Source organism: Undibacterium sp. FW305-107, assembly GCF_058788535.1.
The window spans coordinates 1-57,671 of sequence record NZ_JBYTAV010000018.1; the positions used below are offsets into that span (position 1 = coordinate 1).

A 57,671-nucleotide genomic window follows, 5' to 3' on the forward strand; every position below is an offset into this window, starting at 1 on the left:
TTGGAGCGGGAGAAGAGTCTCGAACTCTCGACCTCAACCTTGGCAAGGTTGCGCTCTACCAACTGAGCTACTCCCGCGTTGCGAAGACCAGAATTATATATCATCCAGCCATTGTGTCAACTACCCATTCAAAGATCATTCCACGATTACTCAACGGCTATTCCATTTTATCCGTGGTTTCCTTGATCAAAGGCCATGCTTTACGCAGGTAATAGAACATGGACCAAACTGTCAGGATGGCAGCAATCAACAACAACCATGAACCCAGCAGCTTGGTGTCTATCATGCCAAACAGCATGTCGTAGTACAGCAGCATGGGGATGGCGATCATTTGCGCAGCGGTTTTGATCTTACCCAAAGAGCTGACTGCTACTGATTTGGAGGCACCTATCAATGCCATCCATTCGCGCAAGGCAGAGATGGTAATTTCACGACCGATGATGACGAAGGCGATCACGGCGTTGACGCGGTCGAGCTGCACCAGCACCAGCAAGGCACCGGCGACCATGAGCTTGTCGGCCACAGGGTCAAGGAAGGCACCGAATGAGGATGTCTGGTTCCATCTGCGCGCCAGGAAGCCGTCAAACCAGTCGGTGACTGCGGCGACGATAAAAATCGTGGTGGATGCCAGACCTTTTTCAAAGGGGCTTAACCAGAGATCGGGCAGGTAAAAAACACCAACTACCAGCGGTATCAGCGCGACACGTAACCAGGTCAGCAGGATAGGAAAATTGAAGGGCATGTTGTTGTGGTTTTTATTCGGTTTATGCATCAGGCACGCTGACTACAATGCCAGCGCCTGACGCAATTATATTTCCCTATCGCAGCCGCTTGTAAATTTCTTCTGCCAATTGGCGGGAAATACCTTCGACACTGGCCAAATCGGCGACGCTGGCATCGCTGACGCCTTTTAAGCCACCAAAACGCACCAGCAAGCGCTGGCGGCGTTTGGGGCCTATGCCCTCGATCTCTTCCAGTTGTGAGGTCTGCCTGGCCTTGTCGCGCTTGGCACGCATGCCTGTGATGGCAAAGCGGTGAGCTTCATCGCGGATGTGGGCGATCAGCATGAGGGCGGCAGATTCCTTACCCAGTTCTTTTTCTGCCCGGCCATCAACAAACACCAGGGTTTCAAGACCTACCTTGCGCCCCTCGCCTTTGGCGACACCAACGATGAGGCTGATATCCAGGCCAAGCTCGACAAAAACTTGCCGCGCAATCTCAACCTGACCTTTGCCACCGTCGATCAGGACGATGTCTGGCATGCGGCGTTCATTGGCCCCGTCGCCACTCGCCTCACCACTCGCGACTTTTTCATAGCGGCGGAACAGTACCTGGCGCATGGCGGCATAATCATCGCCTCCGGTAATGTCCTTGATGTTGAAGCGGCGATATTCACTGTTCTGCATGGCGTGATGATGGAACACCACGCAGGATGCCTGTGTGGCTTCACCCTGGGTGTGACTGATGTCAAAACACTCGACGCGCAATTCTTCGAGATTTTCTACATCCAGCTCCAGCACGCTTGCCAGGGCTCGTGTACGCGCCTGTTGCGAGCCTTGCTCAGACAGCATGCGCGCCAGCGCCAGTTTGGCACCTTTGACGGCCATGTCCAGCCAGGCACGGCGCTGCTCTTGCGGCTGGAAGGATAGATGAATGCGATGGCCACATTGCTCGGCCAGAGCCAGCATGAGATCAGGCGCATCGAGTTCCACATTCATGACCAGTGTGGATGGGATGAATTGGTCAACATAGTGTTGCGCCAGAAAGGCAGAGATCACCTCGACTTCGATTTCATTTTCTGCGACGCTGACCGCATCATCAACATGGGTAGGGAAATAAGCCCGGTCACCCAAATGCCGTCCGCCCCTGACCATGGCCAGGTTAACACAGGCACGGCCACCCTCCACTACCACAGCCAAAATATCGATATCGACATCGCCTGCGGTTTCCATACTTTGCTGATGCAAGACTTTGGACAGGGCCTGCATTTGATTGCGCACTGCGGCTGCCTGTTCGAATTTGAGCTCCATGGAAAAATCCAGCATCTTTTTTTCCAGGGTCTGCATGACTTCAAGCTGGCGGCCACGCAAAAAGTCGGCGGCATTGTTGACGTCTTGCTGGTAGTCTTCTGGCGCGATGATGTTGACACAAGGTGCGCTGCAGCGGCTGATCTGGTGCAGCAGACATGGGCGGGTGCGGTTGGCAAACACGCTGTCTTCGCAACTGCGCAGCAAAAAGACTTTCTGCAAAATCTGCATCGATTCCTTGACGGCCCAGCCGGACGGGAATGGTCCAAAGTATTGATGCTTTTTATCGATCGCACCACGGTAATACATCATGCGCGGCGTTTTTTCTGCGGTGATTTTCAGATAGGGATAAGACTTGTCATCGCGGAACAGAATGTTATAGCGTGGCTTTAGAGCCTTGATGAGGTTGTTTTCAAGGATCAGTGCTTCGGCTTCACTGCGGGTGACGGTGGTTTCGAGTTTTGCAATTTTCTCTACCATCATCGCGATGCGCGGGCTGGAAAGATTTTTGAGAAAATAGCTGGAGACACGTTTTTTCAAGTCACGTGCCTTGCCTACGTACAGCACCTGGTCATTGCTATCAAAATAGCGGTACACACCCGGCAGGTTGGGTAATTTGGCAACCAGATCGAGCACTTGCTGGCGTGCTTCTGAGATATTTGGTTCGTTCATGATGCAATCAATCTGCAGCGCTGGTAGAAGTCGCTACTTTAGCAGGGATTGTTCAATTCGATGATGACGAAGGCAATGGCGTAATCAGTTTCATCACTGACAGAGATACTTGCCTTCAGATTACGCTCCTGCATCCACGCCAACATATTACCGTTGGCCTGCACCTGAGGCTGACCCTGATCGTTATTCAGTGTTTGTATGGCATGCCAGTTCATGGGGTCACGCATGCCCATGCCCACGGCTTTTGAGAAAGCTTCTTTTGCAGCAAACCGGGTAGCCAGATAACGCAGGCCGCGTGTTTCGACCAGGGTTTTGCGCTCACGATAAATCGCCAGCTCATCTGGCCCCAGGATTTTTTCAGCAAAACGCTCACCGTTGCGCGCAATGGCTTCTTGCATGCGCGAGATTTGTACGATGTCTGTGCCTATGCCGTAGATCATGTCAGGCTGCCTTATGCAAACTCGTCAGACGGGCCTTGACCATCAGGGCCTTCATGTCGCTGATGGCTTTTTGCCAGCCCACGAACAGGGCCTGGGCGACGATGGCATGGCCAATATTCAATTCTGAAATTTCCGGAATGGCAGCAATCGCGGCAGTATTAGTCATGTGCAAGCCATGTCCAGCATTCACTTTCAAACCATGGCGTATGCCAGCGATGGCGGCTTGCGCTATGCGTGCCAGTTCTTGCTCCTGCAGTGCCGGATCAAGCGCATCAGCATAGCGGCCAGTGTGAATTTCTATGACGCTTGCGCCTGCCTCTGAGCTGGCCTGTATTTGCTGTTCATCTGCATCGATGAATAATGACACACGTATGCCTGCCGCCTGCAATTGTCTGACTGCGGCCTGTACTTTGGCAAAGTCACGGGCGACATCAAGACCGCCTTCAGTTGTGACTTCTTCACGGCGCTCTGGCACCAGACAAACATCTTGCGGCAGGATGCGGCATGCCAGATCAAGCATTTCATTATTGACTGCGGTTTCCAGGTTCATGCGAGTCAAGATACGTGGGCGCAATTGTTCTACGTCTGCATCGCGGATGTGGCGACGGTCTTCACGCAAATGCAGGGTGACGCAATCCGCCCCCGCCTCCTCGGCCAACAAGGCAGCTTGCAAGGGGTCTGGATAAGTCGTGCCGCGCGCATTACGCAGAGTGGCGACGTGGTCAATATTGACGCCCAGTTCTATCAACTGGCTTTGTTGATGGATATTCATAGATTTTGCAAATCAATCAGTATTTGCCGGGTATTCAGCGCAGCGCCATGCAGGTGATGAGCAAGCAAAAAGCGCATCAGCAACTTGCTTTGCAGTTGCGTGCTCTGTTCAGTATAGTCGCCGCGCTGCATGGCCAGCAAAGTCTTGCCGCTGACCCTGGGTACACTGTCAGCAGGCATGGCTGGCCTGGGGCCGCGTTCTGGGTCGAGCACATAGAATTGTTCTGCCTGTACGCGTTCACGCTGTTGCGTACAGCGGGTCAGGTCACCCAGCAAGCCAGATTCGCGTAGCAACGCGAGTTCAAAGCGACGCAGGACGATGGTGGCTGGTTCATCATGGGCAAGCTGGTTCAGCGTAGAGACATACAGATCAAACAAATCCGGGTGCGCTTCATCGCGCATGAGGAACTTGACCAGCAATTCATTGAGGTAGAAGCCGCATAACAAGGCAGATTTTTCCAGCGGCAGCATGCCACCTACCCAGTCTGCAGTGGTCAGCGTGCGGATTTCGCCCTTGCCTGTCCAACCCAGTTGCAGGGGCTGGAAGGTTTGCAAGACACTGCGCAATTGTGAATGCGGACGCTTTGCGCCCTTGGCAACCAAAGCTATACGGCCATGGTCACGCGTCAATACATCGATGATGAGGCTGGTTTCTTTGTAGGGCCAGGAATGCAGGACAAAGCCTGGCTGCTCCAGTATGCGCAAGTCTTTGGCGGGGGATTTGCTGGCGGCGCGTGGGCTTGTCGGGGCTGCTTTAGGTGCTCGTGTTCGGGCAGCAACTTTTTTGGCAGCAGGTGGCGCTGGCGGTACAGCGGCCGCATCTGCTACGGCACTGTCTTCCTGCACGGCGACTGCCTGCTCATCCATGGATGGTTTTACTCGTAACCGTAGGCACGCAAACCGGCTTCATTATCTGCCCAGCCAGATTTGACCTTGATCCAGATTTCCAGATACACGGGGCCACCAAACAGCTTCTCCATATCCTGGCGTGACTGGGTAGAGATATCTTTCAGACGCGCACCCTTGTTACCGATGACCATCGATTTATGGCCGTCCCTGTCCACCAGAATGGCGACGAAAACGCGGCGCAAATTGCCTTCTTGCTCAAATTTTTCTATCAGCACGGTGCTGGTGTAAGGCAATTCATCACCAACGAAGCGGAACAGTTTTTCGCGGACGATTTCTGCTGCAAGGAATTTCTCGCTGCGGTCGGTAATATCGTCTTCACCAAACATCGGTGGGTTCAGCGGCAGGTATTTGCGGATTTCGCCTTCGAGATTTTCGAGCTGGAAGCGCAAGGTGGCCGATACGGGCACGATCGCCGCAAAATTATGCAGGGCCGCCACTTTTTGGGCAAACGGCATCATCACAGCCTTGTCTTTGACGCGGTCTGACTTATTGATGACCAGCATGCATGGTACGTTCTTGGGCAGCAAATCGATGACTTGCTGATCTGCCGGGCCAAAAGTGCCTGCTTCTATGATGTACAAAATCACGTCTGCCGCTGTCAGCGTAGTGGTGACAGTGCGGTTCAGGGTGCGGTTCAATGCGTTCGAATGACGGGTCTGGAAACCCGGCGTATCAATATACACGAACTGTGTATTGTCTTTGGTCTGTATGCCAGTAATGCGGTGGCGTGTAGTTTGTGCCTTGCGCGAGGTAATGCTGACCTTGGCGCCTATCAGGGCGTTCATCAGGGTCGATTTACCGACGTTAGGTCGCCCGACGATGGCGATGTAACCACAGCGGAAATCAGGATTGTCTATTAATTCAGTCATGCGGTCGTCAGGCAGTCTTAGGGTGAGTCTCGGGGTGTACATCATGCGTCAGCAGTTCATCTGCTGCAGCCGTGCTGGTGGTGCTGGCAGTGCTTTGTGCCGCTTTGGGCTTGTCAGCCTTGGGTGTCTCTGCATCCAGCAAACTTTTTTGCTTGGCTGACTGCGGCTTGGTTTCTGCCTCACCTTGCACTGTCGCTATACCAGCCAGCTTTAACTGCGAAGCGCGTGGCTTGGCTTTCTTGGCTGCAGGTGAGCGTACCAGCATGGCCAGGGCAGTTTCCAGCGCCAGCTTGGCTGCGGCCTGCTCGCCGGCACGGCGACTACCGCCAGTACCAAATACCTGGATTTCAAGTTTTGGCACCAGGCATTCAATTTCAAATTCCTGATTATGTGCAGCGCCATGGGTTGCCACTACATTGTATTGCGGCAAAGCGATTTTTTTACTTTGCAAAAACTCTTGCAACAAGGTCTTGGCGTCCTTGCCCAAGGTAGTTGGATCAACGCTGGCCAACACTGGCGCATACAAGGCACGGATAACTTCACGCGCAGCATCAAAACCGGCATCCAGGAAAATCGCGCCAAACAAGGCTTCCAGCGTGTCTGCCAAAATCGACGGGCGACGGAATCCACCGGACTTCAATTCACCCTCCCCCAGACGCAAGAATTGAGACAACTCTATTCTTTGGGCGATTTCATACAGCGATTGTTGCTTGACCAGATTGGCACGGACACGCGACAAATCACCTTCATCAATATTGGCAAAACTGTCGAATAACAAAGACGCGACGACACAATTCAGGACTGAGTCACCAAGAAATTCCAGACGTTCATTATGCAAAACACTATGACTACGATGTGTCAAAGCCTGCTGCAACAAAGCGGGGTTGCTAAACTGGTGCCCCAGCCTTTTCTGCAATAGTTGTTGATTCATACGAGTAACTTAATCTGCCTTGGCAGGTTTTGTAACGACGACACCATTCTTTGCGGTAGTGCCGGAATACTCCATCAATATACTGGCTGGACCAACCAGAGGGATTTTCTTGCTATAGGAAAAATTGAGGTCAAAACCGCCATCATTATTTTTTACGATAACCAGATCCTTGCCAGTCACCGCATCAAAATAACCAACTTCCCTTTGTTTATCGAAAGCAATCTGAATTTCCCTTGGAGTAGATCCAGCATTTTTGGAGCTATTCATCGCCTTAGTGATGGAATTATATTCGATCGCTGTAGGCACCACTTTCATTGCAACCATTGCAATAACAATGATGACGGCAATTGCCATGATCAAACCAATCAAGGTAATGCCTTGTTGTTTTTTGAATGTGGAATATTGAATATTTGACATAGATTTTTTCCTGATTAAGACTGAAATTTAATGAAAACTACCAATACGTTCGATATCACCAAAATTCATCCAGATGAAAAATGCTTTTCCAACAATATTTTCATCGGGTACAAAACCCCAGTAGCGGCTGTCGAGACTATTATCCCTGTTGTCACCCATCATGAAATAACGGCCTTGCGGCACATTACAGGTAAAACCATCATTATCATAAGAGCATAAATCCCTGCCCTTGAAGTCATGCGGATTTTCGACATAAGCTGGCCTTTGCTCATTCACCAAAATACGGTGACTTACTCCGGTCAATTCTTCCTTGTATTGCTTTAAGTAATCAAGATTATCGCGGAAGTCAGGCATGTTCGTATATGAAACTTCTTTACCATTCACCGATAAACGTTTGTTTTTATACACAATTTTATCACCTGGCACGCCTACCACACGTTTAATATAGTCCACGCTAGGGTCTTCGGGGTATTTAAATACCATGACATCGCCTCTTTGCGGATCATTAATGGAGATGACTTTTTTATTAATCACAGGCAAACGTATGCCATAAGTAAATTTATTGACCAGTATCAAATCACCAACATATAAGGTTGGCAACATTGAGCTGGAAGGAATCTTAAATGGTTCAAACAAGAAAGAACGCAAGAAAAACACCAGGGCTATCACTGGGAAGAAGCTGCCAGAATATTCTATCCAGACTGGTTGCTTGAGCAAGCTGGCTTCCATGTCATGGCGGGTGCTTTCTTCGAGGCGTATGCCTTCTGCAGTCAGCTTGGCTCTGCGCGCATCATATTCGGCCAGTGCTTTGTCAGCGTTTTGACGGCGTTGTTTGGCAAATATAAAGACATCAAGAAACCAGATAACACCAGTAACAACGGTCAACACAAACAGGATCAGGGCAAAATTGCCCAAGATTGATTGAAAACTCATTTTTCATCCACTTGTAAAATCGCCAAAAACGCTTCTTGTGGGATCTCTACTGAACCCACCTGCTTCATGCGTTTCTTACCTGCTTTTTGTTTTTCCAGCAATTTGCGCTTACGGCTGATATCACCACCATAACATTTGGCCAAAACGTTTTTACGCAAGGCTTTAACGTTTTCACGCGAGATGATGTTGGAACCAATAGCGGCCTGAATTGCCACGTCAAACATCTGGCGCGGGATCAGTTCACGCATTTTGGCAGCCACTGCGCGGCCACGGAAATGACTGTTTGCCCTGTGGACGATAATCGCCAGCGCATCCACCTTTTCGCTATTGATCAGCATGTCAACCTTGACCACGTCTGCGGCACGATTTTCCTTGAACTCATAGTCCATGGAAGCGTAGCCACGTGAGGTGGATTTCAGACGGTCAAAGAAATCCAGCACGATTTCAGCCATAGGCATTTCATACGTCAGCTTGACCTGGCGACCGTGATAATTCATATCCATCTGCACGCCGCGTTTCTGTGTACAAAGGGTGATGACCGAACCTACATACTCTTGCGGCATGTAGAGATTGACGGTAACGATAGGTTCACGGATTTCTTCAATTTTTGACGGCTCTGGCATCTTGGAAGGGTTATCCACCATCAGGATAGTGCCATCAGCCATGACCACTTCATACACCACGGTTGGGGCAGTCGTGATGAGGTCCATGTCGAATTCGCGCTCCAGACGTTCCTGGACGATTTCCATGTGCAGCAAACCAAGGAAGCCGCAACGGAAACCAAAGCCCAGCGCTTGCGACACTTCAGGCTCATACATCAGGGCCGCATCATTAAGCTTGAGTTTTTCAAGGGAATCACGCAGGGCATCGTATTGATTGGCTTCAACCGGGAACAGGCCGGCAAACACTTGCGGCTGTACCTCTTTAAAACCAGGCAAGGGTTCGGCAGCAGGTTTGTTGGCCACAGTAATCGTGTCGCCGACTTTGGCTGATTTCAATTCTTTAATGCCAGCAATGACAAAGCCCACCTGACCGGCAGTCAATTCTGTACGGCTCAGTGATTTGGGCGTAAATACGCCAACACTTTCAACCAGATGTTGCGCTTCGGTTGCCATGAACAGTATTTTGTCTTTTGGACGCAAAGTACCATTCTTGATACGCACCAGCATGACGACGCCCACATAATTATCAAACCATGAGTCGACAATTAATGCCTGCAAAGGGGCTGTTGGATCACCTTCTGGCGGTGGCACTTTAACGATCAGGGATTCGAGTACATCTTCAACGCCCAAGCCGGTTTTAGCAGAGCAATGCACTGCATCGGAGGCGTCTATGCCTATCACTTCTTCGATTTCCTGGCAGGCATTGTCGGGGTCGGCAGATGGCAAATCAATTTTGTTCAAAACGGGTACAACCTCTACACCCAGTTCAATGGCAGTGTAGCAATTTGCGACTGTCTGCGCTTCCACACCTTGCGATGCGTCCACGACCAGCAAAGCACCTTCGCAGGCGGACAGGGAACGGCTGACTTCATAACTGAAATCAACGTGACCCGGTGTATCAATCAGGTTCAGGTTATAAATCTGGCCGTCGCGCGCTTTGTAATGCAATGCCGCTGTCTGAGCCTTGATCGTGATGCCACGCTCACGCTCAATATCCATGGAATCAAGTACTTGTGCTTCCATCTCGCGGTCGGAAAGGCCGCCACAAAGCTGGATAATGCGATCTGCCAGTGTGGATTTGCCATGATCAATATGGGCAATAATCGAAAAATTGCGGATGTTATTCATTGAAATTACGAAAGAAACAAAGGTGAAGCGAATACCAGCTATAAAAAAAGCGCTCTGAGCTGGGCAAGTTTCCCCAGGCGAGCGCCTTCAGTTTGGGTTTTGCAAAACGCCATTTTACCGGATTTCACCCCGGAAAGCCGAGAAATCGTAGGTTTGATGTCAGTTGATCACTACAAAAAAGACAAGAAAGCCAGTGTTTCCACCAATTCTCTTTGTGGCAGGCCCCATTTGTCTTCATAGTCGATTCTTGCCAGGTATAAACCGTCAGGCATGAAAGTAGGCGCAGCTATTTCGCGGTTCATGCTGATCAGCACTTCCCCCATCCATTCCGGCTCTCTTTTACCCGTACCAACAAAGATCAGTGAACCAACGATGTTCCTGACCATGTGATGCAGAAAGGCGCTGGCACGCAGAGTAAAAATAATCATCTCACCCCGGCGCTGTATCTGTATGTCGTACATGTGCTTGACCGGGGTTTTGGCCTGACAGCCAGAGGCACGGAAGGCAGAAAAATCATGTTCACCCAATAAATGGGCCGCGGCAGCGCGCATGCGCTCTACATCAAGAGGACGGAAAGTCCATCCCGCCCGCCCGCTCCACATTGGTGAGCGGATGGCAGCATTGTGCAAAATATAATGATAAGTGCGGGCCCGGGCACTAAAGCGCGCATGGAAATTGTCTTCTGAATCAGGGTCGAAAGACAATTCTTTAGCCCACTGGACTGCCACAGTGGCAGGTAAAAAAGCGTTCACGCCATTTACCCAGGAATAGGATTCACGCACCAGCTCAGTATCAAAATGCACGACCTGCTCGATGCCATGAACACCGGCATCAGTACGTCCGGCACAAGTGGTTTTGATGTCACTTTTAGTAAATTGTTGCAGCGCCCGTTCCAACGCGTCTTGCACGGTATTACCAGAAGGCTGCGTTTGCCAGCCCTGCCAGGAATTACCGTCATACTGAACACCTAAAACTAATCGTTTCAACACAATGCAATTTCCCAAAAAACAAAACGGGCGCCAGCATAAGCTGCGCCCGTCATGATTACCTCAAGAACATCAAGCCATCTGGGCTATCATGGACTTGGCTCTTTCTACCTGATCAGAAGTACCACCCTTGAGCACTTCGTCCAGCAATTCACGGGCACCTTCTTTATCACCGATTTCATGATAGGCAACTGCCAGATCAAGCTTGGTTGCCATTTCAGCATTATGTGCCGGCGCCTCTTCAATTGCTGGCGCTGCAGGAGTAGCTGCTGCTGGCTCCAGATCAAGATCAATGCCGGACAAATCAAATTCAAAAGCTGACATTGCATCTTCTTCAGCTTTTTTGGGAGCGGTCAATTCTGGCAATGGTGATTCTGCTGCCTCACCAGTCAAAGATGCTGCCAACAGGTTTTCATCAAGCTTGTCGTCTGACGGCAAGATATCCAGAGACAAAGGGGCTGACTCAGGCTTTTCTGATGCAAAATCAATATGACCCAGATCGAGCTCAAATTTCTCAACATCAGGATCAGCCGCTTTTACAGGAGCTGCTTCAGCAACCACAGGTGCATGAACTGGTTCAGGATCTTTAGTGCCGAAATCAAAGTCTATCGTACCAAAATCTACTTCAGGCGCAGCGGCTGACTCTGCAACAGGTGCAGCATGAGCTACAGGCTCAGGAATTTTTGGGACTTCAGGCTCAGGGATGGCAGAAATATCCAGGTCGAAATCCAGAGCATGCTCATCCATTGCAGCTTCTTCTGCATTGGCAGTGGCTTTTGCACCACCATCACGCTGAGCTGTATCGATAATGCTGATCGCTTCAAGCATGTCCTGAGACAGGGAATTCGCCAGCAAGGCCTCTGGATCAAGGTCTTCCAATGGTTGTGTACCTGAGCCCAGACCCGATGCTGCAGCCATGTCTGCCTTGGCTTTGCCGCCGGCATACAAAGGATTACCCGGCTCCAGCACGATACCCATGGACGCTGCTTGCGCCCAGTCATCACCCTCGCCGCTGGTCATGCCATACAACTCACTGGCAAGGCGCTCAAAGGTTTTGGCATCTTTACGGCCAAAATAAATTTCCAGTAATTTAACCCTGACTGCATGACGGTCTGGCTGGGTACGCAATGCTTCTTTCAGAATTTCTTCTGCTTGAGAATCACGACCATAGGCGATATACACGTCTGCTTCAGCGACGGGATCGACTTCATTGGCATCCAACTGACTGGCAGATGGTGCAAAATTGGAGTTGAAGACACTGTTATTGGTATCAACACTCTGACCACCCGTAGAGCCAAACATGGAGTTGGCCTTCATGCTGGAGCCGGTCAGTATGCTGTCTTCAAACTGCTGCAATTTTTTCTTGCGCTGGCTAGTCCAGATACCTACGCCGCCCAAGATGGCCAGCAGAGCTATGCCACCCGGCAACAGGTAGTCAGAAATACTATCGAGGAAACTAGGCTCTGGTGGAGGTGGCGGTGGCGGAGCTACAATCTTGCGCTTGACTGGCGGCTTTGCGGCAACTGAAGCTGTAGATGCGGCAACTGCTGGCGTGCTGGCAGTGGCAGGCGCAGGCGCACTGGCCTGAACCGGAGCAGCAGCCGAAGCTGGCGCTGGCACTGAGACCGGCGCTGGCGTAGACGCAACTACAGGCGCCGCTGCACTGGCAGCAACTGGCGCAGGCGTTGATGCAGGAACACTTGCCTTGACATCGGGTTTTGCCTTGGTCAGCTCTGCCTGCTTGGCAGCCATTTCTTTGTTTTTGATTTCTATCTTCTGGGCTTCCAGCAAGCCCTTCAGGTCACTGACGTTTTTCTCAAGCTCCTTGACGCGCGCATTGGCTTCCTGCGCAGCTCTTTCTTTGGCTAGCTTGTCTTCTTCACCGCCTTTGCCAGAGGTGCGCGCAGAAGCGGGCCCCACTTTGGACAATTTCAGTTTATCAGGGGAATCGGTAGTGGCATTCGGTACTTCTTTTACCTTGGCACTGATCTTGCCACCACCACTTTGCTTGGTGGCAGGCGCTTTTTCTGCCGGTGCTTCGGCTACCTGCCCGGCAAGCTTATTGCGATATGCATTGAAATCAGCTGCATGAGCAACGACCACAGAATGTGCCTCATTTGTCGTACCTACATTGGCACGAGCAGAATCAGCATCTGGCACTGTCAGAATCTGCCCTGACTTCAGGCGATTCATATTATTACCAGCAAAGGCTTGCGGATTGGCGCGATAAATACTGACCAGCATCTGATCCAGTGAAACGCCTTCAGCACGGTAACTACCGGCAATCTTGCTTAATGTATCGCCTGCCTTGACTTGATATTCGCCGGCGGATTTGATTTCTTTGCCGGCCTCAGCGTTTTTTGGCGCTGGCGACCTGTCATTTCTTAAATTGGGGTTTGTTGCTACCGCATTTGGACGGGTATTTTTGGCCGCATTAGACGCAGCTGTGTTTTGTGGCTGGTTAGCAACAACAACCGGATTGCTGACTTGCGCAGATTGACTATTTCGCAATTCTGCAGGATCCAGCAAGAAGGTGTATTCTCTCAATAGCTTGCCATTTGCAGAGTTCAGCTCCAGCAACATGTCAACGAAAGGTTCGTTCATGGCTTGAGATGAGCTAATGCGGATTACATAGTTTGCACCACGCTGCTCAACTGCAAAACGCAGTGACAATAATGCGACATTAAAGTCTATGTTTGCTTGTTTGAAAGCTTCTTGAGATGCCAGTTTGGGCACCAGGGAATCAATTTCTTCCTTGGCAGGAGAGGTCAGCTCTACCTCTGCGCGCAAGGGCTGCCCCAGAGAGGAAAGCACCGTCAGCTTACCGAGACCGGTAGCATGCGCGCTCGACAACATGAACAAGGAAGACGCTACAGCTACACTTAACGCCTTGCGTCCCACGGTAATCACAGACGATTTTTTTTGATTATGCATTTTGTCAGACATATTGGGAATTTTTGGCGAACAAAGTCCGCTGGGTGACGCTTTACACATTGCCTAGCGACGCGTCCTAATGTTTCACATTAACATTACAAACATTGCCACGCAAGCTTAACGCGATTTATCACAGTGGTAAATACATTAAGAACCCCGAAGTGCAAGGATATCGCATAAATGTTGTTGCCAAATGACAAGTGAAAAAATAATCGCCAAAATCCTAATTATTTATTATTAAAATTAAAACTAAATGCTCGCCACTAAATAGACGAAGCTTTTTGAAGTTTCAAAAACGACAAGGGGGCGTTAAACGCCCCCCTATATTCTACAACAAGTTTTAACAATTACTTTAAAACATCAAGTTTTGCTGACTTTTTAATCAATCAAGATACGCAACATGCGACGCAGCGGCTCAGCGGCGCCCCACAATAATTGGTCGCCCACGGTGAAGGCGCCGACATATTCCGGACCCATCGCCAGCTTGCGGATACGGCCAACCGGAATTGTCATGGTGCCAGTAACGGCGACCGGCGTCAGATCACGAATGCTGGCTTCACGGGTATTTGGCACAACTTTTACCCATTCATTGTCAGCAGCGATCATGGCTTCGATATCTGCCAGCGGTACATCTTTTTTTAGCTTGAATGTCAAAGCCTGGCTGTGGCAACGCATGGCACCAATACGGACACAGAAACCATCGACCGGCACGGCTGCCGTACCAAAGCCTGCGCCCTGACCAAGTATCTTGTTGGTTTCTGCCATGCCTTTCCATTCTTCTTTCGACATGCCGTCGCCGAGATCCCTGTCGATCCAGGGTATCAGGGAGCCACCGAGTGGCACACCAAAATTGGCTGTTTCATCAGCGGTCAGGGAGCGCTGTTTGGCTATCACTTTACGGTCAATTTCCAGAATCGCGCTTTTCGGATCATCCAGCAGAGAACGAACTTCTGCATTCAAGGTGCCGTATTGTGTCAACAGTTCACGCATGTGCTGGGCACCACCGCCAGATGCAGCCTGGTAAGTTTGCGTGCTCATCCATTCCACCAGACCAGCTTTATACAAAGCGCCAACACCCATCAACATGCAGCTGACTGTGCAGTTACCGCCTATCCAGTCTTTTTGTCCATTGACCAGCGCTTGCTTGATCACTGGCAGATTAACCGGATCAAGTACGATAACTGCGTTTTCATTCATGCGCAGGCTGGAGGCAGCATCAATCCAGTGACCATTCCAGCCGGTTGCGCGCAGTTTTGGGTAAATGTCATTGGTGTAGTCACCACCCTGGCAGGTAATAATAATTTCGCACTTCTTCAATGCATCAATATTATTTGCGTCTTGCAAGGTCTTTTCATTCTTTGCCATTGCAGGGGCTGTGCCACCTGTATTGGACGTTGAAAAGAACACGGGTTCAATATGATCGAAATCACCCTCTTCCTGCATGCGTTGCATCAGGACAGAACCCACCATACCGCGCCAACCTACCAGACCCACCAGTTTCATCATTTTTCCCTAAAATTTTGCAGGACGTCCCTGCCCTTCACGAACAAATAGAATTTATGCAAAATTGTCCCAGCAAGGCTATCACCAAGGAAACCTCTCATGCAAGAGAGCTTCGTTATGCTGGCAGGCAACATGTTGCCTGAAACCCCAGCTACACCGTTAGCGACGAAGACAGTGCTTTAGTACGGCTAATCGCTGCAACGCAGCTGGGGCGGTTTTGCGTAAAGACTAAATTAACTCAATGCCTGCAATACGGCCTGCCCCATCTCACCAGTACCCACCTTGGTAGTACCAGCTTCATAAATGTCAGGGGTACGCAAACCTTGCGCCAACACTTTTTTAACAGCGTTTTCAATACGGTCAGCTTGCTCAGCCTTATTCAAGGAATAACGCAACATCATGGCTGCAGACAGAATGGTTGCCAGAGGATTCGCCACGCCTTTGCCAGCGATATCCGGCGCAGAACCATGGGAAGGTTCATACAAGCCCTTGTTATTCGCATCGAGTGAAGCAGATGGCAACATGCCGATAGAACCAGTCAGCATGGACGCCTGGTCAGACAGAATGTCGCCAAACATATTGCCTGTGACAATGACGTCAAATTTCTTCGGTGCACGCACCAACTGCATGGCGGCATTGTCAACATACATATGGTCCAGTGCTACATCAGGATATTCTTTATGCACTTCAGTGACGATGTCTTTCCAGAACTGGAAAGTTTCCAGCACATTGGCTTTATCGACGCTCGTCAGTCGCTTGCCGCGTTTTTGCGCAGCCTGGAAAGCGACGTGAGCAATGCGACGGATTTCTGATTCAGCATAACGCATGGTATCGAAACCCTCGCGCTCACCTTTGAATGGACCATCAGGGCACTCACGCACACCACGTGGCTGACCAAAATATATATCACCCGTCAATTCACGGATGATCAGAATATCCAGACCTGAAACCACTTCCGGCTTCAGCGTTGAAGCTCCGGCCAGTTCGGGATACATGATTGCTGGACGCAAATTAGCGAACAATTTCAGGTTTTTACGCAAACCCAAAATGGCTTGTTCAGGACGCAATGGGCGATCCAGAGTGTCGTACTTCCAGTCACCAACTGCACCAAACAAGACAGCATCAGCTTCCAGCGCCAGCTTCAGTGTCGCTTCTGGCAAAGGATGGCCTGATGCTTCATAACCTGCACCACCAACTGGCGCTGTTTCCATTTCAAAAGATTCGCCCAGCGCGTTCAATACTTTGACAGCTTGCTCGACGATTTCCGGACCTATGCCGTCACCCGGCAAAATAGCAATTTTCATATTCTCAAGAAATTAATTTAGATAGCTTACTTAGTTGGCTTATTTAGGTAGCCTAGATGGTATTGGCGAGCCAGGGCTGCGTAGCGAGATGGCGCTCTTCAAAAGCGCGTATCTTGTCAGCCTGACGCAGAGTCAGGCCAATATCATCAAGGCCATTAAGCATGCAGTATTTGCGGAAGGTATCAATATCGAAAGCATAGCTGGCGCTGCCATTGCTGGTGCGCACGACTTGCTGCTCCAGGTCAACGATCAGGCGATAGCCAGGAAAGGCTTTGACTTCATTGAACAGAGCATCAACTTGCGCTTCGCCCAGGACAATAGGCAAGACGCCGTTTTTATAGCAGTTATTAAAGAAGATATCGGCAAAACTAGGAGCGATAATGGCGCGAAAACCAAATTGCTCCAAGGCCCAGGGCGCATGCTCACGTGAAGAACCGCAACCAAAATTTTTGCGCGCCAGCAAGATGGATGCCCCCTGGTAGCGAGCCTGATTCAATACGAAATCAGGATTAACAGGACGCTTGCTATTGTCCATTCCGGGTTCGCCGTGATCAAGGTAGCGCCATTCATCAAACAGGTTAGGGCCAAAGCCACTGCGTTTGATGGATTTCAAAAACTGCTTGGGGATGATGGCATCAGTATCCACATTGGCCCTGTCCATGGGCGCAACCAAACCATCGAGTAAAGTAAATTTTTCCATGTCGCTACTTATTTTTTGCCTGCATTTTCGACTGCTTCGCCAGCCTTTTTAACGTCTTTCCCCAAACCCTGAACGGTATTGCAGGCTGTCAGCACCAGTGCGCACATTGCCAGTAAAAATATCTTTTTCATGTCATCTCTCCGTCCAAATTAAGATAAGCCACGTACATCTACAAAATGCCCGGCAACACCGGCAGCAGCAGCCATCGCAGGCGACACCAGATGGGTACGACCGCCCTGCCCCTGACGGCCCTCAAAATTACGATTGGAAGTGGAAGCACAACGCTCACCTGGCTCCAGCCTGTCGGCATTCATGGCCAGGCACATGGAGCAACCCGGCTCACGCCATTCAAAACCAGCTGCCTTGAATATCTGATCCAGACCTTCGCGCTCGGCCTGTTCTTTCACCAGACCAGAACCTGGTACAACCATCGCCAGCTTGACATTCGATGCACGATATTTGCCGCGCACCACGGCAGCAGCTGCACGCAGATCTTCTATGCGTGAATTGGTACAGGAACCGATAAAGACTTTATCAATACGAATATCAGAAATGGCAGTATTTGGCTGCAATGCCATGTAGATCAGGGCTTTTTCTATGGCGTCACGTTTGACGGCATCTTTTTCCTGCTCAGGATCAGGTACACGGCTATCTATTGCCACCACCATTTCAGGAGACGTGCCCCAGGTGACTTGCGGCTTGATTTCGGCGGCATTCAAAGTCACTACCATATCGAACTTGGCACCTGCATCAGTATGCAATGTACTCCAGTATTCGACGGCCCTGTCCCAGTGCGGACCAACTGGCGACAATGGCCGGCCTTTGACATAGTCGATGGTAGTTTGGTCAACTGCCACCATGCCAGCGCGCGCACCTGCTTCGATCGCCATATTGCAGACGGTCATGCGGCCTTCCATGGACAGGCTGCGAATAGTCGAACCGGCAAACTCAATCGCATAACCGGTACCGCCTGCTGTACCTATCTTGCCGATCACAGCCAGGACGATGTCTTTTGCCGTTACGCCCACAGGCATGGCGCCATCCACCTGCACCAGCATGGATTTGGATTTTTTTGCAATCAGGGTCTGGGTCGCCAGCACATGCTCGACTTCAGATGTACCAATACCATGCGCCAGACAGGCAAAAGCACCGTGAGTAGACGTGTGAGAATCACCACAGACAACAGTCATGCCTGGCAAGGTTGCACCTTGCTCAGGCCCGATGACGTGAACGATGCCCTGGCGCTTGTCGGCCATGCCAAAATAGGTCAAACCATATTCTTTGGCATTGGCATCCAGCGTCTCTACCTGCAGACGGGAAATCGGGTCATCAATACCATTGATACGGTTCGTCGTTGGCACATTGTGATCAGCCACCACCAGATTGGCAGATAGTCGCCAAGGCTGACGTCCAGCCAGTTTCAAGCCATCAAAGGCCTGCGGGCTGGTAACTTCGTGCAACAAATGGCGGTCTATATAGAGAATTGCAGTGCCATCATCTTCGGAATGGACTACGTGGGATTCCCATAATTTATCGTAAAGCGTTTTAAGCATGATCTGAAGCCTGGAAATAAGTCATTGGTTCTTACTACATCCTGTACTGCATCTTTTTTTCGCATTTGATTATGCCACAATTGTGCAACGCAAAACCAACCCGCACGCCAAATTGGTGCATGAAAGTTTCAGTATAAATGCATGAGTTTGATGAAAATCGCCAAATTTTCATCTGGATTTTGATGATAATCTGGAAAATTGCCAGTGAATATTTTGAAACAGATCAGCTGACATGGCGCACAGAGTACCGCCAACAAGAGATGAGGAAAGGGGAAAAAAGCTCAGGAGCAGCAACGCACGCAAGCTGCAGGGAACTTATAAAGTCAGTGTAACATGTTCCCGCTCCACTCTTGAAAGGAATAGAGCCGGAACAATGACGAGTATCAATTACCCGGCTTGACATCACCACATTGCGCCCTGTGACGCAGGGCATGATCCATCAAGACCAGGGCCAGCATGGCTTCAGCAATCGGAGTAGCACGTATGCCAACACAGGGGTCATGACGGCCAAAAGTCTCAACCATGACAGGATTACCATCTTTATCTACCGATCTTCTCGGCGTACGTATCGAAGATGTGGGCTTGATAGCAATGGAAACCGTAATATCCTGGCCAGTCGAGATGCCACCAAGTATGCCGCCAGCATTATTGCCGACAAAGCCCTCAGGCGTCAGTTCATCGCCATGCTCAGAACCGCGCTGTGCGACTGAGCGAAAACCGGCACCGATCTCCACGCCCTTGACGGCGTTAATCCCCATCATGGCATAGGCAATTTCTGCATCAAGCTTGTCATAAATAGGCTCACCCAGACCGACCGGGACATTGGATGCGACCACATCGATCTTGGCACCGATGGAATCACCATCTTTACGCAAGGCATCCATATAATCTTCAAGCTGCTGTATTAACGCAACATCAGTCGTAGGCGCAAAGAATGGGTTGCTTGCCGCATGTTCCCAGGCTTGAAAAGGGATGGCAATTTCACCCAATTGGCTCATGCCACCATGGAACACTGTCCCATATTGCTGATTCAGCCATTTCTTGGCTATCGCCGCTGCGCCAACTACTGGCGCAGTCAATCGCGCAGACGAGCGGCCACCGCCACGTGGGTCGCGGATGCCATATTTATTCCAGTAAGTGAAGTCAGCATGACCTGGACGGAAGGTTTCCGTGATATTGCCGTAATCCTTACTACGCTGATCCTGATTACGGATCAGCAAGCCTATGGGTGTGCCCGTGGTTTTACCCTGATACACACCAGACAGGATTTCCACCGTATCTGGCTCCTGACGCTGGGTCACATGACGCGAAGTGCCAGGGCGACGACGGTCAAGTTCTGGCTGTATGTCTGCCTCAGACAATTCCATGCCCGGCGGGCAGCCATCAATCACGCAACCTATGGCCGGACCATGTGATTCGCCAAAGGTTGTAACAGTAAACAAGGTGCCAAAAGTATTACCGGACATAATATTTCGAAAATGAGAGGTTAGACAGAATAAACCCCATTTTACCAGTGAAGCGCTCTGTACAGAATTTAGCCGTTGTCTGGAGTGACGAAAGATTTCACTATTTTTCGCACTTTACAGCCAAATTCAGGGCATTTTTCTCCCCGTTCAGGCGAATCTTGTTTTATTCTTACCAATGAAAAATATATGAAGCTTGGCTACTGATACATTTAGTGTCATAGTTCCGCAAGGAACCAATTTTGCAGTGCCCTTACCATACGATATGCCAAGCATGGAGCCGCATTACAGATGAATTCAACGATCCACTCTTCTGAAGATGATCTGGTTTTCCTAGATGAACCAGACAGCGATGAAACTGCGGCGGCCTCGCGGCCTGCGCAGACTTGGCGGATCATGATTATTGATGATGATCCAGATGTCCACTCGGCCACAACTTTTGCGTTGGGCAGCCTGGAAATCCAGCATCGCGCCCTGAGTTTTCTGCATGCGTATTCAGCGGCAGAAGCACGCGACATTCTGAAAAACGAAACCGACATCGCCATCATCCTCCTTGATGTGGTCATGGAACAGGAAGACGCCGGACTGCAACTGGTCAGCCATATACGCAAAACCCTGGGCCTGACCGATGTGCGCATTATCCTGCGCACCGGACAACCAGGCTATGCCCCAGAAATTGATGCGATACGCGATTACGACATCAATGACTATAAAACCAAATCAGAACTGACACGTACCAAACTGTACACCGCAGTCACGTCAGCCATACGTTCCTACGAGCAGATTTGCGCTATCAGTGCCAGCCGTCGCGGCCTGGAAATGATTATCCATGCCAGTACAGAATTGATGGCCTTGCAGGGCCTGCAGAATTTCGCGGCTGGTGTACTGGTGCAGATAGCAGGTTTATTGGGGCTCAATACTGAAGGATTTGTATGCGCCAGGCAAGTGCCTGTGGAACTGCAGGATGACAGTGATGACCTGTACATTATCGCCACCACCAATATGTACTTGGGAAGCCTGAACAGGCCACTGGAACAGTTAAGCAACCATGCAACTGGCGATATTGTCAAACGCTCGCTGGAAGCCCATCAAAGCATATTTGAGGCTGAATCAACTGCACTTTACTTCAATAACGTCGCGCAAAAAGATTTCACGCTCTACCTCAATACCGGCCTGCATTTGAATGAGATGGACAAGCGCCTGCTGGGCGTATTCTGCGGCAACGTATCGGTAGGTTTGGATAACGTCATGCTGACTTCGCGTCTGCACAATTACGCCTTCTATGACCCGCTGACAGGCTTGGCAAATCGTCTCAAATTATTGCAAACGTTAAATGAGACCCTGCTCACTTCGTTGAAAAACCACAGCTCCCTGTCGCTGATAGACATAGACCATTTTGCCGAAACCAATGATGCGCTTGGTCATCAGTTCGGCGACCAGTTATTATCCTCAGTCGCACAAAGACTGGTCGCAAATTTTGGCGAACATTGCCAATTAGCAAGAGTAGGCAGTGACACTTTTGCCTTGCTGGGTGATGAAACCCTGGTCTGCCCGGATAAAATTCTGTCTTTATTCACCTCACCTTTCGATGTTGATCAACAAGATGTGCAACTGTCAGCAACCATAGGCCTGATCAAGCTTGATGATTATGACAGTGATGGCTCAGAAGCTCTGAAAGATACCAATATCGCACTGAAGCGCGCCAAGATGAACCGTCGTGGCGGCTACGAATACTTTACCCGCAATATGGGCGTAGAGATACGTGAGCGCGTCTTGCTCATGCATGCCCTGCGTGCAGCGTTTGAGCAAAAAAAATTGTTCCTGGTTTTCCAGCCCCAGATTGATATGCGCGATGGCCGCGTACTTGGTGCCGAGGCTTTGCTGCGCTGGAAAACTGATGAAGGCAAATTCATTCCGCCAGATCAGTTTATTCCTATCGCCGAATATTCTGGCCTGATTGTCGATATCGGTGAATGGGTCTTGCGAACCGCCTGCCTCGAACTCGTGCATTTGCGCAGCCTTGGCTATACCAATTTCCAGATGGCCATCAATGTCTCGCAGGCACAGTTTTCACACCCCCTGTTCATGCAGTCACTGAACAAGGCGTTGGCCGATACACAGGTACCACCAAAGTATGTGGAACTGGAAATTACCGAATCCATGGCCATGAAAGATCCGGAGTTACTGATCAAGACCCTGCACCAGATCAAGCAACTGGGCATGAGTATTTCTATCGATGACTTTGGCACCGGCTTCTCTTCACTGAGTCACCTGCAAAAACTCGATGTAGACAAATTGAAAATTGACCGTGCCTTTGTCAATGAAATCCAGAAAAATCCGAGTGAAGGCAGCATTGCCAAAATGATTGTTCAACTCGGTAAAAATCTCGGGCTATCCATCATTGCCGAAGGTGTGGAAAGTGAAATGCAGGCAAATACCCTGCTTTCTTATGATTGTCATATCGCGCAGGGCTACCTGTACTCCAAGCCGTTGACACGTGATGATTTGCATACTTGGCTGGCAAGCAGATAAGTCCATGGCACGCAGCAGGCTGCATCTCGAGACCTGATGCGTGCACAGCCCCTCCCCTTCCGACGCTGCTGCGCCAACAACCATGCATATTAAATGAGGCATTTTTCATTCTGTCCTGCATTTTTTGCAGACTGTCGCAAGTCGCTGTCCAAGCAAGGACGATTTCCCTACAGTATCAACATGGACTGAAAAGTCGCAAGCAGCCAGTGCATGGCACTCCGGCTGATATGTCAGGGATAACCGTTAAAAGAGAAGCATCATGAATAATACCAATGCAGATACGATCAAGCAGCTCATGGCAGACCTCATGGCCTGGCTTAGCAAAAGCTTTGACACAACGGCAGCCTGGGTTACCAAATTATCCTGGTGGAAGTTTTTCTTATTTGCCATTATCACCATCACTGCAGGCAGCATGCTGCAAGACATGTTATTTACGTCTGAAGAAAATGTGGTGGTGACCAAAAGCAAATCACCCGGCAAATCAAAGAAAGCCAGCAAAATCACTGATGGCGACACCAGTATAGAAATAGACAATACTGGTCTGCATATCCGTAAAAACAATATCGATGGCAAGGGCAAGCAGATAGAGATTGATGAGAACGGCGTCCACATTCGTAGAGATGACGGTGTTGCTCCACCGGCTCCGCCAGTACCACCTGTGCCGAACTCTTCCGGCGCAAGCACGCCACCAGCACCGCCTGCGCCACCGAGTCCGCCATCTATCTCAGAAAGAGATGATATACACATCAAACTGCCTGCAGAAATAGCCAAGGAAATTAGCGAAGAAATCAATAACGCTGTTGCCGATGCCGCTGATGAAGAGGTACGCAGCTACAAGCGCACATCTTCCAAATGGTTCGCCAATTTCGTGGTCTTGCTGGTATTTGGTTTGTTTGGCATGAAAGCCTTGATGAGTGGCAAAGTACGCGCCGAAGAAAAAGCCAAGGAAGCAGGCATGGCAGCTGAGCGCGAATCCCTGTTACGCCAGGTCAGCGAAGCACAGATGCAAATGATGCAGGCACAGGTAGAACCACACTTCCTGTTCAACACCCTGGCTTCAGTTGAGTATTTGATAGAAACCGACCCACCACGTGCTGCTGCCATGCAGCGCAGTCTGATCGCTTATTTGCGTGCGGTGTTGCCACAAATGCGTGAAAATGCCAGCATCACCAATCTGGGACGCGAAGCGGATATGATCAAGTCTTATCTGGAATTGTTGAAAATGCGCATGGAAGAAAGATTGAATGTCGACTTCATCATGCCGGAAGGCTTGCGCAGTGCCTCTTTCCCGCCGATGATGTTGCAGTCCCTGGTCGAGAATGCGATCAAGCATGGACTGGAATGCAAGGCAGAAGGCGGCACCATACACTTCCGTGCAGAGGTGGCGCATAACAAGTTGCGCGTCTCTGTCAGCGATGATGGCCTGGGATTTGGTGCCATGCCCAGCAACGGTACTGGACTGGGATTACAAAATATACGCGAACGTCTGAAATTGATTTATAAAGAAAAGGGACAAATGATCATTACCCCTAATCAACCTAGCGGAGTTTGCGTTACTATAGAAATCCCTTACGAATTAGCCAACTAGATTTCAATTACGCTGACCATGCCTACTGCCATAATTGCTGATGATGAAAGACTGATGCGCGACCAGTTAAAGTCGCGCCTGGAACAAGTCTGGCCCGAGCTGGAAATCCTGGATGAAGCAAAGAATGGTGAAGAAGCCGTCGCCCTGGTAGAAACACATAAACCAGATTTGGCCTTCCTCGACATACGCATGCCGGTCAAAACGGGTCTGGAAGCAGCCAAGGATATAGGCAGCAAGGCACATATCGTCTTCATCACTGCCTATGATCAATATGCCATACAGGCTTTTGATCATGGCGCAGTTGATTATGTCCTCAAGCCTGCCGATGTAGAGAGGCTCACGCGTACGGTCGAAAGGCTCAAGGCCAGGTTAACAGCCCAGAGCCAGCCCAACGACATGAGTACCATGCTCTCGCAACTGGCCAAGCAAATGGGTATAGCCCCCAAGCCCGACTACTTGCAATGGATACAGGCTTCCATAGGGCAGGAGTTACGCCTTATACCGGTGGAAGAAATTCTATTCTTCCAGTCTGACGAGAAATATACGAGGGTGCAAACCGCCACTTATGAAGCCTTGATACGCAAACCTGTACGTGATCTGGCAGAGGAACTGGACCCTGCTCTGTTCTGGCAAATTCACAGATCCACTCTGGTGAACGCCAAGGCTATCTCAGGCGTGGTGCGCGACCTGCGCGGTCGCCATCTGGTGCAAATCAAGGGACTGACAGAAAAACTCGAAGTCAGTCGCAGTTTTGTACATTTGTTCAAACAAATGTAAGCTCCATCTCAGCAGCCTACCCCAATAAAAAAGCGCCTCAGTTTGTTCAACTGAGGCGCTTTTTCTTAAAGCGATGGCTGACTGGAATTACAAAATATGCTTGCCTATCCACCAGGCTATAGCTGCCACAAAAGCAGAAGCTGGTATGGTCAAAATCCAGGCCCATACAATATTGCCAGCAACACCCCAACGCACCGCAGACATTTTTTGCGCTGAGCCCACGCCAACAATTGCACCTGTAATGGTGTGCGTTGTCGATACAGGAATGCCCAATACTGTCGCCATGATCAAGGTGATAGCACCACCAGTTTCAGCACAAAACCCGCCGACAGGCTTGAGTTTGGTGATTTTTTGACCCATGGTTTTAACAATACGCCAGCCACCAAACAAAGTACCCAGACCAATCGCAGCATAACAGGAATACACCACCCATCCTGGTGGGCCTTTATCAGCCTCACTGGAATAACCAGCGGCGATCAACAGCATCCAGATAATACCCATGGTCTTTTGCGCATCATTACCACCGTGACCCAGACTGAATACCGAAGCTGACACCAATTGCAAACGGCGGAACCATTTATCCACTTTCCTTGGCGTCGATTTAACAAACAACCAGGATACGATCAGCATCATTACAGAACCAAGGAAAAACCCCAGCAATGGCGACAAGACGATAAACAATATGATCTTGTAAAGACCGGCAGCAATCAGGGCACCAGTACCTTCTTTAGCTACAGCAGCACCAATCAAACCACCGATCAAGGCGTGTGAAGATGAAGACGGAATACCGAAATACCAGGTCACCAGATTCCAGAATATCGCTCCGACCAGGGCACCGAAGATGACATAGTGATCAACGATAACAGGATCAATGGTGCCCTTGCCTATGGTTTTGGCGACAGACAGGTTAAAAACAAAAAAAGCAAATACATTGAATAAAGCCGCCATGGCTACCGCCTGGCTGGGTTTCAAAACCCCTGTTGAAACAACGGTTGCGATCGCATTCGCGGCATCATGGAAGCCGTTCATGAAATCGAATAACAATGCCAGTACCACCAATAAGATGATGACGTACAGGCTCATATGAAAGGATTGCATAAAAGTGAATTCCCTTGTTCGCTCTCTGCATTGACAGAGAACTGTTAGGCGTCAAAATAAAAGAGTCAGACGCTTAAGCGTTCTCAACAATAATGCCTTCTATGATATTGGCAACATCTTCACAACGATCCGTTACTGTTTCCAGTATTTCGTAAATCGCTTTGAGTTTGATGAGATTGCGGACATCAGGTTCATCGCGGAACAGTTTGGACATAGCAGCGCGCATGACGTGATCCGCATCCGATTCCAGGCGATCGATTTCTTCGCACAGCGCCAGGATTTCACGGGAATTATCCATGTTGTGCAACAAGGCGACGGCTGCTTTCACTTTTTCAGCACAACCCAGGCAGAGTTCTGCCAGGCGTTTGGCTTCTGGCGTAATTTCGCGGATATCGTACAGGGAAATAGTCTGACCGGCATCTTCGAGCAGATCCAGAATATCATCCATACGCGTAATCAGTTTATGGATGTCATCTCGGTCCAGAGGTGTGATGAAAGTTTTGTGCAACAACTCTATCGTATTGTAGGTAACAGTATCTGCCTGCTTTTCTATGCTCTCTATCGCGTGAACACGGATCTCCAGATCATCAAAGTTCGTCATCAAGGCAACCATTTCCTTGGAACCTTTGACACATAACTCTGCATGTTGATTGAAGAGTTCAAAAAATTTGCCCTCGGTGGGCATCAAGCGTCCAAACATTTTATTCTCACTGAAAATATAAGATTTCTAGAATTGTCCAGGCAAGCGCATGCAATCAAGCATGCCTGGCAACACTGTTCTACTTTTTAAGTCTTGATTTACTACTTTGCGTCTACCCACCAACACCAGCATTTTGCTTTGAAATTATTCACTATCACCGTAAATCGACAGGGAACCAACATAGTTGTCAAACTTGGTATATTCGCCCAGGAAAGTCAGACGGACACTGCCAATAGGACCATTACGCTGCTTACCAATAATGATTTCTGCCGTGCCCTTGTCGGGAGAATCCGGGTTATACACCTGATCACGATAAATAAACATGATGACGTCGGCATCCTGTTCAATCGCACCAGATTCGCGCAAGTCAGACATGACGGGACGTTTATTCGGTCTTTGCTCCAGAGAGCGGTTCAACTGGGACAAGGCAATCACAGGACAATGCAGTTCTTTTGCCAGGCCCTTCAGATTTCGGGAAATCTCGGAAATCTCGGTCGCACGGTTTTCACCGGCAGAGTTGGCTGACATCAATTGCAAGTAATCGACAATCACCAGGCCCAGCTTGCCGCATTGACGTGCCAGACGACGGGAGCGCGCGCGCAATTCTATCGAACTCAACGCTGGCGTTTCATCAATATACAGTTGCGCTTCATTCATCTTTTGAATGGCATGTGTCAGGCGCGGCCAGTCTTCATCGGTCAGCTTACCAACGCGCAGACGGCTTTGATCCAGACGCCCTACCGAACCCAGCATACGCATCGCCAGTTGGGCGCCACCCATCTCCATGGAGAACACGGCAACTGGCAAGCCGCTGTCTATGGCGACGTTCTCACCGATGTTCAGTGAGAAGGCTGTCTTACCCATGGATGGACGACCTGCAACAATGACCAGATCACCAGGCTGCAAGCCCGAAGTCATTTTGTCCAGATCAGCAAAACCGGTAGGCACGCCGGTAATATCATTTTGATTATCGCGGTTATACAGTTCATCAATGCGCTCAACCACTTGCGTCAGCAAGGGCTGAATAGCCTGGAAACCCTGGGCACCACGGGCACCCTCTTCGGCAATCGCAAAAATCTTGGATTCAGCCTCGTCCAGCATTTGCTTGACTTCTTTACCCTGGGGGTTAAAGGCATTACCGGAGATTTCATCTGCAACGGTAATCAGTTTGCGCAATACGCCACGGTCACGGACGATTTCTGCGTAGCGACGGATATTGGCAGCTGAAGGAGTATTTTGTGCGAGGGCATTCAGATATGTCAGGCCACCGGCATCTTCTGCCTTACCCGTACTGGTCAGCGCCTCAAAAACGGTGATAACGTCGGCTGGACGAGAGCTATTGATCAGTTTGACCATGCACTGGAAAATAATCCTGTGGTCATAACGATAGAAATCTTCTTCACCAATAAAATCGGCAATACGGTCCCAGGCTGCGTTATCCAGCAATAGGCCACCCAGAACAGATTGCTCTGCTTCTATGGAATGAGGGGGAACGCGTAAAGCGTCAATTTGAGGATCAGAACCAGCTTTCATGGCGCGCATTATAACCGTTAAATCAAATGACCAGAGCGTTCAAAGTACGAGAAGTTGGCGAGTTTGTGACAAGTTTGTGACAAACGGATAAATAGTGAAAAATTTCTCTCAAACATGAAAAAAGCCGGGTCTCCCCGGCTTTTTCCAGCAATTTGCAAAAAGCAAATTAAGCGTGTTCACCTACCACTGCAACATTAACGTCAACAACAACGTCAGTGTGCAAAGCAACAGAAACACTGTGCTCGCCAGCGATCTTCAACGGACCTTGTGGCAAACGTACTTGTGCTTTTTCTACTGCGAAACCTTGTTTAGTCAGGGCTTCAGAAATATCAGCATTAGTGACGGAACCAAACAAACGACCATCAACACCAGATTTTTGTGTGATTTGTACGGTCAGACCGGACAGTTTTTCGCCTTGAGCTTGAGCTGCTGCCAATTTGGCTGCTGCTGCTTTTTCCAGTTCAGCGCGTTTTGCTTCGAATTCAGCAACTGCAGCTGTCGTAGCACGACGAGCCATACGTTGTGGAATCAAAAAGTTACGTGCATAGCCGTCTTTAACGCGAACTACATCACCCAGATTGCCGAGATTAACGACTTTATCCAACAGAATAACTTGCATATTTTTCTCCTTTACCTTGTCGTCAATTACGCTGTGTGCAAATCAGTGTATGGCAGCAACGCGAGGTAACGTGCACGTTTGATTGCAGTGTCAACTTGACGTTGATACAGCGCTTTTGTACCGGTCAAACGTGCTGGCATGATTTTGCCGTTTTCTTGCACGAAATCTTTCAGTGTGTCGATGTCTTTGTAGTCAACTTTTTCTACATGTGCTGCTGTGAAGCGGCAGAATTTTTTGCGCTTGAACAAAGGGTTTTGTTGTTGGCGCTTTTGCTTCAATTTGCTTTTGTCGAATTTTTTACCGAATGCCATTTTTGGCTCCTAATCTAGTAAATGTGTCCCGAATTCAGTGATATGAAAAACGAGACTTTTGCTATTGCGATTTTTGCGCGCTAAAAAACCAGTGAATTCCATGGTCTGTTCCAGGGCAATTTCTGTAAAACGCTGGGATATTTCACCAGCAGCCATCGCAGAAATTTCAAACTCGACCTGCCGAACCGTGTTCGCCTCACGAGTTTCTGAACTATGCATCAAGGTAGCAGAAGCTATCGGGATACCGGCCGGGGTGTAACGCAATGCGCTTTTTTCCACAATCCGGGCTACGAGCTTCAGCTGATTCACTATTTTTTTACGCGACCTTTGTCAATTATTAAGCAGCAGGCGCTTCAACACGTTGCGCTTTTGCAGCATCTTCTTTCTGAACAGCTTTCATCATAGGAGAAGGTGTTGTTTCTGCTTTTTTCAATTTGACTGTCAGGTGACGCAAGACAGCATCATTGAATTTGAATGCTGTTTCCAACTCGAGCAGAGTTTCAGCATCGCATTCGATGTTCAAGCAAACATAGTGTGCTTTTGCCAGTTTTTGAATCATGTAAGCCAATTGACGACGGCCCCAGTCTTCAACGCGATGGATTTGACCACCACGGGCTACAACACTTGCCTTGTAGCGCTCGATCATTGCAGGAACTTGCTCGCTCTGATCTGGATGTACGATAAATACGATTTCATAATGACGCATATATTCTCCTTGTGGACAATAAAAATAGCCCGCCTCGGCGTCAAGACGAGTGCGGGAAGAGGAAAGCCGACAATAATAACCCAGTTTTTCATATTGATCAATTGGATCAGTGACTTAGGCAATTTTTCAGTCCGTTCTTTTGAGTAAGTGCGGTATTTTTTTCACATTTATGCTTAATCGAAGGCATTTTGACTTGCATATTCAGCTCTACTGTATAAAAATACAGACTGCTTGTATATACAGCACCTTAACACTAGAAAACGCCATGCTTAAACTCACCGCTCGCCAGGAGCAAATCCTGAACCTGATTAAAGACGCCATCCAAAACACGGGCTTTCCCCCTACCCGTGCCGAGATTGCGACAGAATTGGGATTCCGTTCAACCAATGCTGCAGAAGAACATCTGCAAGCCCTGGCACGCAAAGGCGTCATAGAAATTGCCGCGGGCACTTCACGTGGCATACGACTGCTGGAATCTGAGTTGTCCAGCCATATCACAGGCAAGCAACTGGCACTGCCTCACCCCGCCCTATTGCAACTGGCCCTGCCACTGGTTGGGCGCGTTGCCGCCGGCTCGCCGATACTAGCCAGTGAACATATAGAATCCACTTACAACGTAGATCCGGCCCTGTTCTCTGCCAAGCCAGACTTTTTGCTGAAGGTGCGGGGCATGTCCATGCGCGATGCTGGCATACTTGATGGAGACTTGCTGGCAGTCAAAAAAGCCGACAGTGCACGCAATGGCCAGATCGTTGTCGCCCGCCTCGGTGATGATGTGACCGTCAAGCGCTATAAGAAAACTGGCAATCTGATAGAACTGATGCCTGAAAACCCGGACTACCCCGTCATCAAGATTGGCGATACTGAAGAAGATTTCGCGCTGGAAGGTCTGGCTGTTGGCCTCATGCGCAACTGGGTTTGAGATCAGCCCGGGCGTGATTCAGCCCTCTCATTTGCATCATGCCCGGGCAGCATCTCAAACTTATTAATACCTGCCCACTGGCAAGTTCTGATAAGCAACTACCATAAAAAAAACGTCCGGATATCCGGACGTTTTTTATTTCAGAGCAACAGATTTAGCGCTCGACAACTTATTGCCCAACAATTTAGTGCTTGACCACGGTAGTATCCGCAGGCGTTTCAGTTGGTGCCGTGGCAGGTGTCGCTGCAGCCACTGGTACCGGCTCATCCACCAAAGGAACAGGTTGTGTTTCCAGCGCGATTTCCAGGACTTTGTCTATCCACCTGACCGGGATGATTTCCAGTTTGTTTTTGACATTGTCCGGGATCTCAGCCAGATCCTTGGCATTTTCCTCAGGTATCAAGACTGTCTTGATGCCACCACGGTGAGCAGCCAGCAATTTCTCTTTCAAGCCACCGATAGGCAATACTTCACCACGCAAGGTGATCTCACCTGTCATGGCAACATCAGCACGGACTGGAATGCCAGTAAACACTGACACCAAAGCAGTTGTCATGGCGATACCGGCAGATGGACCATCTTTCGGTGTTGCACCTTCCGGTACGTGGATATGGATGTCGCTCTTCTCGAACACATCCGCCTTGATACCCAGACGCTTGGCGCGACTGCGTACCACTGTGCGAGCTGCTTCGATGGATTCTTTCATGACATCGCCCAATGTACCTGTGCGGATGACACCACCTTTACCTGGCATGGCTACGGCTTCTATGGTCAGCAAATCGCCACCCACTTCAGTCCAGGCCAGACCGACCACCTGACCAATCTGGTTATCTTTAACGGCAACGCCAAAGTCATAGCGACGTACACCCAGGTATTTATCCAGATTTTTTGAATTGACCGTGGCTTTTTTCTCGGTCTTTTTCAACAAGAGCATTTTCACGACCTTGCGGCAAATCTTGGAGATTTCCCTTTCCAGCGAACGCACACCGGCTTCACGGGTGTAATAGCGAATAATGTCGCGTATTGCACTTTCAGCCACGGTGATTTCGCCTTCTTTCAAACCATTGTTCTTGATTTGTTTAGGCAGCAGATAACGTTGCGCAATGCTGGTTTTTTCATCTTCGGTGTAACCCGACAGACGTATAACCTCCATCCTGTCCAGCAAAGCTGGCGGGATATTGTAGGAATTGGATGTCGCTACAAACATCACGTCGGACAAATCGAAATCGACTTCGATATAGTGATCTGAGAAAGTGTGATTTTGTTCAGGGTCCAATACCTCCAGCAAGGCAGATGAAGGGTCGCCACGGAAGTCAGCTCCCATCTTGTCCACTTCATCCAGCAGGAACAAAGGATTACGCACACCAACCTTGGACAAGCTTTGCAAAATCTTGCCTGGCATGGAGCCTATGTAAGTACGGCGATGACCGCGAATTTCTGCCTCATCACGCACACCACCCAGGGCCATACGCACAAACTTGCGGTTTGTTGCGCGGGCGATGGATTGCCCCAACGAGGTTTTACCCACGCCCGGAGGACCTACCAGACAGAGGATAGGTGCTTTGAGCTTGTCGACGCGCTGTTGCACTGCAAGATATTCCAGGATGCGTTCCTTGACCTTATCGAGGCCAAAGTGTTCGTCTTCCAGCACTTTTTCAGCATTCGTCAAATCATTGTTGACCTTGGATTTTTTCTTCCATGGCAAATTGACGATAGTGTCGATGTAGTTACGCACGACAGTAGCTTCTGCCGACATAGGCGACATCATTTTGAGTTTTTTCAACTCATTCTGTGCTTTGTCGCGGGCTTCTTTAGGCATCTTGGCGGCCAGGATTTTTTTCTCCAGCTCGTCAATATCAGCGCCTTCTTCACCCTCGCCCAACTCTTTTTGTATCGCCTTGACTTGTTCGTTCAGGTAATACTCACGCTGGGATTTTTCCATCTGGCGCTTGACGCGGCCACGAATACGTTTTTCAACTTGCAGGATATCAAGTTCACCTTCGAGCTGACCCAACAAATGTTCAAGACGTTTGGCCACACTGAAAATTTCCAGGATGACTTGTTTTTGCTCCAGTTTCAAAGGCAGGTGCGCGGCGATGGTATCAGCCAGGCGACCAGCATCATCAATGCCGGACAGGGATGCCAGGATTTCAGGAGGGATTTTTTTGTTCAGTTTGACGTATTGGTCAAATTGCTGAACGATAGTACGGCGCATTGCCTCTACTTCCGACTCATCACCTTCGTCAACGGCGATAGGTGTCAGATCAGCAAAGAAATGCGATTCAGAATCATGTATCTTGCTGATGCGCGCACGCTGCGCACCTTCGACCAGCACCTTGACGGTACCGTCGGGCAATTTCAGCATTTGCAGAATATTGGCAATACAGCCAATTTCGTAAATGTCATCTGCTGAAGGTTCATCCTTGGCAGCAGCTTTCTGGGCAGCAAGCATGATGCTCTTGCCCTGGTCCATGGCGGCCTCGAGAGCCTTAATGGATTTGGGGCGGCCCACAAACAGGGGGATTACCATGTGCGGGAATACAACGACATCACGCAGTGGCAACAACGGCAATTGGGTTTGTTCGGTAATCAGAGTAGTCGTCATGGCGCACCTTTCATAAATACTGGTTAACAATGTTGGCGCACTGGGCGGAAACACAAGCCCATTCTGGAAAAAAACAATAAAAAAAGCCACTCAGAGAGCTTCTCCGGGTAGCTTTACGATTGAAGCCAGAATCGTTTTGTTAATCCATTGTACTTCGAATCAAATTAAAACAAGGCAAAATAAATAAAAAATGGGGAGTTAGCTCCCCATTTTTCTTACTTCGTGGCAAACAATGCCATCAGGCACCTGAAACTTTTGGTTGCTCATGGTAAATCAACAAGGGTTTTGCACCATTGGTGATCGTACTTTCATCAATAACGACCTTTTCCACATTCTGGTGGCTAGGCAAGTCATACATGACATCCAGCAAAGCATGCTCAAGGATGGAACGCAAACCACGGGCACCAGTTTTACGCATAATCGCTTTTTTGGCAATTGCCTGCAAGGCAGCCGGGCGAATTTCCAGTTCAGTACCTTCCATCTCAAGCAGTTTTGCATATTGCTTGATCAGGGCATTTTTTGGCTCAACCAGAATCTGGATCAGGGCAGCCTCGTCCAGTTCATTCAAAGTGGCAATCACAGGCAGACGGCCAACCAATTCTGGAATGAGACCGAACTTGATCAAATCTTGTGGCTCAGCATCCTGCATGACTTCGCTGGCGCTCTTTTCTGCCTGGCTCTTGACGCTGGCAGAAAAACCTATGCCGCTGCGCTCTGAACGGTCGGAAATGATCTTGGCCAGGCCATCAAACGCGCCACCGCAGATGAACATGATGTTTGTGGTATCAATCTGGATGAAATCCTGGTTAGGATGCTTGCGGCCACCCTGAGGCGGCACAGATGCCATCGTACCTTCAACCAGCTTCAGCAATGCTTGCTGTACGCCTTCACCGGAAACGTCACGGGTGATCGAAGGATTATCAGATTTACGGGAAATCTTGTCGATTTCATCAATATAAACGATACCTTTTTGCGCGCGCTCGACTTCATAGTTGCAATTTTGCAGCAATTTTTGAATGATGTTTTCTACATCCTCACCGACATAACCTGCTTCTGTCAGTGTAGTCGCATCAGCGATCACGAAAGGCACATTCAACATGCGTGCCAGGGTTTGTGCCAGCAAGGTCTTGCCGGAGCCGGTTGGCCCTACCAGCAAGATATTGCTCTTTGCCAGTTCAACATCGTCCTTTTTACCCAGATGCTTGAGGCGCTTGTAATGGTTGTACACCGCTACAGCCAGAATACGCTTGGCACCCAACTGACCAATGACGTACTGGTCCAGCAAATCAGTGATTTCTTGCGGCGTAGGCAATTCAGTTTTCGCGCTGGCAATATTATCAATTTCGGACACTTCGTCACGAATGATGTCATTGCACAAATCGATACACTCGTCGCAGATGAATACGGATGGCCCTGCTATTAATTTTTTAACCTCATGCTGACTCTTGCCGCAAAACGAGCAATAGAGCAACTTTTCTCCGCTGGAGGATTTTTTATCGGGCATGATACGTATATGAAATAAACAAAATTAATCTATGAAACTGGTGATTAAGCCGCGGCTTGACAGGATTTTACTCAGGCTTCGCCCACGCAAATTAAGCACAAATTTCCTCAGCTTCTTGGACTTGCATATTACCTGCAAAAACGGCTTTCGTCATGACATCAATATGCAACTATGGGGAGCAATGAGACATTATAGAACAGAATAAAAAAACGCCCGGACCATCAAGGAACAGGCGTTCTTTTTTGACAAGCTACGTGGTTAAGTGACTTAAGCGCGATGTGCCAGCACTTTGTCGATCAGACCATATTCCGCAGCAGCATCTGCTGACATGAAATTATCACGATCTGTATCTTTAGCAATTTGCTCCAGGCTACGGCCGGTTTTTTCTGCCAGTATGCCATTCAGGCGCTCACGCAAATACAGAATCTCACGCGCCTGAATTTCAATATCAGATGCCTGACCTTGAGCGCCGCCCAGAGGTTGATGAATCATGATACGGGAATTCGGCAAAGAAAAACGCTTGCCTTTGGCACCTGCAGCCAGCAAGAAGGCGCCCATGGATGCCGCCAGGCCTGTACATAAAGTCGACACATCAGGCTTGATGAACTGCATGGTATCAAAAATCGCCATACCTGCAGAAACTGAACCACCCGGGGAGTTGATGTAAAGTGAAATATCCTTATCAGGATTTTCACTTTCCAAAAACAGCAATTGTGCAACGATAAGATTAGCAGCCTGGTCATTGACTGGACCAACCAGGAAAATCACACGCTCCTTGAGCAAACGGGAATAGATGTCGTATGCACGCTCACCTCTACCACTTTGCTCAATCACCATAGGCACCATGCCCAGCATGTTTGTGTCCAGTGCCGAATTACGGATGATGCCTGTCATGTGTTTTCCTTTATTTGTTACGCTTGTGCGTTGTTACCCATCAATTCGTCGAAAGGCAGAACTTTGTCTGTTACTTTCGCTTTACCCAACACATAGTTAACGACGTTTTCTTCTAATACAAGGGCTTCAACTTCAGCCAGACGGTTGCGGTCGCTGAAATAATATTTAACGACTTGCTGTGGGTCTTCATAGCTTTGAGCGAAATCTTCAACTTGCGCTTTGATTTGTTCAGTAGTTGCTTGCAAGCTGTTAGCTTTGACCAGTTCAGCCAGGATCAAACCCAGACGAACGCGACGCTCGGCTTGTGCATTGAACAGATCAGCAGGGAATGGTACGTCATTGACGTTCATGCCGCGTTGCGCCATGTCTTGACGTGTCATTTCCGCCAGGCGCTCGCTGTCTTGGGCAACCAGAGTTTTAGGCACATCGAATTCAACCGTTTTAACCAGTGCATCCATGACGCTTTCTTTGGTCTTGGATTTAACACGGCCACGTACTTCACGCTCCAGATTTTCCTTGATGTCTGTACGCATCTTGACCAGATCACCATCTTCTACGCCCAGCATTTTGGCAAATTCGGAATCTACTTCAGGCAGGTGTGCCCATTCCAGCTTTGTCAAAGTGATGGTGAATTCTGCAGTCTTACCGGCTACATCCTTGCCATGGTAGTCTTCAGGGAAAGCCAATGGGAAAGTCTTGGATTCGCCAACTTTCAAACCGATAGTTGCTGTTTCAAACTCAGGCAACATGCGGCCTTCGCCCAGCACAAATGCAAAACCATCAGCTTTGCCACCAGCAAATTCGACGCCGTCGATCTTGCCTACGAAATCTACTGTAGCGCGGTCGCCATTTTGTGCGGACTGGTCTGCACCACCGTCACCATGCGCGCCCTGCTCGCCTTTAACGTGGAAATGTACGCGTTGCTTGCGCAGGATATCGATAGTTTTATCGATTTCAGCGTCAGTCACATCCGATTTGACTTGCTCTACTTCAGCAACAGACAAATCACCGACTGTGATTTCTGGATACACTTCAAAAGTTGCATCGAATGCCAGGCTGCCTTCGGCCACGTCTGATCCAGACTTTGGCTCTATGCTTGGGTAACCAGCAACACGCAATTTGTTTTCATTTGCAGCAGCAGCAAAAGCCTGGCCGACTTTGTCGTTCAGTACTTCTGTTTCTACTTGATAGCCGTATTGTGCAGCTACCATTTTCATAGGTACTTTACCAGGACGGAAACCAGGCGCTTTTGCTGTACGTGCACGCTGCTTCAGACGTTTTTCAACTTCCGATTGCACATCAGCGACCGGGAAAGAAATCGTCAAACGGCGTTCCAATTTATCTAAAGTTTCGACTGCAGTTGCCATGAAAATCGTCCAAATAGTAAAAATTCTGTGGTGCGAGGAGGGGGACTCGAACCCCCACACCATTGCTGGCGTCAGGACCTAAACCTGGTGCGTCTACCAATTTCGCCATCCTCGCGGGATGTATGTTTTATGTTCACCGGCGCAATGCCGCCACACGTTGAGCACGGCCGTTACAAAAGCAAAGGGCGACCCGAAATTCAAGCGTCGCCCAAAACTGATGTATGTGGCATTACAACTCCAGCCCGATATTCTACTGGATTTTACCAGCATGTGCCTTATTTTTTTAAATACGGGCCCAATACAGGCACGCTAAACACTTAATACCGGCACCAACACCCTATTTATCCCACTTGTCGCCCCTGCCAGCACTCATGTACTGGCAGGAACAAGGCCACAAACTGACTCAGATACTGGTTTTCTTGACCCTGAACCAGGCAGCATACAAAGCTGGCAAGAACAGCAAGGTTAAGGCTGTAGCAATAATCAAGCCGCCCATGATGGCAACCGCCATCGGTCCCCAGAACACAGAACGCGACAAAGGTATCATCGCCAGCACGGCTGCGGCCGCTGTCAGGATGATGGGGCGGAAGCGGCGCACTGCCGATTCCACAATCGCATCCCAGGGTGCAACACCCTCGCCTATATCATGCTCGATCTGGTCAATCAGAATCACCGAGTTACGGATAATCATGCCGAACAAGGCAATCACACCAAGCTGGGCCACGAAGCCAAATGGACGTTGCAGTATCAACAAGGCCATTGCCGCCCCTGCCACGCCCAAAGGTCCGGTCAGGAATACCAGCAAGGATCTGGAGAAACTATGCAATTGCAACATCAGCAATGTGAAGATGATAAAGATCACCAAAGGCACATTCGCTGCAATCGATTCCTGCGCCTTACCACTATCCGCTGCTGCACCTGCCAGTTCTATCTTGTAACCTGGCAAGAGGCTGGCCCTGATCTGATCCAGCTTGGGTGATACCTGGCTAGATACTGTCGGCCCCTGTATGCCATCCACCACGTCAGATTGCACGGTCACAGCCCATTCACGGCCTTCACGCCAGACTACACCGGGCTCCCAGACCAGATTGATACGCGCCACTTGTGACAATGGTACATATTTACCACTGCCTGTCGGCACATTGGCATTACCCAAAGCATCAATGGTAGAACGTTCATCCACAGGTTGACGTACCACGATGTCGATGAGTTTGTTACCGTCGCGGAACTGCCCAACGGTAGAACCTGTAAGGATAGTATTCGCCGCACGCATGACAGATTGCGAAGTAATGCCCAGGGCACGCAACTTATCCTGGTCCAGATCGATACGCACTACTTTGACCGATTCATTCCAGTTATCGTTCACACCAACCGTATTTGGATTGGCGCGCATGACTTCTTTAACGCGGTCAGCAATTTCCCTGACCTTGGTTACTTCCAGACCAGTCACACGGAATTGCACCGGATAAGGAACTGGCGGGCCATTCGGCAGCAGTTTCACACGACCACGCACTTCAGGAAAATCCTTCTTGAAGGCTTCAATAATCTTCAGACGCAATGCCGCACGCGCCTTCAAATCCTTAGGCAAGACCACAATCTGCGACACGTTGGTCTGCGGGAAAATCTGATCCAGCGGCAGATAGAAACGAGGACTACCCGTACCTACATAGCTGGTGACGCTTTCCACACCCTCCTGTTTTTGTATGAAAGCTTCAAATTTCTTGGCTTGCGCCTCTGTCGCCTTGAAGGAAGAACCCTCAGGCAGCCACAATTCCACCATCAATTCAGGACGGCTGGAATCAGGGAAGAATTGCTGCTCAATAAATTTGAACCCGAACACACCCAGCATGAACACACCAAGCGTGATGACGATGGTAGTCTTGCGCCAGGTCACACACCAGTTCACGAGCGCACGGAAACGCGAGTAAAACGGCGTATCGAAAATCTCATGTTCACTGCCACCACCACCACCTGCATGCGGTTTGACCTTCAGCAGCAGATAACCAAGGTATGGCGTAAAAATCACCGCAGCCAGCCATGAAATCAACAAAGCCAGGGCATTCACCGAAAACATCGAGAATGTATATTCACCCGCGGCTGATTTTGCCAGGCCAATGGGCAAGAAACCAGCCGCAGTAATCAAGGTACCTGTCAGCATAGGCATGGCAGTGGAGGTGTAAGCAAAGGTCGCCGCATCAAAACGCGAGAAACCCTCCTCCATCTTCCTGACCATCATTTCTACAGCGATAATCGCATCATCGACCAGCAAACCCAGGGCGATAATCAAGGCACCTAGCGATATCTTGTGTAAATCAATATCCAGTATGCGCATGAACAAGAAGGTAATTGCCAGCACCAAAGGTATCGTCAAACCGACCACCAGACCTGGCCAGATATCCAGACGGAAGGGTTTGGTATGCAAACCCAGGGCCAGGAAGCTGACGGCCAGCACGATGATCACCGCCTCTATCAAGGTGCGGATAAATTCACCCACCGAGGACTTGACCGCATCCGGCTGATTGGTTACCTGCTCAAGAGTGATACCGACTGGCAGCTTGGCCTTGATTTCAGCAACATCTACTTGCAGATGCTTGCCCAATTCAATGATATTGCCGCCCTTTTCCATGGAAATACCCAGGCCGACAACCTCTTTGCCATTGAAGCGCATTTTGTCCTGTGGCGGGTTTTTATATTCGCGCTTGACTGTGGCGAAATCGCCGAGACGGAAAGTCGTGCCGTTGGCGCGCAACTGCAAGTTCTCCAGCTCTTTCACTGTCATCAAAGCGCCGGAAATACGCACCTGCAAATTGTCGGTCGATGTCGTCAATACACCTGTGGCTTCAACACCATTTTGTGAGTTGATTTGCCCTACGATGGCATCAAAAGGCACGCCCAGTTGTGAGAATTTCTTTTGCGAGAATTCAATATTGATTTTCTCGTCCTGCACACCAAACAATTCAACCTTGGATACAGAAGGGATGCGCAAGAATTGCTGACGTACAAAGTCTGCATATTCCTTGACTTCTTCATACTTGAAGCCATCGCCGGACAAGGCGAAGATAGAACCGTAGGTATCACCAAATTCGTCATTAAAGAATGGGCCGAGCACACCAGGCGGCAAAGTGCCACGGATATCCCCTATCTTCTTGCGTACCTGATACCAGGATTGCGCAGTATCTTTGGGTGGCGTCGATTCACGCAATTGCAGGATGATTAAAGTTTCACCCGGCTTGGAATAGCTGCGTATCTTGTCTATGTACGGCGTCTCTTGCAGTTTTTTTTCCAGCTTGTCAGTCACCTGATCAGCCATTTGCAAGGCCGTAGCACCTGGCCAGATAGCCCGTACCACCATGGCGCGGAAAGTAAACGGCGGATCTTCATCCTGTCCCAGCCTGCTGTAGCTGAGTATGCCACCCAGCAAGAGCACAACCATCAGATAGCGCGTCAGCGGAATATGCTCCAGCGCCCATCTGGATAAATTGAAACCACGTGAAGAATCACTCATTTGGTCGCTCCTGCGGCCGCTGCCGCCGGAGCCACATCACTGGCAGCAACCACGGCCTTGGCAGGCGCTGCTGCGGCAGCTGGCACTGTCTCTACACCAAGAATAGTTACTTTTTGACCGTTCTTGAGCAAGTTGGCGCCCGCTGTCACCACCACCTGACCAGGTTTGACACCACCAGCCAGCAAAGCTTCTTCACCAGAAGAGCCGGCAACCTGCACAGGCACCAGCCTGACTACACCAGACTCAACCACCCAGACTGAAGTTGTATTTTTTTCCTGAAACAAGGCAGTCAAAGGTACTTTGATCGCATTATTAGGATTTTTTGCATTAAAACTGACATAAGCCGTCATGCCGAGCTGCACATCCTTATTATCACCACTCAGACTGACCTTGGCAGTGTAAGTGCGCGTCACAGCATCTGCTATCGGCGACAACTCACGCAATTTACCAGGGATGGACTGACCAGGATTAGCCCATAAACGCACGTTCACGTCCGTCATCTGACGAATGGAATTGACTTTATCTTCAGGGATGCCAACCACTACATCCATGGCTCCCATTTGCGCTACACGCACTACTGGTGTACCTGCAGCAACAACCTGACCAACCTCTGCATCAATGCCGGTGACTACACCATCCACATCTGCCACCAGACTGGTGTAAGAAGACTGATTGGACTGGTTTTTATAAGCTGCCAGCGCCTGTTCGTAAGTTGATTGTGCTGACTTGGCCGCGACCTCTTTACCATCCAGCACGGCCGCCGCGACGAAATTCTTGGCGCGCAACTCTTGATAGCGCTTGAGTTCTGCTTTGGCCAGATCACGGTTACTCTCTGCTGCCGACAAGCCAGCCTTGGCCTGGACTTGTGCCAGCGCCAGATCTTGAGGATCGAGCTGCATCAATACCTGGCCACGCTTGACCAAAGTACCAGTATCAACCTTGCGGGCGACGATTTTGCCAGGAACCCGGAAACCCAGACGTGACTCTATGCGTGGGCGCACTTCGCCAGGCAATTCAGCATTGATATCTATATTGCTACTTGCCAGGGTAATAGTTCTGACAGGACGTATATCTTCAGTTTTCTCGGCAGGCTTGGAGCAAGCCAGCAATAGTGTCGCAGAAGCAAGGATGAAGGCGAATGGGGCAGCGCGCCTTCCAGCAAACTGCCTCGCTTGAGGATGGATGGTAGTTTCTGGTGTTAACACAGGAGTTTTCCTTTACTATGCAGGCTTTCTGGGCCGGAACAAAACGGGTAATAATGACGATGCGATTTTATTAATATTTTATATTGACTGCATGCTACTATCAAATAACTGACTTTGCGGTTAGTAATTATAGTTAAGCATCTTGTTTTTGCCAATGACTTTTCGGTCATTAAGACTTTTCATGGAATTTAGTTCAACAAATGTCGGTCAACCACTACGAAAACTTCCCCGTTGCCTCCCTTTTGCTTCCCGCCAGACTCAGGCCCGCAGTAAAAATCATTTATGCATTTGCCCGTAGTGCTGACGATATTGCCGATGAAGGTGATGCCAGTCCCGCGCAAAGACTGGCAGAATTGGCAAAATATGAGCAGGAACTCAATAACATAGAGAAAAATAGTAGCAGCGAATCACAACTATTCAAGGCGCTGGCGAAGGTGATCCAAGAATATGATCTGCCCCTGCAATGCTTTCGGGATTTGCTATCGGCTTTCAAGCAAGACGTGGTGACCACCAGATATGCAGATTTCCCAAGCCTGCTGGACTATTGCGCCCGCTCTGCCAACCCCGTTGGTACATTGATGCTGCATCTGTATGGCGAAGCCAGTCCAGAAAATTTGTGTGACTCAGACGCAATTTGCAGCGCACTGCAATTAATCAATTTTTGGCAAGACGTTGCCATAGACTGGCAAAAGCAAAGGATCTACCTCCCGCTTGATGACCTGAGCAGATTTGGCATAAGTGAACAACAAATCGCCAGCGGCATGCAAAATGATGACTGGCGCAACATGATGCGTTTTCAGGTGGCACGTGCCAGGAATATGATGCTGTCAGGTAGCGGCCTGGCCACGCGCCTGCCCGGCAGATTAGGGTGGGAATTGCGCCTGGTGGTACAGGGCGGACTACGGATACTGGAAAAAATCGAGGCTGTCGATTGTAATGTGTTTCAGCACAGACCCAAGCTGGGCAAGACCGACTGGCTCAAGTTGGCCTGGCGTGCAAAGAATATGTAAAGAGCATGTGATTACAAACCGGTACAAATCAGCATATGTAAATTGCAAACCCATAGCAAACGATTGCTAACATCTCGCTGTATCAAAAAATAGCTGGAACATATAAATCATTCCTGTTTTTGTCCAATAGCAATAGGAGATATACAGGATTGAACTTAAAATCAAACTATCAATCACACCAAACAGCAAGCCCCTTGCATCCATTCAATGAGCCTGGGTCTGCACCGAATTCTGGAATCTGAATGCGAACTTGTATATATCGATGCGCTTTCCTACTATCTCTATTGTCACTGAACGGCTGTACCGTGATTGCGATCGCTGATGCTGCCGTCTCAACAGCAGTGAAAGTCGGCAGCGCCGTAGTCGGAACCGCAGTGGATGTCACACGCGCTGGCGTGCGCGCCGTCACCAGCAGCGATAGTGACGATGATGGCGATGGCAGTAATGACCTTAATAATCACAGCGATAAGCAAGACGACGGCAGCGATTCAAATAGCAATTCCAACAGCAATCACAACAAATAAGCCCCGATTTTGTACGATATCCTACTCAATATCATGCCCACAGCATTGCAAATTGCCAAGCACAGGGAAATACAGGCCGCTGCCAAAACGGTACTGGCGCGCCTGGCTGGCATGATCACTGCGGAAGATACTGAACAAACCATCGCCGACAAAGCATATGCCATGCTGTGCGAGTCTGGCTATTCAGAAACCTGGTACCACCAATGCCCTGCACTGGTCTTGCTCGGCTCACGCAGTTGTGTTTCGATTTCTGGCAGCGATTATCAGCCCGGCAAGGAAGTCGTAGGCAAAGCCAATTTGATTACCGTGGATTTGAGCCCCGTTCATGATGAGTATTGGGGAGATTGTGCCCGCTCCTTCCCGGTAGAAAATGGCAGGGTCACGCAAACCCCACAGTTGCTGGAGTTCCGCAACGGTCTTTGCTTCCAGCAGCATTTGCATGCACAAATGCTGGAAACCGTGACACCAAAAACCACCTTTGGCCAGTTATTTGACTGGGCCAATTTGCGCATACGGCAAAATGGTTTTGTGAATCTGGATTACCGCAATAATGTCGGGCACAGCATAGTCACAGACCGCGACCAGCGCCAGTACATCCACTCAGACAATAAGCAGGAATTAGGCGAAGTCGCCTTTTTCAGTTTTGAACCCTTCATACGCCTGAAAGGTGGTAAATGGGGCTTCAAACATGAAGGCATTTTTTACTTCAATGACCAAGGCAAACTCGAAGAGTTATAAACCTGACAGACACAGTCAAGCTGTTTTTTTGCGGACCAATATAAAAAAGCTGGGCAGATTTTATCTGCCCAGCTTTTTTTGTTTACCCCTGCACTACACAATCAGGTCTTGGCGCAATCCACCACCGCATTTCTTGAGGCACCAGGATTGGCTGCGTCAACAAAACCAGTACCAGCGGTGACCTTACAAGTCTGACCTGTGGGCTGGGTATCAACAGTGATGTTGAATGGCTTGCCAGTCAACCAGCTCCAGTTGAACTGATAATTACCCGGCGCACTGACTGCGAATTTATCTGCGAAGCCATCCACAGTATTGACCATTGTCAGCACGGTACCTGCTGTCAGGCCATTAACAGTAAATTGTACTGGCACAGCTGGCACACAAGAAACCAATGCCGTCAATGAAGCAGCAGGATTGGCATTGTTCACAGTACCGGTACCGTTTGCTACCGTACAGTATTGGGATGTTGGCGGGATACCTACGGTAATCGCAAAAGGCTGACCACTCACGCCATAAGCAGGGAATTGGAAAGCGCCATTGGTAGTGACTGTTGCAGTAGTCAATGCATTATTGACGAGTACGATAGAGCCTGTATCAGCCATGCCTGACAATGTGCCGCCAACAGGGACATTAGGCACACATGTTACGGCAATATTCTTGACTGCTGACTCGCTGGACATTTTTCCTGTGCCATTGGCAACCGTACAGTTCACAGAATTTGGCTGCGTCAGCACGCTGATGGAGTAAGTGCCATTACTGGCCACATTGAATGAGAAAGAACCATCCGCGGTCAAAGTCTGGGTGTAATTGGCTTCGTTACGCAAGACCAGAACATCACCGGTACCCAAACCGGTGACAGTGCCGCCAACTGTTGTATATACAAAGCCACCACATCCGGCGAGGACTATGCCCACACCAGCTACTAATGCTGCAAATTTCGATTTATTCAAGATATTCGTCCGAATGAGTAATTATTTCAAAAGCCGCACCGATTTTTCATGGTGCTCTATCGCTCTATAATGCGCCGCCTATTATACGTTTAGTCCTGCTGAAGAAGGCAGTTCTTCGTTTTCATTACAATATGTTACGATAAAACGGCGCTATCCTGACATCAAAATACACTTCTTATACAAAGCTGGTGAGCTTGCCAAGCCAGTAGAAAATTGACTGCAGACCGAATACTCCCTACTTCATTAATAATAAATTCACATTTCTACTGTAAACTAAGGAAAAGTCCTCCGTCACAGCGACAATGTGGCGCAAGAGATTTGTGAGCTTTGCCACAGTTTGTTAACATAGCTACTTTTTTGGCTTTAGCAGCCGCCACTTATTACTCATTCAGCATGTCTCCAGACGAATATTGCCAGCAAAAAGCTGCACAAAGTGGCTCCAGTTTTTACTATAGTTTCTTGTTCTTGCCCCAGGCCAGAAGGCGGGCAATTACCGCCCTGTATGCATTTTGCCGTGAAGTTGATGATGTCGTCGATGAAAGCACCGACGATATGGTGGCGCGCAGCAAGCTGGGCTGGTGGCGCAAGGAAGTCCAGGCCATGCTGGCAAATCAACCCACGCACCCGGTAACCAAGGCTCTGCTGCCCCATATGGCGGAATACCAGCTTGATGGCGCACACCTGCTGGCGATTATCGATGGCATGGAAATGGACTTGAACCAGACCCGCTATCTCGATTTCAACGCGCTGCAAAAATATTGCTGGCATGTCGCTGGCGTCGTCGGCATTTTGTCGGCCAGTATTTTTGGCATCACCAATCCGCAAACCCGCGAGTTTGCGGAAAAGCTGGGCCTGGCTTTCCAGATGACCAATATCATCCGCGACGTGGGTGAGGATGCACGCAAAGGCAGGATCTACCTGCCCGTCAATGAATTGCAGCAGTTTAATGTCACTGCAGCAGATATTCTGAATGCGCGCCATAGCACGCAATTTGAAACCCTGATGCAATTCCAGTATGAGCGCGCGCAAAAACTGTATGAAGAAGCCTTTGCCCTGCTGCCACGGGAAGACCGCAAATCACAAAGAACCGGCCTCATCATGGCAGCAATTTATCGCGCCCTGCTGGTGGAAATCCAGCGTGACGGCTTCCATGTACTGAATCAGCGCATTTCGCTGACACCAATACGCAAACTCTGGCTGGCCTGGAAAACCTACGTCCGTGGCTAAAAAAGATGCGCTGAAAAACAAGTCTGTCGCCATCATTGGCACTGGCTGGGCTGGTTGCGCGGCTGCCTGTGAACTGGCACAACAAGGCGCCACTGTCACATTATTCGAGTCCAGCCGCAATCTGGGTGGGCGTGCGCGTGGCGTCACCGTGCATGGGCAAGAACTGGACAATGGCCAGCATATTCTGCTGGGTGCCTACACCCAGAGTCTGCGTCTTATGCGACTGGTTGGTGTAGATACCGGGACGGCACTTTTGAACTTGCCACTGCAAATGGTCTATCCGGCGCTGGAAGACGGCATGTCATTCATTGCCCCACGCTTGCCTGCCCCGCTGCACTTATTGCTGGCGCTGATCAAATCCAGTGGTCTCAGCTTCGCTGACAAAATGGCGCTGGCCAGGTTTTCGTCTACCGCACGCTGGATGGACTGGCGCTTGAATGAAGATTGCAGCGTCATAGAATTACTGGATCGCTTTGATCAGACACCCCGGTTATGCCGTTTGATGTGGATACCGCTTTGCATTGCTGCCCTGAATACGCCGCCAGAACGTGCCTCGGCCCAGGTATTTTTAAATGTGCTGCGGGATAGCCTTGGGGCGAAACGTGCCGCTTCTGACATGCTGATACCGCGGCTGGATCTGAGTAGTATCCTCCCCAAAAAAGCGGCTGACTACGTACGCGCTCACCGCGGGCAAGTTTTGCCTGCACATACCGCGACAGGCCTTTTGCAAAACGAAGATGGCAAATGGCAAATCGAACTGAAGCAAGCTGAAGTACAATTGCACCCCTATGATGCAGTCATACTTGCCTGCGATTTCGCCAATGCAGACAGGTTACTGTCAACCTTGCCAGCCAAAGACCAGACAATCCCCTTGCCTGCAATGAGTTACGAGCCCATCACTACCTGTTATCTGCAATATGCACCGAACGTGAAGCTGCCACGCCCCATGCTGGCCCTGCTTGACGATGCGGGTCAGAAAAAATGGGGTCAATATGTATTTGACCGTGGTCAGTTGCAACCAGACCAGGCTGGCTTGCTGGCGGTGGTTGTGAGTGTCTCGCAAGCTGCCACGGAAATCGACCGGCATGAGCTGGCGATGGATATCGCCGCACAACTGACACAAAGCCTGGGCATGCCAGAATTGGCGCAGCCGATATGGCATCAATGCATATCAGAAAAGCGTGCCACCTTCAGTTGCACACCCGGCCTGGACAGGCCAGATAATCATACTGCTTACGCTGGTCTGTACCTGGCAGGCGACTACACCAAAGGCGATTACCCTGCCACACTGGAAGGCGCAGTACGCAGCGGCATCGCGGCCAGCCAGGCTATCGTCAAAGACTTGAAGGCAGCAAAAATCTAATCCTGAATTTCGCTATCCACATCGCGGATTCTGGATAAGGCTTCTTCTATCCTGTCCACACCGATGATGGTCAGGCCTTCGATTTTTTGTTTGGGCGCATTTGATTTCGGGATCATGGCAATGGAAAAGCCCAGCTTGGCGGCTTCACGCAAGCGCTCCTGCCCACGTGGTGCCGGACGTATCTCGCCCGCCAACCCAACCTCACCAAACACCACCAGACCGCGCGGCAGGGGTTTATTGCGCATCGAAGAGTTAATCGCCAGCAGCACGGCCAGATCGGCCGCAGGCTCGGCAATTTTGACGCCACCCACGGCGTTGATAAACACGTCCTGATCGAACGCCGCCACGCCTGCATGTCTGTGCAATACTGCCAGCAACATAGCCAGACGGTTTTGCTCCAAACCGACGGACAGGCGGCGCGCATTAGGAGCATGCGAACTATCAACCAGTGCCTGTATCTCTACCAGCAAGGGCCGCGTCCCCTCTTGCGTAACCATCACGCAAGAGCCAGCCACCTGGGCATCGTGCTGGGACAGGAACAAAGCCGAAGGATTGGAGACACCTTTCAAACCTTTTTCAGTCATCGCAAACACACCCAGTTCATTGACTGCACCAAAACGGTTTTTAATCGCCCGCACCAGACGGAAACTGGAATGGGTATCGCCCTCAAAATACAAGACCGTATCGACGATATGCTCAAGTACGCGCGGACCGGCCAGTGCACCTTCTTTGGTGACATGACCAACCAGTATCATGGTGATATCCATGGTCTTGGCGACGCGGGTTAACTGGGCGGCGCACTCACGCACCTGAGCGACTGAACCTGGTGCTGAACTCAGTGCGTCAGAATACATGGTCTGAATAGAATCAATGACCACAACCTGGGGCTTATGCTCAGCCAGAGTATTGAGGATTTTTTCCAGTTGTATCTCGGCCTGCAATTGCAAGTCTTTGGCATCCAGTGATAAACGCTTGGCACGCAAGGCGATTTGTGCTCCGGATTCTTCACCACTGACATACAAGACTTTTTTTATGCGTGCCAGGTTGGCCAATGCCTGCAACAACAAGGTCGACTTACCAATACCCGGGTCACCACCTATCAGCACTACGCCGCCGGCTACCAGCCCGCCACCCAGCACGCGGTCAAATTCATCGATGCCAGTACCAAAACGCGGCACATCCAGCGCCTCAATTTCAGCCAGATTCAACACAGGCGCGGATTGTGCCAAGCCCTGGGGTTTGGCGCTAAAACGGTTGCCGACTGATTCGACGATGGTTTCGACGAGAGTATTCCATTGCCCGCAAGCCGGGCACTGCCCAGCCCATTTATTAACAATACCACCACATTCAGTGCAGGTAAAATTGGTTTTCGCTTTTGCCATCTTCAGACCTGAGGAAATTTTAAGAGGCATGCGCAGTATAAAAATAGCGCAAACTGCAAGCATACCAGCCAGAAAAACACTGATATTTTAACCAGTATTCAGCAATTAGCTTGCCTTATTTCACTAATTCCGCACAATTTTCATGGTATAAAGCTGCCAGAGACATTTTGTAGCAGGTATACATAGAGCATGAATAAAGCATGAAGAGCGGTTTTTATACGATCATGGCGGCGCAGTTTTTTTCTTCGCTGGCCGACAATGCCTTACTGATAGCCGCGATGGCACTGTTGACGTCCATGCAATCTCCCGATTGGATGCCACCGCTATTGAAGTTGTTTTTTGTATTGTCCTATGTCTTGCTGGCCCCTTTTGTTGGTGCCTTTGCTGACTCCCTGCCCAAGGGCAAAGTCATGCTCATCACGAATATGATTAAAGTCGGTGGCTGTGCCCTGATGTTTTTTCATGTGCACCCCTTGATCGCCTATGCTGTTGTCGGCTTTGGTGCTGCTGCATACTCACCTGCCAAATATGGCATCCTTACGGAATTACTACCTCCAGAAAAACTGGTCGCAGCAAATGGCTGGATAGAAGGCCTGACTGTCTCTTCCATTATCTTTGGCACGGTACTTGGTGGCGCACTGGTGAATACCAAAGTATCTACAGCTTTGATCAATTTTGATTTCCCGCTGATCGACTTCAATATCACTACCCCATCTGAAGCAGCACTTTGTGTGGTCACAGCCTGTTATGCGGCGGCGGCGCTATTCAATATGCGCATTCCGGATACTGGTGCACGTTACAAGCATCAGCAACGCAATCCAGCCAAACTGGTAACAGAATTTGCTGAGTGCGTGACCATCCTGTGGAAAGATAAACTGGGTCAAATTACCCTCGGTGTGACCACCCTGCTATGGGGCACTGCGGCAACCCTGCAATTTATCGTCTTGAAATGGGCTGAAAAATCCCTGCATATGACGCTGGACAAGGCCGCCATCCTGCAAGGTGTAGTTGCCATAGGGGTGGCACTGGGTGCAGTAGCTGCAGCCCGCTTCGTGCCATTGAAAAAATCCCTGAATGTCATGCCCATGGGCGTTGCCATGGGCCTGGTAGTCATCACCATGATTTTTGTGCACTCCATCTGGATCGCCTACCCATTGCTAATACTGGTTGGTGCACTGGCTGGCTTTTTTGTGGTTCCCATGAATGCCTTGTTACAGCATCGTGGTCACGTATTGATGAGTGCCGGGCATTCCATTTCTGTTCAGAATTTCAATGAAAACCTGTCAGTCCTGACCATGCTTGCGCTTTACACTCTGCTCAACTCCATGAAGATAGATATCATGGTCATCATCGTATTGTTTGGTTTGTTTGTGTCCAGCACCATCTATGGCGTGATGCGCAAACATGCGGCCAATCAGCGTGAACACGACTCACTGGCACTGATAGGCGAGCACAAGCATTAATCCAATAGAGTGCGAAGAGAGTGCGCCTGATGAGGCGCATATCAAGAAGCCAAGAGGCGCGTGCCAGCGATTATAGTGCGCGCTTCAGTTTGACGGCGTCAGCCTCTTCAAACCAGTCATCGGGCACCACCATGCCCCTGCGATATTCCTGCATCACTTCCAGGCCATCCTGACCTTCCTGCATCAGTGCCAGCATGAGCGGTGTATGGGCATTGGTAAAATAGGTGTGCATGCTATTCAGGACAGTATCCTTATCCAGCGCCATCCCCTTGCCGACCTGAGCTGGTGCCAGCCAGTCCAGCCTGTCCAATAGCAAAGCACATTCGAAATCCAGTGCCTGCACTTCTGCTTGCGTCCATATCGCACCGCGGTAATGATCTGTTGCCAGACCAGCCATATGGCCATAATCAGCAATGAAGGAATCAACTATTTTTTCATCGCGATAAAACAACCAGCCCAAAACCAGTGCCTGCGCACTGTGCACAGCTTGCGGTAAAACTTGTTGTGCCAACGGATGCCGTGCTAATAGCAATTGTTGCCCTAATATCTTGTGCAGTTTGGCACCAAGACTATCAGCCAGATTGGGGCCTAGATATGCATATAAATCCGGAGAGCTAGTCGCATCTGCATGATATAAATAGAATTTTGTCGCCAGTTCCAGATGCTGCAATCCGGTATTGGTCTGCAACAGGAAATCAAACTCGCCTATAGTGCCCGCGCCTTTGTCATGCACTTGCAGACCATGCGTATGCAACAAGCCATGGGCATTCAAATAGAATTCATAAAGCCGTTCAGCATACAGACCCAAGCGGCGCGACGGATGGCGCCGCAAAAGATCAAGCAAGGGTTCAGGATTGCTGTCAAGTTCAGCCAGCCATTGCGGCAAAGCTTGCATATCTGTGTATGCTGCGGTCGCCAGTGTACCTTGCCAGAGAGCGTCGTGCCCATCCAGCAAACCCGGCGCAGTCAGCATCCAGGCCAATGCCCGTACATGAGGATGATGGAGATGCTGCCACTGGCGATGAAATGCAGCTTGCGCGCTCCCCATATGCTTCAACTTGCCGGAAGCGCTTTAATGGCCAGGCACAAATCTGCCCAGGCTTTGGCTTTGTCTGCAGGCTTGCGCAAAAGATAGGCCGGATGATAAGTTGCCACTACAGGTATGCCCTTGAATTGCTGCACCTTGCCGCGCAATTGCCCGACAGGTGTTTCCAGATCCAGGCCCAATAAGGATACTGCAGCAGTTTTTCCCAGAGCGACAATAATTTGCGGTTTGATCAAGTCTATCTGTCTGTGCAGATATGGCAGGCAAGCAGCAATTTCATCCGCAGTCGGCGGCCTGTCCTTGCCTTGTGCGTCAGTTGGACGGCACTTGACAATATTGGCAATATAGCTTTGCTCCCCACGTGGCACACCAAGTGACTTGAGCATATTGTCAAGCAACTGTCCGGCTGCCCCCACAAACGGCAAGCCTTGCAGGTTCTCGTTATAGCCAGGCCCCTCGCCAACAAACAGCCATTTAGCCTGTTTGTCACCAGTGCCAAATACAGCTTTTTTCCTGCCATGACATAAACCGCACTGACGGCAACTTTCTACCACGGGTTGCAATTCATCCCAGGACATGGAGGCAATTGCAGGTTCACGGCTGATTTGCTGCACCTCGTTTGCAGGCATATCAACTGGGATTTCGTTCGCCAACCAGGCATCTGGCTCAGGCACACGCTCAACAACTGGCGCTACTGGCTGCACTTGCGGCAAGTTTTTTGTTTGCTCAATTTCAGGCTCTGACCAGGCTGAATTCACCGGAGAGACTGCACTTGTCATCGTCTGCGGTGGAACAGGGACAGGTTCAGGAGTGGGCTCAGCCTGTGCTTCTGCTACTGCCACAGGCATAGCAGGTTCTGCGGCCCGCAATAACCACATCGGGCCCAAACCCAGTTCATGCAAGGCTCTTTGCCGGTTGTGAGTATCAAACGTCTGCATCAACATATCTCCGCATCACTATTGCATCTTCGCGCTGATTATCATGCGCCGGATAATACCCTTTACGCACACCGATCGCTGCAAATCCCGCTCCTTCATATACAGAAATGGCACGTGTATTGCTGCGTCTTACCTCCAGCAAAATCGAGGCATGAGCATGTTCAGTGGTGTAGGCGAATAATTTGTCCATCAATAATTTTGCGTAGCCCTGTCCCTGACATGGCAGGTCCACTGCGAAATTAAGCAGATGCAATTCATCCAGTATCGGCATGACGACAAAGTAGGCAAACAAATCCAGTTCTGTATTTCTGAAACCAAAAGCTTCATAGCCACTGGAAAGAGAATCAGTAAAGTTCCCACGTGACCAGGGATGGGTATACACCCGCTCTTCTATGCTGAGCATGCGGTCTACATCTGCAAATCCCAGCTTGCAATAATGCGGTATGATCAATTTTAAATCCATAGCCAATTCCATTACGTTGGCGCTTTGGCAGTCTGGAGTTTGACTTGCTCGCGCTCAGCAGTAGTGAGGGCAATCTTATTGCGCAGATACAAAGGCTGCGCCTGATCTGCCGGCAGGCTATGACCAGCAACAAAATCCAGTCGCCCCAGTATGCCAACTTGTCTTGCATGGGGCATGCATAGAAGACTTGGATATCGCGCCTGCTCCAGCTCTGGCAAGACCACACCATTACCCAGTACCAGATGTGGATTTTCCAACGTAATGGCAGCCAATGCTGACGCCAATCCTGTCAAGGCAGGTGCACTTACCTCTACCCAGCCCGCATCATCAAAACGATATTGCGCCCAATACACTTCATTCATGCGTGCATCAAGTATGCAGAAAAATTCATTTGCTGCAACTTGCTCACGCGCGGCTTCAGCCATGGCTAGCAAGCTCACCACTGGCACGACTGGCAGGTCAGCACCATAGGCCAGTCCCTGTACGATGCCGCAAGCTGTACGTATGCCGGTAAAAGCACCGGGGCCACAGCCAAAGGCAATCGCATCACAATCCTGCAAGCGCACACCGGCCTCTACAAGAAGTGCTTGTATGGCAGGCAAAATACCCTGGGAATGTGTTTGTACGCCGCTGAGTTCGCGGATGAATATGCCGCTATCAGTCAATATGGCTGTGGTAGCGAGTTCAGTTGAGGTTTCAATTGCTAAAATTCTGGTCATGTGCGTATTTTACCGTGTTCCATCGATTTCACGGCTGGCTCTTTCTCTTTGCAATACCTCGCACCTTAGCCACGCCTTAAATCATCACTTCGTTTAAAATTGCATGATGAACTCGACAATGAATACCGAAGACATTTCCTCAGTAAAGGCTGAACTGGCAAATAAAGACTGGCTAGTCGCCTGCCTGTGTGCTGCCTGGTGCGACACCTGCAATTTCTACAAACCATCCTTTGATGAACTGATGAGCAAGCATCCGGACAAATGCTTTGCCTGGATAGATATAGAAGATCAGGCGCATCTGGTGGATGAAGTGGATATAGAAAACTTCCCCACCATCCTGATACAGCATCGCGATCAGGTGATTTTCCTGGGCACGGTCTTGCCGGATGCAGCACAACTGCAGCGCCTGATTCAGTCCATGACAGAAGAAATACCAGACCAGCAAGTCAAGCGCAGCGCCCTCAACCAGGCAGCCCCTGAGGGCTGGAATATACGCGAACTGATACTCGCGAGCTAACAAAGCATCAATCATCTGCAGCAATGTTGCAGATCAAGACTAAATATTTCTATCGTTAGTTTCGCTCACCAAAAAGACAAAAGGGACTAGATTTGCATCTAGTCCCTTGAATCTGGTGCGGCTGGCAGGAATCGAACCCACGACCCCTTGGTTCGTAGCCAAGTACTCTATCCAGCTGAGCTACAGCCGCGAAAAACAAGATTATAGCGACATTCAGGCAAAATGAAAAGCCCCAGGGCTTAGATTATTTTAAATTTGAATAAAATCAACGCTCTTAACCCAGTTTTCCCTCTAAATTTGAATCCAATGGCACAAACTGAAAAAAGTATTTCACAGAACTATTCAGCAAGATGCTGCGAGAAGACCGCACTTCTGTCTGAGTCTGCATTAAATCGGGCACTAAAACGCTGTTAAAACAGTTTTACCCAAACCCAAAAAGACAAAAGGGACTAGATTTGCATCTAGTCCCTTGAATCTGGTGCGGCTGGCAGGAATCGAACCCACGACCCCTTGGTTCGTAGCCAAGTACTCTATCCAGCTGAGCTACAGCCGCGAAAGACCGAGAGTATAGCACAGGCATTTTGATTTGATAAGCGCCTGCGCCAAGTTTTTAGATTTCCACTTGTGACCCCACCTCTATGACCCGGTTGCTGGGTATCTGGTAAAAGTCCGCCGCATCGCGGGCAATACGGGACATGGCCACAAAAATGCTCTCACGCCAGGCGGCCATGCCGCTACCAGGACTGGAGATGATGGTCTGGCGAGATATAAAGTATGAAGTCTCCAAAGGCTCAAACGTCAGGCCATACGGAGCGCACAGCGCCAGAGCATTCGGAATATCTGGTTCATTCTTGAAGCCATAATAGACATCAATCTGAAAACAGGCATTACCCAGATCGACGACCTTGATTCTTTCAGAGAAAGGTACCCAGGGTATATCGCGATTATGCAGAGTCAGGAAAATCACGCGCTCATGCAGAATCTTGTTATGTGAAAGATTATGCAACAGCGCATGTGGCACGCCATCAGCCTCGCCGCGCAGGAAGACTGCAGTACCGGCAACCCGTCCTGGTGGGGAGACGAACAGCGACTCAAGGAAATCTTCCAGTGGAATTGCATGTCTTTTCAGGTTATCGAACACCAGCTCACGGCCACGTTTCCAGGTCAGCATGACGGTAAAGATCACCAGACCCAGCAAGATAGGGAAATAACCGCCGTGGAAGAACTTCAATGCATTCGCCGAGAACAGGGAAATATCTATCGTCAGAAAGAAACCCGTCGCCAGGATACAGAGATAAAGATTGTATTTCCAGCCATAACGAATGACGAAGAAGGTCAACAGCGAGGTCACCAGCATGGTGCCAGTATTGGCAATGCCATAAGCTGAAGCCAGGTTCGAAGAAGAACCAAATCCTACGACTGCGCCCACGACGACCGCAAGCTGCATCCAGTTAACCACGGGGATGTAGATCTGGCCGATTTCTTTGGATGAAGTATGAACAATCTCCATCCGTGGCAAGAATCCAAGAGAAATCGCCTGCTTGGTCATGGAGAACGTGCCGGATATAGTCGATTGCGAGGCAATCACTGCAGCAACAGTAGACAAGATCACCAGCGGGTAAATACTCCAGGCCCCCAGTTGATTATAAAACGGGTTTTCTACAGCGGCAGGATTCATGACCAGCAAAGCGCCCTGCCCCAGATAATTCAAAGTCAGTGACGGGAAGACGATAAAGAACCAGGCTGAACGTATGGGTTTGGAACCGAAATGCCCCATGTCGGCATACAAGGCTTCAGAACCAGTAAAGGCCAGTACAACTGCACCGAGTGCGATAAAGGCAATCCAGCGATGTTCATTCAAAAACACCAGAGCGTGCCAGGGATTGAATGCACCCAAGATGGCGGGCAGGCGCAGGATGTTGTACAGCCCCATGATCGCCAGCACACTGAACCACAATATCATGATGGGGCCAAATAATTTACCTATACCGGCAGTGCCCTTGCTTTGTACCGCATACAGACAAATCAGTACGATCAGGGTAATCGGCACAACCACAGGCTTGAAGCTGGGCGTTGCCACCTCTATACCCTCCATTGCCGACAAGACCGACATGGCCGGGGTAATCACGCCATCACCATAAAACAGCGATGCGCCAAACAAACCAAGCACGGTCAACGGGAAATACAGACGGGAATTTTTGCTGACAGACTCCAGTGCGAGTGCAGTCAAGGCCATGATACCGCCTTCGCCACGATTGTCCGCTCTGAGAACCAGGGTAACGTACTTGAGGGAAACGATGATGATGAGTCCCCAGACTATTAATGAGACGATACCGAAAATATTCGCCTCATTCAGGGGAAGACCATGCTCTTTTGAAAACACCTCTTTCATCGTATAAAGAGGACTAGTACCTATATCGCCATAGACGATGCCGACAGCAGCCAGGGTCAAGCCTGCAAGGCTGCTTTTAGTATGTTGATTAGCCAATTGTGTACCTTGTTATTATTGGTGCATTGCACAATAGGTGAATTCGACCGGATTTTCAAGTAAGTGCAACAAAAAAAGGATGCTTGACAAGGATCAAATTCAAGCGACTGCTTTTTCTAAAATTCCAAATTTGTGCATGCTGTTTTCTGCAATTCTGATTATTTTATAAATTCAATACTGAAACCACCTATAAAACTCAAGCTGCAAACTGATGCAGCGAGTTCATACAACGAGAGGTAAATCCAGATAAAAACTGGTTCCTGCTCCAAGACTGCTTTTGACGCTGAGTTGTCCGTGCAAAATCGAGGTAGTAATGTTGTAGCAAATATTCAATCCCAGGCCACTGCCGCCCTGACCCAGTTTGGTAGTAAAAAAGGGGTCAAAAATCCGCTTTTGATTTTCTTCAGGTATGCCCGCGCCATCATCACTGAATGCAATCAGCACACGCTGTGCATCCACCAGGGTGACGTTGATATCCATATGGCCTGCCTGTCTTTTATCAAAGGCGTGCAGGATGGAGTTTTCCACCAGATTGCTGATCACCTGCCCCAGAGAGCCCGGGTAGCTATCCATATGGATGTTATACGGCACATTCACTTGTATGCTGTGCCCGGTTTGAGTGATGCGTATATTCAGGGTGGCAATGATGTCGTGCAAAACCTGGCGCAGATCAAAGCTGCGTCTATGCTCAGAAGTGCGGTCTACAGCCACCTGCTTGAAACTGCTGACCAGGGTCGCTGCGCTACTCAATCCACGCATCAGTATCTCTGATGAGG

General features: G+C 49.7%; 50 protein-coding genes and 4 tRNA genes (1 of these 54 running past the window's edge). 11 read left to right on the forward strand and 43 right to left on the reverse strand.

Annotated elements, in window-relative coordinates:
• Position 1: 1 nt before the first annotated feature.
• From AC3WQT_RS27275 to aroC, 19 genes are all read right to left on the reverse strand, one after another.
• Positions 2 to 77 (reverse strand) — tRNA-Gly (locus tag AC3WQT_RS27275).
• Positions 78 to 157: 80 nt separating this feature from the next.
• Entirely contained in the window at positions 158 to 742 is a 585-nt protein-coding gene (pgsA, locus tag AC3WQT_RS27280) for a CDP-diacylglycerol--glycerol-3-phosphate 3-phosphatidyltransferase (RefSeq protein WP_492709033.1), read from the reverse strand.
• 76 nt (positions 743 to 818) lie between these two features.
• Positions 819 to 2,699 carry an excinuclease ABC subunit UvrC gene (gene uvrC / locus AC3WQT_RS27285; protein WP_492708931.1) on the reverse strand — a complete coding sequence of 627 codons (1,881 nt, stop codon included), beginning with the start codon at positions 2,697 to 2,699 and terminating at the stop codon, positions 819 to 821.
• A gap of 38 nt (positions 2,700 to 2,737) precedes the next feature.
• Positions 2,738 to 3,139: a holo-ACP synthase gene (gene acpS, locus AC3WQT_RS27290; protein WP_492708933.1), complete on the reverse strand. Its 402-nt coding sequence runs from the start codon at positions 3,137 to 3,139 to the stop codon at positions 2,738 to 2,740.
• A 1-nt stretch (position 3,140) separates the two neighbouring features.
• Entirely contained in the window at positions 3,141 to 3,911 is a 771-nt protein-coding gene (gene pdxJ / locus AC3WQT_RS27295; RefSeq protein ID WP_492708935.1) for a pyridoxine 5'-phosphate synthase, read from the reverse strand.
• A complete protein-coding gene (gene recO, locus AC3WQT_RS27300; protein WP_492708936.1) occupies positions 3,908 to 4,777 on the reverse strand; it encodes a DNA repair protein RecO in 870 nt (289 codons plus the stop codon). The genes pdxJ and recO overlap by 4 nt, the downstream gene beginning before the upstream one ends.
• An 8-nt stretch (positions 4,778 to 4,785) precedes the next feature.
• Positions 4,786 to 5,688: a GTPase Era gene (gene era, locus AC3WQT_RS27305; protein WP_492708938.1), complete on the reverse strand. Its 903-nt coding sequence runs from the start codon at positions 5,686 to 5,688 to the stop codon at positions 4,786 to 4,788.
• Between the two features lie 7 nt (positions 5,689 to 5,695).
• A complete protein-coding gene (rnc, locus tag AC3WQT_RS27310; RefSeq protein WP_492708940.1) occupies positions 5,696 to 6,619 on the reverse strand; it encodes a ribonuclease III in 924 nt (307 codons plus the stop codon).
• A gap of 9 nt (positions 6,620 to 6,628) precedes the next feature.
• Positions 6,629 to 7,036, reverse strand: a complete 408-nt coding sequence (locus tag AC3WQT_RS27315) for a DUF4845 domain-containing protein (RefSeq protein WP_492708942.1) — start codon at positions 7,034 to 7,036, stop codon at positions 6,629 to 6,631.
• A 27-nt stretch (positions 7,037 to 7,063) separates the two neighbouring features.
• Entirely contained in the window at positions 7,064 to 7,969 is a 906-nt protein-coding gene (gene lepB, locus AC3WQT_RS27320) for a signal peptidase I (RefSeq protein ID WP_492708944.1), read from the reverse strand.
• Positions 7,966 to 9,759, reverse strand: a complete 1,794-nt coding sequence (lepA, locus tag AC3WQT_RS27325) for a translation elongation factor 4 (RefSeq protein WP_492708946.1) — start codon at positions 9,757 to 9,759, stop codon at positions 7,966 to 7,968. The genes lepB and lepA overlap by 4 nt, the downstream gene beginning before the upstream one ends.
• Positions 9,760 to 9,929: 170 nt before the next feature.
• Positions 9,930 to 10,745: a tRNA pseudouridine(38-40) synthase TruA gene (gene truA, locus AC3WQT_RS27330; protein ID WP_492709034.1), complete on the reverse strand. Its 816-nt coding sequence runs from the start codon at positions 10,743 to 10,745 to the stop codon at positions 9,930 to 9,932.
• A 72-nt stretch (positions 10,746 to 10,817) separates the two neighbouring features.
• On the reverse strand, positions 10,818 to 13,679 hold the full coding sequence (locus AC3WQT_RS27335; protein WP_492708947.1) for a motility hub landmark protein FimV: 2,862 nt from the start codon (positions 13,677 to 13,679) through the stop codon (positions 10,818 to 10,820).
• Between the two features lie 378 nt (positions 13,680 to 14,057).
• Entirely contained in the window at positions 14,058 to 15,185 is a 1,128-nt protein-coding gene (asd, locus tag AC3WQT_RS27340; RefSeq protein WP_492708949.1) for an aspartate-semialdehyde dehydrogenase, read from the reverse strand.
• Between the two features lie 230 nt (positions 15,186 to 15,415).
• A complete protein-coding gene (gene leuB, locus AC3WQT_RS27345; RefSeq protein ID WP_492708950.1) occupies positions 15,416 to 16,486 on the reverse strand; it encodes a 3-isopropylmalate dehydrogenase in 1,071 nt (356 codons plus the stop codon).
• A 52-nt stretch (positions 16,487 to 16,538) separates the two neighbouring features.
• Positions 16,539 to 17,186 (reverse strand): 3-isopropylmalate dehydratase small subunit, encoded by a 648-nt coding sequence (leuD, locus tag AC3WQT_RS27350; protein WP_492708952.1) that lies wholly within the window; start codon positions 17,184 to 17,186, stop codon positions 16,539 to 16,541.
• Positions 17,187 to 17,194: 8 nt separating this feature from the next.
• On the reverse strand, positions 17,195 to 17,317 hold the full coding sequence (locus tag AC3WQT_RS27355; RefSeq protein WP_110252970.1) for an entericidin A/B family lipoprotein: 123 nt from the start codon (positions 17,315 to 17,317) through the stop codon (positions 17,195 to 17,197).
• 18 nt (positions 17,318 to 17,335) lie between these two features.
• Positions 17,336 to 18,739, reverse strand: coding sequence for a 3-isopropylmalate dehydratase large subunit (gene leuC / locus AC3WQT_RS27360; RefSeq protein WP_110252969.1), 1,404 nt, complete (start codon positions 18,737 to 18,739; stop codon positions 17,336 to 17,338).
• Between the two features lie 383 nt (positions 18,740 to 19,122).
• Positions 19,123 to 20,205 (reverse strand): chorismate synthase, encoded by a 1,083-nt coding sequence (gene aroC / locus AC3WQT_RS27365; protein ID WP_492708955.1) that lies wholly within the window; start codon positions 20,203 to 20,205, stop codon positions 19,123 to 19,125.
• 288 nt (positions 20,206 to 20,493) lie between these two features.
• Here aroC and AC3WQT_RS27370 point away from each other — a divergent pair, with 288 nt between their 5' ends.
• The 3 genes from AC3WQT_RS27370 (at position 20,494) to AC3WQT_RS27380 (ending at position 25,099) form a co-directional block, all read left to right on the forward strand.
• Complete coding sequence (locus AC3WQT_RS27370; RefSeq protein ID WP_492708957.1) at positions 20,494 to 22,734, forward strand: GGDEF/EAL domain-containing response regulator; 2,241 nt, start codon at positions 20,494 to 20,496, stop codon at positions 22,732 to 22,734.
• Positions 22,735 to 22,993: 259 nt separating this feature from the next.
• Positions 22,994 to 24,322 (forward strand): sensor histidine kinase, encoded by a 1,329-nt coding sequence (locus tag AC3WQT_RS27375; RefSeq protein WP_492708959.1) that lies wholly within the window; start codon positions 22,994 to 22,996, stop codon positions 24,320 to 24,322.
• An 18-nt stretch (positions 24,323 to 24,340) separates the two neighbouring features.
• The gene (locus tag AC3WQT_RS27380; RefSeq protein ID WP_492708961.1) at positions 24,341 to 25,099 is read left to right on the forward strand and encodes a LytR/AlgR family response regulator transcription factor; all 759 of its coding nucleotides are present in this window, start codon (positions 24,341 to 24,343) and stop codon (positions 25,097 to 25,099) included.
• Positions 25,100 to 25,186: 87 nt separating this feature from the next.
• Here the strand turns inward: AC3WQT_RS27380 and AC3WQT_RS27385 are convergent, their stop codons facing one another.
• The 7 genes from AC3WQT_RS27385 to rpsF all read right to left on the reverse strand — a co-directional run bounded on the left by AC3WQT_RS27385 (position 25,187) and on the right by rpsF (position 30,066).
• The gene (locus AC3WQT_RS27385; RefSeq protein ID WP_492708963.1) at positions 25,187 to 26,197 is read right to left on the reverse strand and encodes an inorganic phosphate transporter; all 1,011 of its coding nucleotides are present in this window, start codon (positions 26,195 to 26,197) and stop codon (positions 25,187 to 25,189) included.
• A 73-nt stretch (positions 26,198 to 26,270) separates the two neighbouring features.
• On the reverse strand, positions 26,271 to 26,897 hold the full coding sequence (locus tag AC3WQT_RS27390; RefSeq protein ID WP_110252962.1) for a DUF47 domain-containing protein: 627 nt from the start codon (positions 26,895 to 26,897) through the stop codon (positions 26,271 to 26,273).
• 144 nt (positions 26,898 to 27,041) lie between these two features.
• A complete protein-coding gene (locus AC3WQT_RS27395) occupies positions 27,042 to 28,430 on the reverse strand; it encodes a replicative DNA helicase (RefSeq protein WP_110254160.1) in 1,389 nt (462 codons plus the stop codon).
• 166 nt (positions 28,431 to 28,596) lie between these two features.
• Complete coding sequence (gene rplI / locus AC3WQT_RS27400) at positions 28,597 to 29,049, reverse strand: 50S ribosomal protein L9 (protein WP_492708965.1); 453 nt, start codon at positions 29,047 to 29,049, stop codon at positions 28,597 to 28,599.
• Between the two features lie 26 nt (positions 29,050 to 29,075).
• Positions 29,076 to 29,360: a 30S ribosomal protein S18 gene (gene rpsR, locus AC3WQT_RS27405; protein ID WP_110252960.1), complete on the reverse strand. Its 285-nt coding sequence runs from the start codon at positions 29,358 to 29,360 to the stop codon at positions 29,076 to 29,078.
• Between the two features lie 9 nt (positions 29,361 to 29,369).
• A complete protein-coding gene (priB, locus tag AC3WQT_RS27410; protein WP_492708968.1) occupies positions 29,370 to 29,669 on the reverse strand; it encodes a primosomal replication protein N in 300 nt (99 codons plus the stop codon).
• Positions 29,670 to 29,697: 28 nt separating this feature from the next.
• Positions 29,698 to 30,066 carry a 30S ribosomal protein S6 gene (gene rpsF, locus AC3WQT_RS27415; RefSeq protein WP_110252958.1) on the reverse strand — a complete coding sequence of 123 codons (369 nt, stop codon included), beginning with the start codon at positions 30,064 to 30,066 and terminating at the stop codon, positions 29,698 to 29,700.
• A gap of 265 nt (positions 30,067 to 30,331) precedes the next feature.
• On the opposite strand from rpsF, the gene lexA reads away from it, so the two are divergent.
• A complete protein-coding gene (gene lexA, locus AC3WQT_RS27420) occupies positions 30,332 to 30,988 on the forward strand; it encodes a transcriptional repressor LexA (RefSeq protein ID WP_492708970.1) in 657 nt (218 codons plus the stop codon).
• A gap of 184 nt (positions 30,989 to 31,172) precedes the next feature.
• On the opposite strand, the gene lon is transcribed toward lexA, so the two are convergent.
• The 7 genes from lon to AC3WQT_RS27455 form a co-directional block, all read right to left on the reverse strand.
• Entirely contained in the window at positions 31,173 to 33,593 is a 2,421-nt protein-coding gene (gene lon, locus AC3WQT_RS27425; RefSeq protein WP_492708972.1) for an endopeptidase La, read from the reverse strand.
• Positions 33,594 to 33,831: 238 nt separating this feature from the next.
• On the reverse strand, positions 33,832 to 35,097 hold the full coding sequence (clpX, locus tag AC3WQT_RS27430; RefSeq protein ID WP_422952148.1) for an ATP-dependent Clp protease ATP-binding subunit ClpX: 1,266 nt from the start codon (positions 35,095 to 35,097) through the stop codon (positions 33,832 to 33,834).
• A gap of 267 nt (positions 35,098 to 35,364) precedes the next feature.
• Positions 35,365 to 35,991: an ATP-dependent Clp endopeptidase proteolytic subunit ClpP gene (clpP, locus tag AC3WQT_RS27435; protein WP_423008492.1), complete on the reverse strand. Its 627-nt coding sequence runs from the start codon at positions 35,989 to 35,991 to the stop codon at positions 35,365 to 35,367.
• A 17-nt stretch (positions 35,992 to 36,008) separates the two neighbouring features.
• Positions 36,009 to 37,358: a trigger factor gene (gene tig / locus AC3WQT_RS27440; protein ID WP_492708975.1), complete on the reverse strand. Its 1,350-nt coding sequence runs from the start codon at positions 37,356 to 37,358 to the stop codon at positions 36,009 to 36,011.
• 28 nt (positions 37,359 to 37,386) lie between these two features.
• Positions 37,387 to 37,473, reverse strand: a tRNA-Leu gene (locus AC3WQT_RS27445).
• A gap of 288 nt (positions 37,474 to 37,761) precedes the next feature.
• Positions 37,762 to 40,863 (reverse strand): efflux RND transporter permease subunit, encoded by a 3,102-nt coding sequence (locus AC3WQT_RS27450; protein WP_492708976.1) that lies wholly within the window; start codon positions 40,861 to 40,863, stop codon positions 37,762 to 37,764.
• A complete protein-coding gene (locus AC3WQT_RS27455) occupies positions 40,860 to 42,068 on the reverse strand; it encodes an efflux RND transporter periplasmic adaptor subunit (protein ID WP_492708978.1) in 1,209 nt (402 codons plus the stop codon). Before AC3WQT_RS27455 ends, AC3WQT_RS27450 begins: the two co-directional genes overlap by 4 nt.
• Positions 42,069 to 42,268: 200 nt before the next feature.
• On the opposite strand from AC3WQT_RS27455, the gene hpnC reads away from it, so the two are divergent.
• The 3 genes from hpnC to AC3WQT_RS27470 all read left to right on the forward strand — a co-directional run bounded on the left by hpnC (position 42,269) and on the right by AC3WQT_RS27470 (position 44,340).
• Positions 42,269 to 43,078, forward strand: a complete 810-nt coding sequence (gene hpnC, locus AC3WQT_RS27460; RefSeq protein ID WP_492708980.1) for a squalene synthase HpnC — start codon at positions 42,269 to 42,271, stop codon at positions 43,076 to 43,078.
• A gap of 305 nt (positions 43,079 to 43,383) precedes the next feature.
• Positions 43,384 to 43,602, forward strand: a complete 219-nt coding sequence (locus tag AC3WQT_RS27465; RefSeq protein WP_492708982.1) for a hypothetical protein — start codon at positions 43,384 to 43,386, stop codon at positions 43,600 to 43,602.
• 33 nt (positions 43,603 to 43,635) lie between these two features.
• A complete protein-coding gene (locus AC3WQT_RS27470; protein ID WP_492708984.1) occupies positions 43,636 to 44,340 on the forward strand; it encodes a M24 family metallopeptidase in 705 nt (234 codons plus the stop codon).
• Between the two features lie 101 nt (positions 44,341 to 44,441).
• On the opposite strand, the gene AC3WQT_RS27475 is transcribed toward AC3WQT_RS27470, so the two are convergent.
• Complete coding sequence (locus AC3WQT_RS27475; protein WP_492708986.1) at positions 44,442 to 45,290, reverse strand: hypothetical protein; 849 nt, start codon at positions 45,288 to 45,290, stop codon at positions 44,442 to 44,444.
• Between the two features lie 393 nt (positions 45,291 to 45,683).
• Here AC3WQT_RS27475 and hpnD point away from each other — a divergent pair, with 393 nt between their 5' ends.
• Together hpnD and hpnE are read left to right on the forward strand one after the other, a co-directional pair.
• Positions 45,684 to 46,517 carry a presqualene diphosphate synthase HpnD gene (hpnD, locus tag AC3WQT_RS27480; RefSeq protein ID WP_492708988.1) on the forward strand — a complete coding sequence of 278 codons (834 nt, stop codon included), beginning with the start codon at positions 45,684 to 45,686 and terminating at the stop codon, positions 46,515 to 46,517.
• Positions 46,510 to 47,880, forward strand: coding sequence for a hydroxysqualene dehydroxylase HpnE (gene hpnE / locus AC3WQT_RS27485; RefSeq protein WP_492708989.1), 1,371 nt, complete (start codon positions 46,510 to 46,512; stop codon positions 47,878 to 47,880). The genes hpnD and hpnE overlap by 8 nt, the downstream gene beginning before the upstream one ends.
• Here the strand turns inward: hpnE and radA are convergent.
• On the reverse strand, positions 47,877 to 49,262 hold the full coding sequence (gene radA / locus AC3WQT_RS27490; RefSeq protein WP_492708991.1) for a DNA repair protein RadA: 1,386 nt from the start codon (positions 49,260 to 49,262) through the stop codon (positions 47,877 to 47,879). The genes hpnE and radA overlap by 4 nt on opposite strands.
• Positions 49,263 to 49,462: 200 nt before the next feature.
• On the opposite strand from radA, the gene lplT reads away from it, so the two are divergent.
• Entirely contained in the window at positions 49,463 to 50,725 is a 1,263-nt protein-coding gene (lplT, locus tag AC3WQT_RS27495; protein ID WP_492708993.1) for a lysophospholipid transporter LplT, read from the forward strand.
• A gap of 70 nt (positions 50,726 to 50,795) precedes the next feature.
• Here lplT and AC3WQT_RS27500 read toward each other — a convergent pair whose 3' ends face one another.
• The 4 genes from AC3WQT_RS27500 to tsaB are packed head-to-tail and all read right to left on the reverse strand — an operon-like array spanning position 50,796 to position 53,890.
• Positions 50,796 to 51,773 carry a DUF1853 family protein gene (locus tag AC3WQT_RS27500; RefSeq protein ID WP_492708995.1) on the reverse strand — a complete coding sequence of 326 codons (978 nt, stop codon included), beginning with the start codon at positions 51,771 to 51,773 and terminating at the stop codon, positions 50,796 to 50,798.
• A gap of 5 nt (positions 51,774 to 51,778) precedes the next feature.
• Positions 51,779 to 52,708, reverse strand: coding sequence for a uracil-DNA glycosylase (locus AC3WQT_RS27505; protein WP_492708997.1), 930 nt, complete (start codon positions 52,706 to 52,708; stop codon positions 51,779 to 51,781).
• A complete protein-coding gene (rimI, locus tag AC3WQT_RS27510; RefSeq protein ID WP_492708999.1) occupies positions 52,695 to 53,171 on the reverse strand; it encodes a ribosomal protein S18-alanine N-acetyltransferase in 477 nt (158 codons plus the stop codon). The genes AC3WQT_RS27505 and rimI overlap by 14 nt, the downstream gene beginning before the upstream one ends.
• An 11-nt stretch (positions 53,172 to 53,182) precedes the next feature.
• The gene (tsaB, locus tag AC3WQT_RS27515) at positions 53,183 to 53,890 is read right to left on the reverse strand and encodes a tRNA (adenosine(37)-N6)-threonylcarbamoyltransferase complex dimerization subunit type 1 TsaB (protein WP_492709001.1); all 708 of its coding nucleotides are present in this window, start codon (positions 53,888 to 53,890) and stop codon (positions 53,183 to 53,185) included.
• A gap of 103 nt (positions 53,891 to 53,993) precedes the next feature.
• Between tsaB and AC3WQT_RS27520 the strand changes: the two genes are divergently transcribed.
• Positions 53,994 to 54,407: a thioredoxin family protein gene (locus tag AC3WQT_RS27520; protein ID WP_492709003.1), complete on the forward strand. Its 414-nt coding sequence runs from the start codon at positions 53,994 to 53,996 to the stop codon at positions 54,405 to 54,407.
• A gap of 113 nt (positions 54,408 to 54,520) precedes the next feature.
• Here the strand turns inward: AC3WQT_RS27520 and AC3WQT_RS27525 are convergent.
• From AC3WQT_RS27525 to AC3WQT_RS27540, 4 genes are all read right to left on the reverse strand, one after another.
• Positions 54,521 to 54,597 (reverse strand) — tRNA-Arg (locus AC3WQT_RS27525).
• Positions 54,598 to 54,883: 286 nt separating this feature from the next.
• Positions 54,884 to 54,960 (reverse strand) — tRNA-Arg (locus AC3WQT_RS27530).
• A 57-nt stretch (positions 54,961 to 55,017) separates the two neighbouring features.
• Positions 55,018 to 56,895 (reverse strand): potassium transporter Kup, encoded by a 1,878-nt coding sequence (locus tag AC3WQT_RS27535; RefSeq protein WP_492709005.1) that lies wholly within the window; start codon positions 56,893 to 56,895, stop codon positions 55,018 to 55,020.
• Positions 56,896 to 57,117: 222 nt separating this feature from the next.
• Positions 57,118 to 57,671: the end of a GAF domain-containing sensor histidine kinase gene (locus tag AC3WQT_RS27540; RefSeq protein WP_492709007.1), read on the reverse strand. It continues 2,278 nt past the right edge of the window; 554 of the gene's 2,832 nt are visible here — the last part of the coding sequence; its start codon lies off the right edge, out of view; the stop codon is at positions 57,118 to 57,120.

What these genes read in the sequence shown, in the direction of transcription:
- pgsA (WP_492709033.1), bottom strand. Translation starts at nt 742, where the DNA reads ATGCCCTTCAATTTTCCTATCCTGCTGACCTGGTTACGTGTCGCGCTG.
- uvrC (WP_492708931.1), bottom strand. Translation starts at nt 2,699, where the DNA reads ATGAACGAACCAAATATCTCAGAAGCACGCCAGCAAGTGCTCGATCTG.
- acpS (WP_492708933.1), bottom strand. Translation starts at nt 3,139, where the DNA reads ATGATCTACGGCATAGGCACAGACATCGTACAAATCTCGCGCATGCAA.
- pdxJ (WP_492708935.1), bottom strand. Translation starts at nt 3,911, where the DNA reads ATGAATATCCATCAACAAAGCCAGTTGATAGAACTGGGCGTCAATATT.
- recO (WP_492708936.1), bottom strand. Translation starts at nt 4,777, where the DNA reads ATGGATGAGCAGGCAGTCGCCGTGCAGGAAGACAGTGCCGTAGCAGAT.
- era (WP_492708938.1), bottom strand. Translation starts at nt 5,688, where the DNA reads ATGACTGAATTAATAGACAATCCTGATTTCCGCTGTGGTTACATCGCC.
- rnc (WP_492708940.1), bottom strand. Translation starts at nt 6,619, where the DNA reads ATGAATCAACAACTATTGCAGAAAAGGCTGGGGCACCAGTTTAGCAAC.
- AC3WQT_RS27315 (WP_492708942.1), bottom strand. Translation starts at nt 7,036, where the DNA reads ATGTCAAATATTCAATATTCCACATTCAAAAAACAACAAGGCATTACC.
- lepB (WP_492708944.1), bottom strand. Translation starts at nt 7,969, where the DNA reads ATGAGTTTTCAATCAATCTTGGGCAATTTTGCCCTGATCCTGTTTGTG.
- lepA (WP_492708946.1), bottom strand. Translation starts at nt 9,759, where the DNA reads ATGAATAACATCCGCAATTTTTCGATTATTGCCCATATTGATCATGGC.
- AC3WQT_RS27335 (WP_492708947.1), bottom strand. Translation starts at nt 13,679, where the DNA reads ATGCATAATCAAAAAAAATCGTCTGTGATTACCGTGGGACGCAAGGCG.
- asd (WP_492708949.1), bottom strand. Translation starts at nt 15,185, where the DNA reads ATGATGAAACTGGTGGGTCTGGTAGGTTGGCGCGGTATGGTGGGTTCT.
- leuB (WP_492708950.1), bottom strand. Translation starts at nt 16,486, where the DNA reads ATGAAAATTGCTATTTTGCCGGGTGACGGCATAGGTCCGGAAATCGTC.
- leuD (WP_492708952.1), bottom strand. Translation starts at nt 17,186, where the DNA reads ATGGAAAAATTTACTTTACTCGATGGTTTGGTTGCGCCCATGGACAGG.
- AC3WQT_RS27355 (WP_110252970.1), bottom strand. Translation starts at nt 17,317, where the DNA reads ATGAAAAAGATATTTTTACTGGCAATGTGCGCACTGGTGCTGACAGCC.
- leuC (WP_110252969.1), bottom strand. Translation starts at nt 18,739, where the DNA reads ATGCTTAAAACGCTTTACGATAAATTATGGGAATCCCACGTAGTCCAT.
- aroC (WP_492708955.1), bottom strand. Translation starts at nt 20,205, where the DNA reads ATGTCCGGTAATACTTTTGGCACCTTGTTTACTGTTACAACCTTTGGC.
- AC3WQT_RS27370 (WP_492708957.1), top strand. Translation starts at nt 20,494, where the DNA reads ATGAATTCAACGATCCACTCTTCTGAAGATGATCTGGTTTTCCTAGAT.
- AC3WQT_RS27375 (WP_492708959.1), top strand. Translation starts at nt 22,994, where the DNA reads ATGAATAATACCAATGCAGATACGATCAAGCAGCTCATGGCAGACCTC.
- AC3WQT_RS27380 (WP_492708961.1), top strand. Translation starts at nt 24,341, where the DNA reads ATGCCTACTGCCATAATTGCTGATGATGAAAGACTGATGCGCGACCAG.
- AC3WQT_RS27385 (WP_492708963.1), bottom strand. Translation starts at nt 26,197, where the DNA reads ATGCAATCCTTTCATATGAGCCTGTACGTCATCATCTTATTGGTGGTA.
- AC3WQT_RS27390 (WP_110252962.1), bottom strand. Translation starts at nt 26,897, where the DNA reads ATGTTTGGACGCTTGATGCCCACCGAGGGCAAATTTTTTGAACTCTTC.
- AC3WQT_RS27395 (WP_110254160.1), bottom strand. Translation starts at nt 28,430, where the DNA reads ATGAAAGCTGGTTCTGATCCTCAAATTGACGCTTTACGCGTTCCCCCT.
- rplI (WP_492708965.1), bottom strand. Translation starts at nt 29,049, where the DNA reads ATGCAAGTTATTCTGTTGGATAAAGTCGTTAATCTCGGCAATCTGGGT.
- rpsR (WP_110252960.1), bottom strand. Translation starts at nt 29,360, where the DNA reads ATGGCATTCGGTAAAAAATTCGACAAAAGCAAATTGAAGCAAAAGCGC.
- rpsF (WP_110252958.1), bottom strand. Translation starts at nt 30,066, where the DNA reads ATGCGTCATTATGAAATCGTATTTATCGTACATCCAGATCAGAGCGAG.
- lexA (WP_492708970.1), top strand. Translation starts at nt 30,332, where the DNA reads ATGCTTAAACTCACCGCTCGCCAGGAGCAAATCCTGAACCTGATTAAA.
- lon (WP_492708972.1), bottom strand. Translation starts at nt 33,593, where the DNA reads ATGACGACTACTCTGATTACCGAACAAACCCAATTGCCGTTGTTGCCA.
- clpX (WP_422952148.1), bottom strand. Translation starts at nt 35,097, where the DNA reads ATGCCCGATAAAAAATCCTCCAGCGGAGAAAAGTTGCTCTATTGCTCG.
- clpP (WP_423008492.1), bottom strand. Translation starts at nt 35,991, where the DNA reads ATGACAGGCATCATCCGTAATTCGGCACTGGACACAAACATGCTGGGC.
- tig (WP_492708975.1), bottom strand. Translation starts at nt 37,358, where the DNA reads ATGGCAACTGCAGTCGAAACTTTAGATAAATTGGAACGCCGTTTGACG.
- AC3WQT_RS27450 (WP_492708976.1), bottom strand. Translation starts at nt 40,863, where the DNA reads ATGAGTGATTCTTCACGTGGTTTCAATTTATCCAGATGGGCGCTGGAG.
- hpnC (WP_492708980.1), top strand. Translation starts at nt 42,269, where the DNA reads ATGTCGGTCAACCACTACGAAAACTTCCCCGTTGCCTCCCTTTTGCTT.
- AC3WQT_RS27470 (WP_492708984.1), top strand. Translation starts at nt 43,636, where the DNA reads ATGCCCACAGCATTGCAAATTGCCAAGCACAGGGAAATACAGGCCGCT.
- hpnD (WP_492708988.1), top strand. Translation starts at nt 45,684, where the DNA reads ATGTCTCCAGACGAATATTGCCAGCAAAAAGCTGCACAAAGTGGCTCC.
- radA (WP_492708991.1), bottom strand. Translation starts at nt 49,262, where the DNA reads ATGGCAAAAGCGAAAACCAATTTTACCTGCACTGAATGTGGTGGTATT.
- lplT (WP_492708993.1), top strand. Translation starts at nt 49,463, where the DNA reads ATGAAGAGCGGTTTTTATACGATCATGGCGGCGCAGTTTTTTTCTTCG.
- AC3WQT_RS27500 (WP_492708995.1), bottom strand. Translation starts at nt 51,773, where the DNA reads ATGGGGAGCGCGCAAGCTGCATTTCATCGCCAGTGGCAGCATCTCCAT.
- AC3WQT_RS27505 (WP_492708997.1), bottom strand. Translation starts at nt 52,708, where the DNA reads ATGCAGACGTTTGATACTCACAACCGGCAAAGAGCCTTGCATGAACTG.
- rimI (WP_492708999.1), bottom strand. Translation starts at nt 53,171, where the DNA reads ATGGATTTAAAATTGATCATACCGCATTATTGCAAGCTGGGATTTGCA.
- tsaB (WP_492709001.1), bottom strand. Translation starts at nt 53,890, where the DNA reads ATGACCAGAATTTTAGCAATTGAAACCTCAACTGAACTCGCTACCACA.
- AC3WQT_RS27520 (WP_492709003.1), top strand. Translation starts at nt 53,994, where the DNA reads ATGATGAACTCGACAATGAATACCGAAGACATTTCCTCAGTAAAGGCT.